Source organism: Sphingomonas sp. MM-1, from assembly GCF_000347675.2.
GTDB classification, from domain to species: Bacteria; Pseudomonadota; Alphaproteobacteria; order Sphingomonadales; family Sphingomonadaceae; genus Sphingomonas_E; species Sphingomonas_E fennica.
In genome coordinates, this window is sequence record NC_020561.1 from 2198078 (window position 1) to 2254999 (window position 56922).

50 protein-coding genes (2 of these 50 only partly in view) are annotated in these 56922 nt (G+C 68.4%); 27 read left to right on the forward strand and 23 right to left on the reverse strand.

Annotation, left to right across the window (positions count from 1 at the left end):
- On the forward strand, positions 1 to 291 hold the 3' portion of the coding sequence (locus G432_RS10665; RefSeq protein WP_015458831.1) for a P-II family nitrogen regulator. The gene continues 48 nt to the left of window position 1, outside the view; 291 of the gene's 339 nt are visible here — the last part of the coding sequence; its start codon lies off the left edge, out of view; it ends in the stop codon at positions 289 to 291.
- Between the two features lie 16 nt (positions 292 to 307).
- Positions 308 to 1612, forward strand: coding sequence for an ammonium transporter (locus tag G432_RS10670; protein WP_015458832.1), 1305 nt, complete (start codon positions 308 to 310; stop codon positions 1610 to 1612).
- A gap of 149 nt (positions 1613 to 1761) precedes the next feature.
- On the opposite strand, the gene G432_RS10675 is transcribed toward G432_RS10670, so the two are convergent.
- The 6 genes from G432_RS10675 to G432_RS10700 form a co-directional block, all read right to left on the reverse strand.
- On the reverse strand, positions 1762 to 2274 hold the full coding sequence (locus G432_RS10675; protein WP_015458833.1) for a DUF1993 domain-containing protein: 513 nt from the start codon (positions 2272 to 2274) through the stop codon (positions 1762 to 1764).
- Between the two features lie 7 nt (positions 2275 to 2281).
- Positions 2282 to 2695, reverse strand: coding sequence for a TIGR01244 family sulfur transferase (locus G432_RS10680; RefSeq protein ID WP_041865331.1), 414 nt, complete (start codon positions 2693 to 2695; stop codon positions 2282 to 2284).
- Between the two features lie 135 nt (positions 2696 to 2830).
- Positions 2831 to 4600, reverse strand: a complete 1770-nt coding sequence (recQ, locus tag G432_RS10685; RefSeq protein WP_015458835.1) for a DNA helicase RecQ — start codon at positions 4598 to 4600, stop codon at positions 2831 to 2833.
- 115 nt (positions 4601 to 4715) lie between these two features.
- Positions 4716 to 5300, reverse strand: coding sequence for a hypothetical protein (locus tag G432_RS10690; protein WP_015458836.1), 585 nt, complete (start codon positions 5298 to 5300; stop codon positions 4716 to 4718).
- Between the two features lie 8 nt (positions 5301 to 5308).
- On the reverse strand, positions 5309 to 6442 hold the full coding sequence (locus G432_RS10695) for a M48 family metalloprotease (protein WP_236626760.1): 1134 nt from the start codon (positions 6440 to 6442) through the stop codon (positions 5309 to 5311).
- 32 nt (positions 6443 to 6474) lie between these two features.
- Positions 6475 to 7221, reverse strand: coding sequence for a hypothetical protein (locus G432_RS10700; protein ID WP_041864882.1), 747 nt, complete (start codon positions 7219 to 7221; stop codon positions 6475 to 6477).
- Here G432_RS10700 and G432_RS23715 point away from each other — a divergent pair.
- Positions 7178 to 7426 (forward strand): hypothetical protein, encoded by a 249-nt coding sequence (locus tag G432_RS23715; protein WP_187294068.1) that lies wholly within the window; start codon positions 7178 to 7180, stop codon positions 7424 to 7426. The genes G432_RS10700 and G432_RS23715 overlap by 44 nt on opposite strands.
- A gap of 84 nt (positions 7427 to 7510) precedes the next feature.
- Here G432_RS23715 and G432_RS10705 read toward each other — a convergent pair whose 3' ends face one another.
- Positions 7511 to 8242 carry a tetratricopeptide repeat protein gene (locus G432_RS10705; protein WP_015458839.1) on the reverse strand — a complete coding sequence of 244 codons (732 nt, stop codon included), beginning with the start codon at positions 8240 to 8242 and terminating at the stop codon, positions 7511 to 7513.
- A complete protein-coding gene (locus tag G432_RS10710; RefSeq protein WP_015458840.1) occupies positions 8239 to 8982 on the reverse strand; it encodes an alpha/beta fold hydrolase in 744 nt (247 codons plus the stop codon). The genes G432_RS10705 and G432_RS10710 overlap by 4 nt, the downstream gene beginning before the upstream one ends.
- 86 nt (positions 8983 to 9068) lie before the next feature.
- Here G432_RS10710 and thrS point away from each other — a divergent pair, with 86 nt between their 5' ends.
- Complete coding sequence (gene thrS / locus G432_RS10715; RefSeq protein WP_015458841.1) at positions 9069 to 11066, forward strand: threonine--tRNA ligase; 1998 nt, start codon at positions 9069 to 9071, stop codon at positions 11064 to 11066.
- A gap of 28 nt (positions 11067 to 11094) precedes the next feature.
- Here thrS and G432_RS10720 read toward each other — a convergent pair whose 3' ends face one another.
- Positions 11095 to 11514, reverse strand: coding sequence for a VOC family protein (locus tag G432_RS10720; protein ID WP_015458842.1), 420 nt, complete (start codon positions 11512 to 11514; stop codon positions 11095 to 11097).
- A 147-nt stretch (positions 11515 to 11661) separates the two neighbouring features.
- On the opposite strand from G432_RS10720, the gene hisN reads away from it, so the two are divergent.
- Positions 11662 to 12426, forward strand: a complete 765-nt coding sequence (gene hisN / locus G432_RS10725; protein ID WP_015458843.1) for a histidinol-phosphatase — start codon at positions 11662 to 11664, stop codon at positions 12424 to 12426.
- 18 nt (positions 12427 to 12444) lie between these two features.
- Here the strand turns inward: hisN and G432_RS10730 are convergent, their stop codons facing one another.
- Both G432_RS10730 and ppa read right to left on the reverse strand, forming a co-directional pair.
- The gene (locus G432_RS10730; protein ID WP_015458844.1) at positions 12445 to 14559 is read right to left on the reverse strand and encodes an AsmA family protein; all 2115 of its coding nucleotides are present in this window, start codon (positions 14557 to 14559) and stop codon (positions 12445 to 12447) included.
- A 61-nt stretch (positions 14560 to 14620) separates the two neighbouring features.
- Positions 14621 to 15166 (reverse strand): inorganic diphosphatase, encoded by a 546-nt coding sequence (gene ppa, locus G432_RS10735; RefSeq protein ID WP_015458845.1) that lies wholly within the window; start codon positions 15164 to 15166, stop codon positions 14621 to 14623.
- A gap of 87 nt (positions 15167 to 15253) precedes the next feature.
- Between ppa and hisS the strand changes: the two genes are divergently transcribed.
- From hisS to G432_RS10755, 4 genes are all read left to right on the forward strand, one after another.
- On the forward strand, positions 15254 to 16501 hold the full coding sequence (gene hisS, locus G432_RS10740; RefSeq protein WP_015458846.1) for a histidine--tRNA ligase: 1248 nt from the start codon (positions 15254 to 15256) through the stop codon (positions 16499 to 16501).
- Positions 16501 to 17586, forward strand: coding sequence for a peptide chain release factor 1 (prfA, locus tag G432_RS10745; RefSeq protein ID WP_015458847.1), 1086 nt, complete (start codon positions 16501 to 16503; stop codon positions 17584 to 17586). The genes hisS and prfA overlap by 1 nt, the downstream gene beginning before the upstream one ends.
- Positions 17576 to 18430: a peptide chain release factor N(5)-glutamine methyltransferase gene (gene prmC, locus G432_RS10750; RefSeq protein WP_015458848.1), complete on the forward strand. Its 855-nt coding sequence runs from the start codon at positions 17576 to 17578 to the stop codon at positions 18428 to 18430. Before prfA ends, prmC begins: the two co-directional genes overlap by 11 nt.
- A 288-nt stretch (positions 18431 to 18718) precedes the next feature.
- The gene (locus G432_RS10755) at positions 18719 to 19465 is read left to right on the forward strand and encodes a DUF4167 domain-containing protein (protein ID WP_015458849.1); all 747 of its coding nucleotides are present in this window, start codon (positions 18719 to 18721) and stop codon (positions 19463 to 19465) included.
- Positions 19466 to 19554: 89 nt separating this feature from the next.
- Here the strand turns inward: G432_RS10755 and G432_RS10760 are convergent, their stop codons facing one another.
- Both G432_RS10760 and G432_RS10765 read right to left on the reverse strand, forming a co-directional pair.
- Positions 19555 to 20325 carry an NUDIX hydrolase gene (locus G432_RS10760; protein ID WP_015458850.1) on the reverse strand — a complete coding sequence of 257 codons (771 nt, stop codon included), beginning with the start codon at positions 20323 to 20325 and terminating at the stop codon, positions 19555 to 19557.
- Complete coding sequence (locus G432_RS10765; RefSeq protein ID WP_015458851.1) at positions 20322 to 20981, reverse strand: TetR/AcrR family transcriptional regulator; 660 nt, start codon at positions 20979 to 20981, stop codon at positions 20322 to 20324. Before G432_RS10765 ends, G432_RS10760 begins: the two co-directional genes overlap by 4 nt.
- 171 nt (positions 20982 to 21152) lie before the next feature.
- Between G432_RS10765 and G432_RS10770 the strand changes: the two genes are divergently transcribed.
- From G432_RS10770 to G432_RS10790, 5 genes are all read left to right on the forward strand, one after another.
- Entirely contained in the window at positions 21153 to 22331 is a 1179-nt protein-coding gene (locus tag G432_RS10770; RefSeq protein WP_041864883.1) for an efflux RND transporter periplasmic adaptor subunit, read from the forward strand.
- Between the two features lie 4 nt (positions 22332 to 22335).
- A complete protein-coding gene (locus tag G432_RS10775) occupies positions 22336 to 25500 on the forward strand; it encodes an efflux RND transporter permease subunit (protein ID WP_015458853.1) in 3165 nt (1054 codons plus the stop codon).
- A complete protein-coding gene (locus G432_RS10780; protein WP_015458854.1) occupies positions 25493 to 26917 on the forward strand; it encodes an efflux transporter outer membrane subunit in 1425 nt (474 codons plus the stop codon). The genes G432_RS10775 and G432_RS10780 overlap by 8 nt, the downstream gene beginning before the upstream one ends.
- Before the next feature lie 173 nt (positions 26918 to 27090).
- Positions 27091 to 28410: a UDP-glucose dehydrogenase family protein gene (locus tag G432_RS10785; RefSeq protein ID WP_015458855.1), complete on the forward strand. Its 1320-nt coding sequence runs from the start codon at positions 27091 to 27093 to the stop codon at positions 28408 to 28410.
- A gap of 36 nt (positions 28411 to 28446) precedes the next feature.
- The gene (locus G432_RS10790) at positions 28447 to 29448 is read left to right on the forward strand and encodes a fumarylacetoacetate hydrolase family protein (protein WP_015458856.1); all 1002 of its coding nucleotides are present in this window, start codon (positions 28447 to 28449) and stop codon (positions 29446 to 29448) included.
- 39 nt (positions 29449 to 29487) lie between these two features.
- On the opposite strand, the gene G432_RS10795 is transcribed toward G432_RS10790, so the two are convergent.
- A complete protein-coding gene (locus G432_RS10795; RefSeq protein ID WP_015458857.1) occupies positions 29488 to 30357 on the reverse strand; it encodes an LLM class F420-dependent oxidoreductase in 870 nt (289 codons plus the stop codon).
- Between the two features lie 239 nt (positions 30358 to 30596).
- On the opposite strand from G432_RS10795, the gene acnA reads away from it, so the two are divergent.
- Both acnA and G432_RS10805 read left to right on the forward strand, forming a co-directional pair.
- Complete coding sequence (gene acnA / locus G432_RS10800) at positions 30597 to 33275, forward strand: aconitate hydratase AcnA (protein ID WP_015458858.1); 2679 nt, start codon at positions 30597 to 30599, stop codon at positions 33273 to 33275.
- A gap of 211 nt (positions 33276 to 33486) precedes the next feature.
- Entirely contained in the window at positions 33487 to 34680 is a 1194-nt protein-coding gene (locus G432_RS10805) for an NF038122 family metalloprotease (RefSeq protein ID WP_015458859.1), read from the forward strand.
- Positions 34681 to 34869: 189 nt separating this feature from the next.
- Here G432_RS10805 and G432_RS10810 read toward each other — a convergent pair whose 3' ends face one another.
- Together G432_RS10810 and G432_RS10815 are read right to left on the reverse strand one after the other, a co-directional pair.
- On the reverse strand, positions 34870 to 36834 hold the full coding sequence (locus G432_RS10810) for a pyrroloquinoline quinone-dependent dehydrogenase (RefSeq protein ID WP_015458860.1): 1965 nt from the start codon (positions 36832 to 36834) through the stop codon (positions 34870 to 34872).
- A gap of 171 nt (positions 36835 to 37005) precedes the next feature.
- A complete protein-coding gene (locus tag G432_RS10815) occupies positions 37006 to 38322 on the reverse strand; it encodes a cystathionine gamma-synthase family protein (RefSeq protein ID WP_015458861.1) in 1317 nt (438 codons plus the stop codon).
- Between the two features lie 81 nt (positions 38323 to 38403).
- Between G432_RS10815 and G432_RS10820 the strand changes: the two genes are divergently transcribed.
- Entirely contained in the window at positions 38404 to 38763 is a 360-nt protein-coding gene (locus G432_RS10820) for a VOC family protein (protein WP_015458862.1), read from the forward strand.
- 299 nt (positions 38764 to 39062) lie between these two features.
- Here the strand turns inward: G432_RS10820 and G432_RS10825 are convergent, their stop codons facing one another.
- Positions 39063 to 40082: a zinc-dependent alcohol dehydrogenase family protein gene (locus G432_RS10825; RefSeq protein WP_015458863.1), complete on the reverse strand. Its 1020-nt coding sequence runs from the start codon at positions 40080 to 40082 to the stop codon at positions 39063 to 39065.
- A 127-nt stretch (positions 40083 to 40209) separates the two neighbouring features.
- Between G432_RS10825 and G432_RS10830 the strand changes: the two genes are divergently transcribed.
- The 3 genes from G432_RS10830 to G432_RS10840 are packed head-to-tail and all read left to right on the forward strand — an operon-like array spanning position 40210 to position 43218.
- Complete coding sequence (locus G432_RS10830; RefSeq protein WP_015458864.1) at positions 40210 to 40752, forward strand: sigma-70 family RNA polymerase sigma factor; 543 nt, start codon at positions 40210 to 40212, stop codon at positions 40750 to 40752.
- Complete coding sequence (locus G432_RS10835) at positions 40742 to 41560, forward strand: anti-sigma factor family protein (RefSeq protein WP_015458865.1); 819 nt, start codon at positions 40742 to 40744, stop codon at positions 41558 to 41560. Before G432_RS10830 ends, G432_RS10835 begins: the two co-directional genes overlap by 11 nt.
- Positions 41561 to 41568: 8 nt before the next feature.
- Complete coding sequence (locus tag G432_RS10840) at positions 41569 to 43218, forward strand: FAD-dependent oxidoreductase (protein ID WP_015458866.1); 1650 nt, start codon at positions 41569 to 41571, stop codon at positions 43216 to 43218.
- A 64-nt stretch (positions 43219 to 43282) separates the two neighbouring features.
- On the opposite strand, the gene G432_RS10845 is transcribed toward G432_RS10840, so the two are convergent.
- From G432_RS10845 to G432_RS10860, 4 genes are all read right to left on the reverse strand, one after another.
- Positions 43283 to 45325, reverse strand: coding sequence for a 3-hydroxyacyl-CoA dehydrogenase NAD-binding domain-containing protein (locus G432_RS10845; RefSeq protein ID WP_015458867.1), 2043 nt, complete (start codon positions 45323 to 45325; stop codon positions 43283 to 43285).
- Positions 45326 to 45344: 19 nt separating this feature from the next.
- Positions 45345 to 46148, reverse strand: a complete 804-nt coding sequence (locus G432_RS10850) for an SDR family NAD(P)-dependent oxidoreductase (RefSeq protein WP_015458868.1) — start codon at positions 46146 to 46148, stop codon at positions 45345 to 45347.
- Complete coding sequence (locus G432_RS10855; protein WP_015458869.1) at positions 46145 to 46918, reverse strand: SDR family NAD(P)-dependent oxidoreductase; 774 nt, start codon at positions 46916 to 46918, stop codon at positions 46145 to 46147. The genes G432_RS10850 and G432_RS10855 overlap by 4 nt, the downstream gene beginning before the upstream one ends.
- A gap of 126 nt (positions 46919 to 47044) precedes the next feature.
- Positions 47045 to 48283: an acyl-CoA dehydrogenase family protein gene (locus G432_RS10860; protein ID WP_015458870.1), complete on the reverse strand. Its 1239-nt coding sequence runs from the start codon at positions 48281 to 48283 to the stop codon at positions 47045 to 47047.
- Positions 48284 to 48462: 179 nt separating this feature from the next.
- On the opposite strand from G432_RS10860, the gene G432_RS10865 reads away from it, so the two are divergent.
- From G432_RS10865 to G432_RS10895, 7 genes are all read left to right on the forward strand, one after another.
- Entirely contained in the window at positions 48463 to 49290 is an 828-nt protein-coding gene (locus tag G432_RS10865) for a cytochrome b/b6 domain-containing protein (protein ID WP_443024282.1), read from the forward strand.
- The gene (locus G432_RS10870) at positions 49287 to 50036 is read left to right on the forward strand and encodes a molybdopterin-binding protein (RefSeq protein ID WP_015458872.1); all 750 of its coding nucleotides are present in this window, start codon (positions 49287 to 49289) and stop codon (positions 50034 to 50036) included. Before G432_RS10865 ends, G432_RS10870 begins: the two co-directional genes overlap by 4 nt.
- On the forward strand, positions 50023 to 50694 hold the full coding sequence (maiA, locus tag G432_RS10875; RefSeq protein WP_015458873.1) for a maleylacetoacetate isomerase: 672 nt from the start codon (positions 50023 to 50025) through the stop codon (positions 50692 to 50694). Before G432_RS10870 ends, maiA begins: the two co-directional genes overlap by 14 nt.
- Positions 50695 to 50772: 78 nt before the next feature.
- On the forward strand, positions 50773 to 52779 hold the full coding sequence (locus tag G432_RS10880; protein ID WP_015458874.1) for a TonB-dependent receptor: 2007 nt from the start codon (positions 50773 to 50775) through the stop codon (positions 52777 to 52779).
- Positions 52780 to 52913: 134 nt separating this feature from the next.
- Positions 52914 to 53480, forward strand: a complete 567-nt coding sequence (locus tag G432_RS10885) for a GNAT family N-acetyltransferase (RefSeq protein ID WP_015458875.1) — start codon at positions 52914 to 52916, stop codon at positions 53478 to 53480.
- A gap of 29 nt (positions 53481 to 53509) precedes the next feature.
- The gene (locus G432_RS10890) at positions 53510 to 53743 is read left to right on the forward strand and encodes an acyl carrier protein (protein ID WP_015458876.1); all 234 of its coding nucleotides are present in this window, start codon (positions 53510 to 53512) and stop codon (positions 53741 to 53743) included.
- Positions 53740 to 55011 carry a cytochrome P450 gene (locus G432_RS10895; protein ID WP_015458877.1) on the forward strand — a complete coding sequence of 424 codons (1272 nt, stop codon included), beginning with the start codon at positions 53740 to 53742 and terminating at the stop codon, positions 55009 to 55011. Before G432_RS10890 ends, G432_RS10895 begins: the two co-directional genes overlap by 4 nt.
- Here G432_RS10895 and G432_RS10900 read toward each other — a convergent pair.
- A complete protein-coding gene (locus G432_RS10900) occupies positions 55001 to 56677 on the reverse strand; it encodes an AMP-binding protein (RefSeq protein WP_015458878.1) in 1677 nt (558 codons plus the stop codon). The two genes, G432_RS10895 and G432_RS10900, sit on opposite strands and share 11 nt — an antisense overlap.
- Positions 56674 to 56922, reverse strand: partial view of a GNAT family N-acetyltransferase gene (locus G432_RS10905; RefSeq protein ID WP_015458879.1) — the end only. 366 nt of this gene lie beyond the right edge of the window; only the last 249 of its 615 coding nucleotides appear in the window; its start codon lies off the right edge, out of view; it ends in the stop codon at positions 56674 to 56676. Before G432_RS10905 ends, G432_RS10900 begins: the two co-directional genes overlap by 4 nt.

Genomic DNA, 56922 nt, shown 5'->3' on the forward strand with positions numbered 1-56922 from the left:
CGCGAAGCCCTCTCCGCGCTGGGCGTGCAGGGCATGACCGTGACCGAGGTTAAGGGCTTCGGACGGCAAAAGGGGCAGACCGAGATCTATCGGGGGGCCGAATACAGCACGAACATGGTGCCGAAGATCAAGATCGAGGTCGTCGCGGGAGACGATCTCGCCGGCCGGGTGGTGGAAGCCATCCAGCAGGCCGCCAACACCGGCGCGATCGGCGACGGCAAGATCTTCGTCCTCGATGTCGGCCAGGCCGTGCGCATCCGCACCGGCGAAACCGACGATTCCGCTCTCTGATCGAAAAGGGGGACACATGAAGCTTTCAACCAAGATAGCGACGGGGGCGGGGGCCGTCGGCTCGACGCTGCTCGCCGCGATGCCCGCCTGGGCCCAGGATGCGGCGCCGACGCTGAGCGCGGGCGATACCGCCTGGATGCTCGTCTCGACCGTGCTGGTGCTGGCGATGATCCTGCCCGGGCTCGCCCTCTTCTACGGCGGCCTGCTGCGCACCAAGAACATGCTGTCGATGCTGACGCATGTCCTCGCCGTGGCCTGCCTCGCGATGGTGGTGTGGGTCACCTGGGGCTATTCGATCGCCTTCACCGAAGGTTCCCCCTTCTTTGGCGGCTTTTCGAAGCTCTTCCTGAAGGGCGTGGCGGCCGACACATTGTCCGGCACGATCCCGGAATTCGTGTTCATCAGCTTCCAGATGACGTTCGCGGCGATCACCGCCGCGCTGTTCGTCGGCTCGCTGGCCGAACGCGTCAAGTTCGGCGCGCTGCTCGCGGCGACGCTGATCTGGCTCACCATCGTCTATTTCCCGCTGGCGCACATGGTCTGGTCGGCCGGTGGCTTCTTCTTCGAACGCGGCGCGCTTGATTTCGCGGGCGGCACCGTCGTCCACATCAACGCGGGCGTTTCCGGCCTGGTCGGCTGCCTGCTGCTCGGCAAGCGGATCGGCTATCAGCGCGATGTCCTGGCGCCGCACTCGCTGACGATGACGTTCATCGGCACCGGCCTGCTGTGGGTGGGCTGGTTCGGCTTCAACGCCGGTTCCGCGCTGGCGGCGAACGGCACCGCCGGCCTGGCGATGATCAACACCTTCACCGCCACCGCCGCCGCCGCGCTCGTCTGGATGCTTGCCGAGAAGGTGGCCGGCCACAAGCCGTCGCTGCTCGGTGGCTGCTCGGGCGTCATCGCCGGCCTCGTCGCGGTCACGCCGGCGGCCGGCAATGCGGGGCCGTTCGGCGCGATCGTGCTCGGCGCGATCGCCTCGGTCATCGCTTATGTGTTCGTGTCCACCATCAAGCCGAAGCTGGGCTTCGACGACACCGCCGACGTGTTCGGCATCCACGGCGTCGCGGGCATCGTCGGCTCGATCGGCACCGCCTTCACCTATGCCCCGGGCTTCGGCGGGCCGGGTGCGGCCGATTATGCGATCGGGCCGCAGCTCGGCACCCAGCTTTTCGCGACCGCCGTCGCCATCCTGTGGGCCGGCGTCGGCTCGGCGATCGCCTTCGGCATCGTCAAGGCCGTGTTCGGCCTGAGGGTGAGCGAGGAAGTCGAGCGCGAAGGCCTCGACCTCGGGGAGCATGGCGAGCGCGCCTACAACTACTGATCGGATCGGGGCGCGGGGCAGTCCCGCGCCCCCACAGGGGTTCCTCCTGCGAACGACTGGGCCGGTGGTTTTCCGCCGGCCCTCTTTTATGCGCCGGCTTTTTTGGGCGGACCGGCGGCGCGATGCGCTCCCGGCCCGCCCCGGCAGCGTCAGTCCTTGCGGATGCGATCCAGCAGATGCGCCATATAATCCGGCTTGCCGATCGCCACGCCGTTCGCGCGCAGGATGTCGTAGGCGGTGACGAGGTGGAAATAGAAGTTCGGCATCAGCCATTCGTCGCGATAATCCGCGCCCGAAAATTCCAGATACATGCCGTCCAGCAGATCGACCCGCTTGCCGCGCGCGAAAACCCCGTCGTCGACGGCCCCCGCCGCCCGCTCGACCAGCGCGATCGCATCGGCGGCGTAGCGCTTCAGCGCCGCCCAATCGAGGCCGGCGGCGTCGGTGCGGGGGAAGGGCTCGTCCAGGCACCAGGCGGCGAAATGGCTGGCCTGGTCGCTGGCGAAGACGATCTGGTAGGGGAGCGGCAGCATGTCCTCCGCCAGCCGGGCGGCGATCAGCGTGTCGATGCCGCACTCCGCCTCGCCCCTGTCCAGCAGCTTCAGCAGGGTATGGAGGCGCGAGGTGAAGATATGCGCGGTCCGCGCGAGCATGCCGGTCATGACGTCCTCAGTTCGGCAGGAAGGCGCGGATCGGGGCGATGTCGTAGCCCGCGGCGGCGGCCTTGGCGGCGATCCCCTCGGCCGTGTCGCCGGCCGCTCCCCGGGCGAGCGCCCAGGCGAAGGTCGAGCGCGTGCCCGATCGGCAGAAGGCGAGCGCCGGGCCGTTCGCATCGGCAAGGGCCGCGGCCATCGCCTTCACCTGCGGTTCGGAAAAGCCCGAATGGCCGATCGGGATGGCGCGATATTGCAGGCCCGCCGCCTTGGCCGCGGCCTCGATCTCCCCGCCGGAAGGCTGGCCCGGCTGCTCGTCGTCCGGCCGGTTGTTGATGATCATGGTGAAGCCCTGCGCCGCGGCCTCGGCCACCTGATCGGGGCTGATCTGCGGGCTTACCGAAATGCTGTCGTCGATCTTGCGGAACATGGCCGTCTCCCGGATTGCCGTTTCCCTGGTGGGTCGGGCGGGGTTTAGAGCGATATCGGTGCCGGGGGAAACTCCCCCCGGATCGGAAAGCGCGGCCAGCAGCAGGAGGAGGGGCGTCATCATCTTCTTCTCCAGTCAGCCATGCGCGCGGATCACGTCGAGGAAGGCCTCGCCATAATCGTCCAGCTTGCGGGTGCCCACGCCCGTCACCTGCCCCAGGCCGTGGCGGGTGGTGGGCTTGAGGCCCGCCATCTCGCGCAGGGTGGCATCGTGGAAGATCACATAAGGCGGCACGCCCAGTTCCTTGGCGATCTCGCGCCGGCGGGCGCGCAGCGCCTCGAACAGCGGATCGTGCGGCCATTCCTCCGCCGGCCCGCCGCGCCGCTGCCGCTTCGCCCGCACCGGCGGCAGCACGACGGCCACCGCTTCCTCGCCCTTCAGGATCGGCCGGGCGGCGGGGCCGAAGCTCAGCCCGCCATATTCGTCGGCGCGCAGCGCATCGCGCGCCATCAGCGCGCGGGCCACGGGCTTGATCAGCCGCAGCTCGTCCGCCTCGGCGATGCCGAACACCGAAAGCCGGTCATGCCCCAGCGTCCGCACCTTGGCATTGTCGCGGCCGGCCAGCACGTCGGTCAGATGGCCGATGCCGTATCGCATCTCGGTGCGGAAGGCGGCGGACAGCAGCTTGCGCGCCACCTCGGTCGCGTCCACCGAGGCTGGCGGGTTCAGGCAATTGTCGCAATTGCCGCAGGCGGCGGGCGGCGTCTCGCCGAAATGGCGCAGCAGCACGGCGCGCCGGCAGCCCGCCGTCTCCACCAGCCCGGCCAGCGCGTTCAGCCGCTGGCGCTCGCCGGGCAGGCGGGCCTCCTCCACCTCGGTCTCGATCCGGCGCCGCGCGCGGGCGAAATCCTCCGCGCCCCAGAACAGGTGCGCCACCGCCGGATCGCCATCGCGCCCGGCGCGGCCGGTTTCCTGATAATAAGCCTCGATCGACTTGGGCAGGCCGGCATGGGCGACGAAGCGCACGTCGGGCTTGTCGATGCCCATGCCGAAGGCGATCGTCGCCACCATCACCATATCCTCCGATGCCACGAAGGCGCGCTGGTTGGCGGCGCGGACGGAGGGATCGAGCCCGGCATGATAAGCGCGCGTCGGCCGGCCGGTGGCGGCCAGTGCGGCGGCCAGCCGCTCGGCCCCGTCGCGGCTGGGGGCGTAGACGATGCCCGGCCCCTCCGTCTCCGCCACCAGCGTGGCGAGCTGGCGGGGCAGGCCGTCGCGCGGGCTGATGGCATAGCGGATGTTCGGCCGGTCGAACCCTGCGAGGATCAGCCCGTCCTCGGGGATGCCGAGCTGCGTCAGGATATCGGCGCGGGTATGGCGGTCGGCCGTCGCGGTCAGCGCCAGGCGCGGCACATCGGGATAGGCATCCAGCAGCGGGCGCAGCAGCCGGTAATCGGGGCGGAAATCATGGCCCCATTCGGAAACGCAATGCGCCTCGTCGATCGCGATCAGCGCCAGCGGCGGCGCGCGGTCGATCATCCGGCGGAAGCCGTCGGTCGATGCGCGCTCGGGCGCCACATAGAGCAGGTCGATCGCGCCGTCGCGGAAGCGGGCGATGGTCTCGTCGCGATTGTCGTCGGCCGACGTCAGCGCGGCGGCGCGGATGCCGGCGGCCTCGGCCGATCGCACCTGATCGTGCATCAGCGCGATCAGCGGCGATATCACCAGCCCCGTGCCCGGCCGGCAGAGGGCCGGGATCTGGTAGGTCAGCGATTTGCCGGCGCCCGTCGGCATCACCGCCAGCGTGTGCCGGCCCGCCATCACCCGATCGATCACCTCGGACTGCCGGCCCCGGAAGGCGGAATAGCCGAAGGTGGCGTGGAGAACGTCGAGCGGCTGGGGCATGGCCCGGCCTTAGAGGGATTTCGCGGCGGATGGAATCATCCAGCGGCCCGAAATCGCGGAAGCGGGCCGGGCCGCCCGGATCGGGCCTTCGCCGCCGGCAAAGGCCCTCAAAAAATCAGAATGTCGCGCTGTCCGCGATCTGGCGGAACTGGGCCACGTTCTTCTCGAAGAAATGCAGGGCCGGCGCCTCATAGGATATCATGTAGAGCCTGCCCTTGACGATCGCGGCCCGCGCCTCGCCCTTCGATTGCACTTCCTGATTGCCTGCGACGAAGCTGTAGGTGAAGCGGATGCCGTCGACTCCGCCGAACCTGGCGGGCTCCATCTGGTCGATCGTGAAGAGGGCGCTGCCGAGCGCGACGCGATAGCTGTTTTCCAGCAGCTTCGGAACGTCGGTCAGAAGCATGGTCTGGGAAAAGCGCGGGAGCGGGCTGTTCTTCCTGTCGACTTCGCGGAACAAGGTGGTGTCCTGGGCGATGCCGCCATAGAAAGTCACCCTGTTCAGCTTGTCGCCGTCCAGCGTCCAGATCTCGCCATTGGTGCCGGGGCGCCTGCCCAGCTTGTTCCATTCGCTGCCGGGCGTCACGGCCATGGCCGATTTGGCGACTTGCACCGTCCGCCCGGCCGGGATCAGCGAATTGCCGGCATAAGCGGGTGCGGCCGCCAGCGCGGCGGCGATGATGAGGGTGATCGGTTTCATCCTGGTCCTCAATTCCCAACAAGCGATTTGATCATGGGGCCGTCCGGGGCATCGGGCCGAAATTCGAGGTAGCTGCGCAGGGCCTGCTTGCCTTCGTCCGATTGTTGCGTGCGGAGCAGGGCGAGGCCCAGGCCGCGCCGCGCCTCCGGCCTGTCGCATCCCTTCGCGATCGCCTCGCGATAGAGTTCGGCGGCGGTCACATAGTCGCGCGGGTTGCCGCGCTGGCTGTAGAGTTCGGCGCGCGCGAAGGTCACGTCGGCGCTCCCGCCCGATGCGGCAAGCTGATCGAGCAGATATTCGCTTCCGCCGAAGTCGTTCAGCTTTATCTGGTCGTCGAGCAGCTGGGGCAGCCATTTGGCGATGCCCTTGCGATAGGCCTCGGCGCCCGGATCGCCCGCGTCGGCATATTTCGCCGCTTCCCTGGACAGATAGGCTTCCCGCGCGGCTTCGGTCGGATGCGAGGCGAAGAAGCCGGCCGCATAGCTGTGCCGGACCTTGCGCTTGCGCCCCGCCGCCGTCGCATCCTGCTCGGCCATCAGCCGGGACCAGACCTTCGGCGCCGCGGCGGAGGGATAGGCCGACGATGCGAGATACTGGATCCCGATCAGGTCGGCTTCGGTTTCCTGGGCGCGGCTGAAGGAATAGACATAGCCCGCCAGCGACGCCGACAGGCCGGCATTCGGGCCCACCATCCCGAGCCATGCCAGCACGTCCGATACCGAACGCTTGTTCTTGAAACCGTTCAGCGAATGGCGTTTCTCGAAATGGCCGAATTCGTGGCCCAGCACGGCACCCAGCTCCGCCTCGTTCTGGACCCGGAGCAGCAGCCCGGACCAGACGGTCATCATGCCATTGGCATACATGGTGGCGTTGAACTGGGGGATGCGCATCACATAGACGCGGACGTTGCGGCAGCGATCCTCACCCACCGTCCGGCAGAGCACGCCGCGGACATAGGCGTTGAGCTCCTCGTCGCGGATCACGAAGCTCGACGTGCGAAGGATCCGTTCGTCCTCGTCCGCCATCATCCACATTCCGCGCTCGTCGACGCCCTGGGGCTCGTAGGCGAAGCTGTAGGGGGGCAGGGCCGCGCGGTCGGCGGCCATCGCCGGCCCGCAGGCAAGGCCCGCCAGAAGGGCCACGGCCGCCGCCCCGCGCCGGCAGAGAGGGGCGATCATTGCGCCGATGCCGATCGGATCGTGCTCCCCGGAAATCCTTCCAGAAGCTGCGATACCCGCTTTTCCGCGCCTTCCGCCGTGCGGACGTCGCCGCCCATCTGCTGATCGGCATTCAGCCAGACAAGCTCGCCGGTCTTCGCGTCGACAAGGCCGGCATAGCCGAGGTGCACGCCGGACGTGACGCTGACGCGCCCGAGGGCGGCGAAGACCTGCAAGACTTTGCGCCCGACTGATCCGTATTGATCCTCGGTGGTTATGAACAGGACATAGTCGGCATTTTCCAGGCCGGGCAGATTCTTCACCTCCGGCCCGATGGTCCATTCGAAGCTGTCCTTGCGCTTCTTGGTCGGCAGCCGGTTCCCTGGGAAGAACTGGAACTCGCGCACGGAATCGGCAAGCGAGGTGAAAAGGCCGCGATACTGGTTGCTCAGGCTGTCGGCGGCGCCCGTCCCGTCCTCATAGGGCGTCACCTGATGCCCGAGCTGGCCCTGCGCCTTGCGGATTGCGCCGTCGAGATTCTCGCGGGCCTGCGCGGTCCAGTCGGCATTGGGTTCGAACAGCCCGCCGGTCGATTGCGCGCCGACGCGGACCGAGGGACGCATCAGGACGATGCGGGTCCCGCCGGCCGGCATCACGAAGCCGGCCTTCACTCCGGTTTTTTCCTGCGCCAGCGCCGGCGCCGACAATAACGATAATGATATGCCGCACGCCATGGCGGCTGCAAGAAGACGTGTCTTCCGCATTGCTCCCCCCGAATTTCATGCCGATCCCCATCGGCGCGGCGATGATTATTGGAAACTTCGGGAAACGGAAGGGGCTTTATGCAATTCTTGTTCTCTATTTTCCCTTTTACCGAAAACCGGTGCGATCCATGTTCCGGCCAGCGGCGATGCAAGTGGTTCGGCTGAATTGTTGGCGGGCAAGGCCGGCCAACATTGCGCGCCATAAGGCCGGCAACTTCGGATCGGACCGATATTCCAGGGATTCCGCGCCGCACTTCGCGGCGCAACCGCTACAGGAGGGGTGCGGGTGTCACTGCCCCCTGATCGCCAGCGCCGCCGCCTGGCCGGCATCGCTGTCGGGCGCGAGCGTCACGGCGCGCTGCCAGGCGGCCTTGGCCTTGTCCATGTCGCCGGCCAGCGCCGCCGCATTGCCTTCCTCATAGGCGACGGGCGCCTCGTTGGGGGCGAGGCGGGCGGCCTCGGCGATATCCTTGGTCGCGCGGGCGGCGTCGCCCTGCCGGCGGGCCAGCGTCGCGGAAAGCAGCCAGGCCATCGGATCGCGCGGCACCAGGGTGAGCGCCTTGTCCAGATCGGCGCGGGCATCGGCCAGATTGTTGATCGCCACCTGCGCGCGGGCGCGATCGAGCAGGGTTTCCCCGCGCATCGCATCGGACAGCACCGGCAGCGCCAGCGCGCGATCGAAATAGCCGCGCGCCATCGCCGGATCGTCGCCCGCCAGCGCGGCATTGCCCGCCTGCACCCAGAGCGGCGCGGCGCGGCCGTCGCGCTGGATCTCGGCCTCCCTGGCCGCCTGCTCGAAGGTGATCGCGGCCGGCCCCCAGCGTTCCAGCGAAACATAGGCCAGGCCCAGGCACATCCGGGCCGGCAGCCCGCCGCCGCCGGTGCGCCAGGCGTCGGCTTCCTTCACCGCCTGCTCGGGCTGCTTCTCCGCCAGGGCGGCGCAGGCCTCGAAGCGTTTCTGCGCGCCGTCCGGAAAGGGGGCGGAGGATGTCTGCAGCAGGAGGATCAGGGGCAGGATCACAGGCGTTCCAATATCTCGTCCACCGTCCAGATCAGGCGGGCGATATCCTCGCCGCGCGAAAGCCGGTGGTCGCCATCCTTGATCAGCAGCGTATGGACGTCGGCTGAACGGAGGGCGGCGGCCAGCTTCACCGCGATCGGCCAGGGCACGTCGTCATCCTGCTGGCCATGGAGCAGCCGCACCGGCCCGTCGAAGCCGATCTCCTCGCCGGTCAGCAGCCGGTTCGCCTGCCCGCTTTCCCAGAAGGCGCGGGTGGTGACATAGGGCTCGTCCGAATATTCGGAAATCTCCTCGATCCGGCCGTCGCGGGCGAGCTTCTCCCGGTCCTCCGCGTCGAATCCCCATTCGGTGAAGTCGGGCGCGGCGGCGATGCCCACCAGCCCCTTCACCCGATCCGGCCGGGCGAGCGCCACCAGCAGCATCAGCCAGCCGCCCATGGAGGACCCCACCAGCAGCAGCGGCCCATCGGTCAGATGGTCGATCAGGTGGAGCACGTCGTCCCGCCAGCTCGCCAGCGTGCCGTCGGCGAAGCGGCCCTCGCTCGCGCCGCAGCCGGCATAATCGAGGCGCAGCATCGCGCGGCCGATCTCCTCCGCCCAGGCATCGAGCGCGGTCGCCTTGCCGCCCTCCATGTCGGACATGTAGCCCGGCAGGAAGACGATGGTCGGCCCCCAGCCCTTGCGGTGGCGGTAGGCGAGCTTCAGCCCGTCGGGCCGGGCGAGAAAATCGGGATCGTTCATGCCCGCTTCCTAGCGTGCTTGCCCTTTCGCCGCCATCGCGGGCATAAGCGCGGCGTTTTCCTCCAGCCGACAGGATTGTTCAGCCGATGTCCGCCATGCTCAAGATCAGCCTTCCGGATGGGTCCGTGCGCGAAGTCGCCGCCGGCACCACCCCGGCTGAGATCGCCCAGAGCATCGGCCCCGGCCTCGCCAAGGCGGCGCTGGCCGCGCGCGTCGATGGCGAGCTGCGCGACATCAACCGCCCGCTGGAAGCGGATGCCGCGCTGGCCCTGGTGACCGCGAAGGACGAGGCCGACGCGCTGGAGCTCGTCCGCCACGATTATGCCCACCTGCTGGCCGAAGCGGTGCAGAAGCTGTTTCCCGGCACGCAGATCACCTTCGGCCCGGCCACCGAAGACGGCTTCTATTACGACTTCGCGCCGAAGGACCGCCCCTTCACCGAGGAGGACCTGCCCGCGATCGAGGCGGAGATGCGCCGGCTGATCGCCGAGGACAAGCCGCTCCGCCGCGAGGTGTGGAGCCGCGAGGCGCTGATCGCGCGCTGGCAGGCGGAAGGCGAGACGTTCAAGGCCGAATGGGCGGCCGAGCTGCCGGAGGGCGAGGAGCTGACGGTATACTGGTCGGGCGGCGACTGGCTGGACATGTGCCGCGGGCCGCACCTTGCCTCCACCGGCAAGCTCGATCCGCAGGCCTTCAAGCTGACGCGCGTGTCCGGCGCCTATTGGCGCGGCGACCAGAAGAACGCGATGCTGAGCCGCATCTACGGCACCGGCTGGCTCAACAAGAAGCAGCTCGACGCGCACCTCCACCGGCTGGAGGAGGCCGCCAAGCGCGATCACCGCAAGATCGGCGCGGAGATGGACCTGTTCCACCTCCAGTCCGAGGCGCAGGGCTCGGTCTTCTGGCACCCCAAGGGCTTCATCCTGTGGCGCCAGCTCGAAGCCTATATGCGCCGCCGGCTCGATGCCTCGGGCTATGCCGAGGTGAAGACGCCGCAGCTGATGGACGCGCGCCAGTGGGAGCAATCCGGCCACTGGGGCAAGTATCGCGAGAACATGTTCGTCGTGCCGGACGAGATTCCCTCCACCGAGGATGAAGGCCCGGTCGTCTCCAGCGATGCCGATCTGATGGCGCTGAAGCCGATGAACTGCCCCGCGCACGTCCTGATCTTCCGCCAGGGGATCAAGAGCTATCGCGACCTGCCGATCCGCATGGCCGAATTCGGCTGCTGCCACCGCAACGAGCCGCACGGCGCGCTCCACGGCATCATGCGCGTCCGTCAGTTCACCCAGGACGACGCGCATATCTTCGTGCGCGAGGACCAGCTGATCGATGAGATCCGCGATTTCTGCGACCTGCTCGATTCGGTCTATCGCGATCTCGGCTTCGAAAGCTACGCGATCAAGCTCGCGCTCCGCCCCGAAAAGCGTTTCGGATCGGACGAGATGTGGGACAAGGCGGAACAGACGCTGCGCGATGCCGTCGCCGCCGCCGGCCGCGCCACGCCCGAATATGGGTGGGAGGAGCTGCCCGGCGAGGGCGCCTTCTACGCGCCGAAGCTGGAATTCCACCTGACCGACGCGATCGGCCGCACCTGGCAGGTGGGCACCATCCAGGCCGATACGGTGCTGCCGGAACGGCTGGACGCCTCCTATGTCGGCGAGGACGGCCAGCGCCATCGCCCGGTGATGCTCCACCGCGCCATCCTCGGCACGTTCGAACGCTTCATCGGCATCCTGATCGAGCATCATGCCGGCAAGTTCCCGCTCTGGCTGGCGCCGGTGCAGGCGGTGGTGCCGACGATCGTGTCGGATGCCGACGGCTATGCCGAAGCGGTGGTGGAGAAGCTGAAGGCGGCGGGCATCCGCGCCGAATCCGACGTCCGCAACGAGAAGATCAACTACAAGGTCCGCGAACATTCGCTGGCGAAGGTCCCGGTGCTGCTGGTCGTCGGCAAGCGCGAGGCGGAGGAAGGCACCGTCGCCGTCCGCCGCCTGGGCGAGCAGGCGCAGGCGGTGCTGCCGCTGGACGAGGTGATCGCGCTGCTCAAGGCGGAGGCGACCCCGCCCGATCTGCGCGGCTGAGGCGGCGCGGGCGCGGTTTCCGGGCCCGTCAGGCCCAGGGATCGTAGGTGCCGAAGTCCCAGATATTCCCTTCCGGGTCGCGCGCGCTGTAGCTGCGGCCCGGATAGCCTTCATTGTCGTGCGGCTGCGTCGCGATATCGGCGCCCTCGGCCCGCGCGCGGACATAATGGGCGTCGGCGTCGTCGATCACGCAATAGATGCAGGCGGTGACGCCTGCCGCCTCGGCCGGCGTCTTCCAGCGATAGCGGGCCTGCGCCTCGTCCGCCCGCGCGGAACCCAGCATCACCAGATTGGCGCCCAGCCGCAATTGGGCATGGTGGACGATTCGCGGGTCCGCATCGTCGGCATGGATGGCGTGCCGGTCGAAACCGAAGGCGCGGCACAGGAAATCGATGGCGGTGGGCGCATCGGCATAGCGCAGGCAGGGGATGATCGTCTGTTGGAGCATCGCCGTCTCCCTCATGGGCGGCCGGGCGGGCCTGCGGAAAGGGTGACGCCAGCCTATCCCAAAGCGCCACCGCCCGCCATGGCTGGGGCGCCGGCTTCCGCTTTCGTCCCGATTCCGCCGGCCCCGAAAATGCTTTAGGACGGGGGCATGAACGAAGCCGATATCGCCCTTGCCCACCGCCTCGCCGATGCCGCCGGCGCCGCCATCCGCCCCTATTTCCGCGCCCGGTTCGATATCGAAACCAAGGCGGATGCCTCCCCCGTCACCCAGGCCGATCGCGCAGCCGAAGCCGCGATCCGCGCGATCCTGGAGGCGGAACGGCCGGCGGACGGCATCATCGGCGAGGAATATGGCAATGCCCGCGAAGGGGCCGATCGGCTGTGGGTGCTCGATCCGATCGACGGCACCCGCAGCTTCATCGCCGGCCGGCCGATCTTCGGCACGCTGATCGCGCTGATCGAAGGCGGGACGCCGGTGCTGGGGGTGATCGATCAGCCGATCATCGGCGAACGCTGGATCGGTGCCGCGGGGCGGCCCACCCTGCTCAACGGCGCGCCCACCCGCGCCCGCGCCTGCCCGGCGCTCGATCGGGCGCATCTCGCCACCACCGGCCCGCGCCTGTTCACCGAAGCGGAAAAGGCGGCCTTCGATCGCCTGTCCGATGCCGCGCGCGACACATTATGGGGCGGGGATTGCTATAATTATGCGCTGCTCGCCTCGGGCCATCTCGACCTCGTCGTCGAAGGCGGGCTCAAGCTCTACGACCTCGCGGCGCTGGTGCCGGTGGTGGAAGGGGCCGGCGGCGCGATGCGCGACTGGGCCGGCCGGCCGCTCACCCGCGACAGCAGCGGCCAGGTGATCGCAACCGGCGATCCCCGCCTGCTGGATGCGGCGCTGGAAAAGCTCAACTGACGCAACGGCGGGCCAGGCTCACCCCTTCGGCCGGCCCGATCCCACATCGTCGCGGGGCTTGCCCTTGCTGGTCCGCTGCCCGCTCGCCTTGGCGCCGGCCAGAACCGGGCCGCACGCGGCGGACTTGGCATCGCCAATGTCGACGAATGCCAGAATCGGCGCGATCGGGCTCGCCACCAGGCCCAGCGCCACCCCCGCGCCGCCCCGCGCCAGCAGCTCCGGGCCGATCACGCCCAGCGCGGGAGCCGCGAAATAGCCGCCGATCCGCACCGGCGACTGGGCGGACAGCAGGCTGAACTTCTTGCCGTCCGCGCGGAATTTCAGATCGAGCGATTCGTCGCGGAAGCTGAAGCTGCCGGTGCCCAGCATCACATTTTTGTCGGTATCGATCAGGATCGGATCGGCCGCCGCCACGCCCTGCCGCACGGTGAAGGCGATCAGCCCGCAATTGACCGCCACCGGCTTCTTCAGCTTGTCTTCGAACATCTTGGTGATGAAGGTGCCGACATCCAGCTCGGAAAGCTGGATGTTGCGGGTCCAGAAGGTGCCGGCCGGCAGGATCACCGCGATCCGCCCGTCCGCATGGGCCAACGATTCATGCACCGTGTCGCCCGCGCCCTTCATCCGCACGCGCGCCTTCACCACGCCGGACGTGCCCGATTCCTCCACGCCCCAGCCCTTCAGCAGCCGCCCCATCGGCGTCGGCGCAAGGCGGATGTCGTAACTGGTCATCACCGGCCGGGCGCGGGCGTTGAGCGTGATGTCGGACGCCAGCTTGCCGCCGGCCACGTCCATCGTCAGCGGGGAGAGCTTCAGCAGGCTCCGGTCGAGGTCCAGGGTCAGCGCCACGTTGGATATGGGCAGGTTGGGCGCGCGGATGGCGCGCACGGCATAATCGACATGCGCGTCGAAATTGCGGATCGCCTCGATCCGCAGCGGCGCATCGGGCAGCAGGCGCGGCGCGCCGTTCACCCGCCGCACCGCGCCCTTGGCGCCCTGCGCGGCCAGCCGTTCGGGATCGTAGCCGATGAACGGCCCGACATCGATGATGTCCACGGCGTCGGATCGCAGGCCGGCATCGATGCGCAGCCGGCCCCCCGGCATGGTGATCGTCATCCGTCCGGCAAGGTCGCTATTGCCGAAGCGCCCGGCGAGGCTGGTGAATTTCCAGGCCTCGCCGTCCTTGGTCAGGTGTGAGGTGAAGCGATAGGCGCGGGTTTCGGGTATCGCGACGCCGAGAAAATCGAACAGCAATGCAAGGTCGGGCCCACGCGCCACCAACCGCAGGTCGGCACCCTCGATCCGGGTCGCGGCCGGCAGCGTGCCCGAAACGTCCAGCGCGGTCCGCCCCGATCGCGCGGCGGCGACCAGCCGGTTGCGGCCGCCCGCCACCGTCTCGTTCGGGGAGAGCAGGCCGCCGGAGAGCGTGAAGGCGTGGCCGCGCATCCGGCCTTCGCCGCTGAAGCGCACGTCGCCGGCAAAGCGCGTATCGGCGGCGCGGATCGTTTCGAAGCGCATGTCGGCGGCAAGCTGCATGCGAGGATCGCTATAGCGGAGCCGGGTTCCGGCCACGGTCGCGCGGCGGATCACGGGCAGGTCCAGCGGCTTGCCGGGCCGGTCGGGGTCGCCGAAGGTCCAGCTGTTGCGGCGTCCGGCGGCATCCCATTCCAGGTCCAGCCGCCCGTCCGCCAGGTCCAGCCGGTTGATCCGGCGCTTACCGAAGAGGAAGGCGATGGTGGCGCCGTCCAGATCGATGCGCCGTGCTTCGAACAGGGTGGGCCGCGTCGCCCAGCCGGGATTGGCGATGCGCAGCCCCTCGGCCACGAATTTCAGATTTATCAGATTGAAATAGAACTGGAAATCGCCAGCCACCCGGACATCGCGCCCGGCAGATGCGGTCGCTATCCGCTCGAAGGTGGGTTTCAGGAAGCGGCCCTTGGTGATGAACAATATCGCCCAGGCCAGGATCAGGAGGCCGACCAGCGCGGCGATGATGCGGATCGCGATGCGGACCGGGCGGGGCCAAGGCCGGCCGCGCCCTATCCGCCATTTTCCAGGCAGTGCTGCCGGTGCCGCCGCCGTGGGCTTTACGGTGGCGCGACCCGGAAAATCGCTGGGATCACGATCGGCCATGACGGAAAAACCCGCCAGTGGCCCCGGCCGTTCCCCCGGCTGGCGCCGGGGGCGGAGTAGATCAGGCCTTGGCCGCCTTCGCGACCTTGTCGGCCTCGATCGCTTCCAGGATGATGCGGCGGGCCTCGGCGGCGTCGCCCCAGGTGCCGATCCGCACCCACTTCTTGGCTTCCAGATCCTTGTAGTGGGTGAAGAAGTGTTCGATCTGCTGCATCACGATCGCGGGCAGATGCTCCTTCTCGTCCACCTTCTCATAATAAGGGAAGGTGGCGTCCACCGGCACGGTCAGCAGCTTCTCGTCGCCGCCGGCCTCGTCCTCCAGCTTCAGCACGGCGATCGGCCGCACCTTGACCACGCAGCCGGGGATGAAGGGCGAACGCGCCACCACCAGCGCGTCCAGCGGATCGCCGTCCGGCGAAAGCGTGTGCGGCACGAAGCCGTAATTGGCCGGATAGCGCATCGGCGTGTGGAGGATGCGATCGACGAACAAGGCGCCCGATTTCTTGTCGAACTCATATTTCACCGGTTCACCGCCAACGGGAACCTCGATGATCACGTTCAGGCTTTCGGGCGGATTATCGCCGGTCGGGATGAGTTCGATGTTCATGGTGCGGCGCAATAGTCCTCCCTCGTGACGGGTCAAGTCGCATCCGCCGCTTTTTTCCGGCCGGAAGTTGCTCTAGGGCCGCATCCCATGGCCAAGGTCGTCACTCCCCAAGCCGTTCGCGGCACCCAGGACATGCTCGGCGAGGAAGCGCTGCGCTTCGCCCGCGTCGTCGAAACCTTCGATCGCGTCCGCCGGCTCTACGGCTTCGGCCGGGTCGAGGTGCCGGTGTTCGAGGCGACGGCCGTGTTCGCCCGCTCGCTCGGCGAAACCACCGACGTCGTCTCGAAGGAGATGTATACGTTCGAGGATCGCGGCGGCGATTCGCTCACGCTCCGGCCGGAATTCACCGCCGGCATCGCGCGCGCCTATCTCACCAACGGCTGGCAGCAGCATGCGCCGCTCAAGGTGGCGACGCACGGCCCGCTGTTCCGCTACGAACGCCCGCAGAAGGGGCGTTTCCGCCAGTTCCACCAGCTCGATGCCGAGGTGATCGGCGCGGGCGAGCCGGCGGCGGACGTGGAGCTGCTGGTGTTCGCCGATCAGCTGCTGCGCGAGCTGGGCGTGTCCGACGGCGTCACGCTCCAGCTCAACACGCTGGGCGATGCGGCAACCCGCGAGGCCTGGCGTGCCGCGCTGGTGAAGCATTTCGAGGCGCATCGCGATGCGTTGTCGGAAGAAAGCGTGGAGCGGCTGGCCAAGAATCCGCTGCGCATCCTCGATTCGAAGGACAAGCGCGATCGCCCGGTGGCCGATGCCGCGCCGGTGATCGACGATTATCTTTCCGCCGAAGCGGGCGCCTTCTTCGATACGGTGCGCAACGGGCTGGATGCCGCCGGCGTCGCCTATGTCCGCAACGGCGCGCTGGTGCGCGGCCTCGATTATTATCGCCACACCGCCTTCGAATTCGTGACCGACAGGCTGGGCGCGCAGGGCACGGTGCTGGGCGGCGGCCGCTATGACGGGCTGATCGAGGCGCTGGGCGGCTCGCACACGCCGGCCGTCGGCTGGGCCGCCGGGATCGAGCGGCTGGCGATGCTGATCGACCAGCCCGCGCCGCAGACGGTGGATGTCGCCATCGTGCCGCTGGGCGAGGCCGCCGAGGCCGCCGCCGCCGGCATCATCGCCAGGCTGCGCCGCGCCGGCATCGCCTGCGACATGGCCTATCGCGGCAATATGAAGAAGCGGATGCAGAAGGCCGATGCCTGGGGTGCGCGCTATGCCGTGATCCTGGGCGATGACGAGCTGGCGCGCGGCGAGGCGGCGGTGAAGACGCTGGCGGACGGCACGCAGCGGCCGGTTCTGATCGACGCGCTGGCCGGGGCGCTCGCTGGCTGATGGTTTCGATTCCCCCCGCGCGGATCGCGCAGATCGAGGCCCGGCGCGATGAACTGCAGGCGATGATGGCCCGCGGCGATCTTTCCGCCGATCGCTTCGTCGCCGTATCCAAGGAATATGCCGAGCTGGAGCCGGTGGCCGTGGCCGCCGGCGAGGTGCGCCGGCTGCGCGCGGAACTGGCCAACCTCGCGCACATGATCGACGATCCTGAATCGGATGCCGAGATACGTGACATGGCGCAGGACGAGGCGGCCTCCATCCGCGCCCGCCTGCCCGATGCCGAACGCCAGCTCGCGCTCCGCCTGCTGCCGCGCGACGCGGCGGACGAGCGCGCGGCGATGCTGGAAATCCGCGCCGGCACCGGCGGGGACGAGGCGGCGCTGTTCGCGGGCGATCTGTTCCGCATGTATCAGCGCTATGCCGAGGATCATGGCTGGAAGGTGGAGCTGATCTCCGCCAGCCCGGCCGAGCTTGGCGGCTATAAGGAGGTCGTCGCCTCCGTCACCGGCGCGGGCGTGTTCGCGCGGCTGAAGTTCGAAAGCGGTGTCCATCGCGTCCAGCGCGTGCCCGCCACCGAAAGCGGCGGCCGCATCCACACCTCCGCCGCCACCGTCGCGGTGCTGCCGGAGGCGGAGGAGGTGGACGTCCAGATCGACGACAAGGATCTTCGGATCGACGTCTATCGTTCCTCGGGGCCGGGCGGCCAATCGGTCAACACCACCGATTCGGCGGTGCGGATCACCCATATCCCGTCCGGGCTGGTGGTGATCCAGCAGGACGAGAAATCGCAGCACAAGAACAAGGCCAAGGCGCTCAAGGTGCTCCGCACCCGGCTCTACGAGCAGGAGCGCGAGCGGCTCGCCAGCGCGCGTGCCGGCGAGCGTAAGGCGATGGTGGGATCGGGCGACCGTTCCGAACGCATCCGCACCTATAATTTCCCGCAAGGCCGCGTGACCGATCACCGGATCAACCTGACGCTGCACCGGCTGGCGGAGATATTGGAAGGCCCCGGCCTTGACGAGCTGATCTCGGCCCTGATCGCTGAGGACGAGGCGGCGCGGCTCGCCAATCTCGATGCCGCCTGAAACGGTGCGCGCGGCGCTGGCCGCCGCCGCCCGCCGCCTCGAACCCGTCAGCGCCACGCCCCGGCTCGATGCCGAGCTGCTGATGGCCCATGTGCTGGGCCGGTCGCGCGATGCGATGCTGTTGGCCGCGCTGGACGATCCCGCGCCGCCCGCCTTCGCCGATCTGGTCGCGCGGCGGAAAGCGGGCGAGCCCGTGGCCTATATCACCGGCACGCGCGCCTTCTGGACGATCGATCTGGGCGTCACGCCTGCCGTGCTGATCCCCCGGCCGGACAGCGAGACGCTGATCGAGGCGGCGGTCGATCATTTCGCGCGCGCCGGCCGGGCGCCGGCATCGGTGATCGATCTCGGCACGGGATCGGGCGCGCTGCTGCTGGCGGCGCTGGCGGAGTGGCCGGAAGCGCTGGGGCTGGGGATCGATCGATCGCCCGCCGCGCTCGCGGTCGCTGCCGCCAATGCCGGGCGCCTCGGCATGGGCGCCAGGGCACGCTTTGCCGAAGGCGACTGGACCAGGGCGGGCTGGGCGGATGCGCTCGGCCGGTTCGATCTGCTGCTGTGCAACCCGCCTTATGTGGAAAGCGATGCCGCGCTTGCCCGCGACGTCATGGAGCATGAGCCGCACGGAGCGCTGTTCGCGGGCGCCGACGGCCTCGACGACTATCGCCGGCTGGCGCCCGCGATTCCGCGTCTGATCGCGCCGGGCGGAATGGCGGCGATCGAGATCGGGCATCGGCAGGCGGCGGCGGTATCCGCTCTCCTCGCGGCCGAAGGAGCCGTTCCAACGGTTCGTCGCGATCTCGGCGGGCGGGACCGTTGCATAATCGTCGCGGCGGAAGCCTCCTAGGCAGGCGAAACATATTTCCGCTTGGAATCCCCCCGGTGAGCCACTACATCGGCCTCAGGACTGGGGGTTTCGTCAAGCATCTGGCTGTAAGAACCCCCGCCGACCCCCGATGGCTTTGCCGCGATATCCGCTATTTGGCGGTGCCGGTTCTGCGATAGGCGGTTGCGTGGCCATTCGGCACCGCACCTGCCTTGGCGCATCCTCAAGGGGCGGAAATCCGTAAGGTCCGGGGCGGGCCCGGATTGGGAGTGGCGACGAACGACCACCAGTGACGAAGGCAGCGAAACGTTGATCAACAATCGTCAGAACGGTCGCCGCCGTGGACGCGGCGGCGCGCCCCGGCAGAATGGCGGCAACGGCCAGGGCGGCAACCGGATTGATAATCGCGCGCGCGGCAACGCGGCCCAGCTTCATGAGAAGTACAAGACCCTCGCGCGGGATGCCCAGACCCAGGGCGATCGGGTCATGACCGAATATTATCTCCAGTTCGCGGACCATTATTTCCGCGTGCTGAGCGAGAACCGGCCGCGCTTCGAGGAGCAGCAGCGCCGCGACCGCTTCGACAATGCCGACTTCGAGGACGAGGAAGGCGAGAACGAGGCCGTTGCCGGCGGCGAGCGCGAGGAACGCGGCGGCAATGACGGCGGCGAGCGCAATTATCGCGAGCGTCGCGAGCCGCGCCCGCGCGAGGAGCGGAGCTTCCGCGAGGATCGCGCGCCGCGCGAGGAGCGGATGGCCCGCGAGGATCGCCGCCCCCGTGAGGATCGCGCCCCGCGCGACGAAGCGGAGCAGGGCGAGGATGCCGTTGCGGCCGCCCCGGAAGCCGCCGAGGCCGAGGCGCCGCGTCGCCGTGGCCGTCCCCGGCGGACCGAGGCCGCCGCGCCGGCGGAAACCGCCGAGCGCATCGACATGGACCGGCTGCCGCCCTCGCTCTCGCTGGCGAGCGAGCCCGCCGAGGCCCCGGCCGATGCCGAGGAGAAGCCCAAGCGCCGCACCCGCCGCCCCCGTGCGGAGGCCGCTGGCGCCGAGGCCTGATCCGGCCCCACTTTCGACATGCGAAAAGCGGCCCCGTCATCCCCAGGTGGATGGCGGGGCCGCCTGCTTTGGGGCGATCGCCCCCGTGTTCAGCCGCGCAGTTCGTCCGCCAGCGGCACGGCGGTGACCGGATAGCCCTGATCGTCGCGGATGCAGAGATATTGCGTGCCGCCGCGATCCTCGACCCAGGGCGTCACCATCTCGACCGTGAAGCGCGCCGCATGGGCAATGGCCGCGTCGATGCCGTCGAACAAAGCGAGCCTTTCCAGGTTGCGCCGGGTGGGGAAGATCACCCGGAACCGCCCGTCCAGCGCCCCGGCCAGCGCATCGGCCGCGCCGATCCACAGGGCATGGATGCTTTCGCCGCCATCGGCGGCCGGCGTCGCATCGACGGGGGCGGCCGCCAGATAGAAGCGGGTATCGAACAGCCGGGTTTCCTTGAAATTGGGCCGCCAGCGGGCGAAGGCCGTCAGCGCGTCGAGATCCAGCCGCCAGCCGCCGGCCGCCAACAGGGCGCCGAAATCGCCGCCTTCCGCCAGCGCCGCGCGCAACGCCGCGATCGCCGAGGGTTCGGGCGCGGGCCGGATGCCGATGGCGATGCCCACCTCCTCGATCGTCTCGCGGATCGCGGCGATCCGGGCGGTGGCATCCTCGGGCGGGCTTTCGCCCACCACGGCGGCATTGGCGGCCAGCGCCGCGTCGCCGGGATCGATCCGGCCGCCGGGGAAGACCAGCGCGCCCGCGGCGAACGCCATGGTGCCGGCGCGCTCGATCATCAGCAGCTCGGGCGCAGCGCCGCCGCATTCGCGCATCAGCACCAGCGTCGCCGCTGGAATGGCCGGGGCCAGCTCGCCCGTCATGCCGGCTCGTCGTCCTGGATGCGGTAATGATTGACGAACAATGCCGTCGCCTCGCGGATCAGCCGGTCGCGCGCGGGCAGGTCGGTGACGACCGATGAATCGCCGAACAGCGCGCGCATGTGGGAACTGTGCGTCACGAGGCCGAAGAACAGGTGCACCGTCACGATCGGATCGGGGATAACCGCCTTGCCGCTTTCGTGCCAGGTCCGGAACAGGCTGGCGAGCCGTTCCACCGCCGGCTGGTGCGCGGCCCGCACCATCATTTCGGCAAAGGCCTGGTCGCGCAATGACTCGCCCATGACGATGCGGACGAGGCCGATCTTCTCCGGATCGGAAAAGCCGTCGACGATGATCCCCGCGATCTCCGCCAGCACCTTCGCCGGCGAACCGCCGCGCGCCACCACCTCGTCGATCCGTTCGTGGGTCTGGAAATCCTCGCTGGCGACGATTGCGGTCAAAAGGCCGTGCTTGTTCTCGAACAGCTCATAAAGCGTCGCCAGCGACCCGCCGGAGCGCTTGACGATCTCCGACAGGCTGACGGCGTCATAGCCGCGCTCCACGAACAGCGCGCGCGCCGCATCGATCATCGCCTGGCGCCGGCGTTCGCGCCGTTCGGATTCTCCCTTCGCTTCGGAACCGGTCGTGGTGGCGCGCATTATCTCCCCTGATTCCCGCCTGGATTTTTTGCATCGCATCATCCGCTTGACCTGTAGTGTATCCTACATTACGGAAAAATCACAAGTGCAATCGACTTATGGGTCGGTTTGCGCAACCATGTATGGCCGGTTTTCGAAATCGGTCCCAGTTGCAAGGGAGCGTTGGTGCGCATGCGCGCTGTCACAGGGGAAACGCCGCGGCTCGCTGCCGCGCTGGCAGGGCTTGCCTTCCTTTCGGCCTGCGGCGGACAGCCGCAACAGGCGCCGCCGCCGCCGCCGGTGGACGTTGTCACCGTCGCGCCCACCGCCGTGGTCGACGTGATCGAGCTGCCGGGCCGCGTCCAGGCGGTGCGCACCGCCGAGGTGCGCGCGCGCGTCGACGGCATCGTCGAACGCCGCCTCTATGAGGAAGGCACCGACGTCCGCGCCGATCAGCCGTTGTTCCGCATCGATCCGCGCCAGAACCAGGCGGCCTATAATTCGGCGGCCGCCGCGCTTTCGCGGGCCGAGGCCGGGGCCGCCAACACCCGCGCGGTGGTCGGCCGCTATGCGCCGCTGGTGAAGCAGCAGGCGATCAGCAACCAGGAATATGACGCCGCCGTCGCCCAGGCCCGCCAGGCCGAGGCGGACGTGAATTCGGCGCGCGCCGCGCTCGATCGCGCCAAGCTCGATCTCAACTACACGCTGGTCACGTCGCCCATATCGGGCCGGGCGGGCCGCGCGCAGGTGACGGAAGGCGCGCTGGTCAGCGCGACGTCGGCGACGCTGATGACGACGGTCGAGCAGCTCGATCCCGTCTATGTGAACTTCTCCCAGTCCAGCAACGAGCTGCTCCAGATCCGGCGCAAGATGTCGACCGGCGCGATCAAGGCGGACAATCTCGATCGCGTGCGCGTGACGCTGATCCTCGAGGACGGCAGCCCCTATAGCCCGGCCGGGCATCTCGACTTCCTCGACATGGCGGTCGACGAATCGACCGGTACGGTTTCGCTCCGCGCGGAATTTCCCAATCGCCAGCGCATCCTGCTGCCGGGCCAGTTCGTCCGCGCGCGGGTGGAGGCAGGCGTGAATCCCAGCGGCATCATGGTGCCGCAGCGGGCGGTGCAGGTCACCCAGCAGGGGGCCAATGTGATGATCGTCGGCGCGAACAATGTCGCGGTGGCGCGGCCGGTGAAGCTCGGCAGCCTGCAGGGCGATTCCTGGGTAATCAACGAAGGCCTGAAACCCGGCGACCGGGTGATCGTGAGCGGCCTGCAGAAGGTGCGCCCCGGCCAGCCGGTAACGGTGACGCCGCCGGCCAAGCCCGGCGCGAAGCCGGCCGCCAAGCCCGCAACGCCCGTGGCCGGCTGATCGCATGTTCGCCCGCTTCTTCATCGACCGCCCGGTCTTCGCCTGGGTGATCGCCCTCGGCATCGCGCTCGCCGGCGTGCTGGCGCTGCGCAACCTGCCGATCGAGCAATATCCGAGCGTGGCGCCGCCCTCGCTCACCGTCAGCGTCACCTATCCGGGCGCGGACGCGGAGACGCTCTCCACCAACGTCACCCAGGTGATCGAGCAGGAGCTGAACGGCGTCGAGGGCTTCCTCTACATGCTCTCGAACAGCCAATCGAACGGCACGGCGACGATCACCGTCACCTTCCGTTCGGGCACCGACCTCGACGTCGCGCAGATGGAGGTGAACAACCGCCTGCGCCGCGTGGAGCAGCGCCTGCCCGAAGAGGTGCGGCGCCAGGGCATCCAGGTGAACAAGGCCGGTTCCGGCTTCCTGATGATCGTCGCCATCTCGTCGAAGAGCGGGACGACCGACAGCCTCGCGCTCGGCAACGTCGCCTCCGCCAAGGTGATCGACGAGCTGCGCCGCGTGCCCGGCGTGGGCGACCTGCGCCTGCTGGGTTCCGAATATGCGATGCGCGTCTGGCTCGATCCCGACAAGCTCGCCGGCTACAGCATGTCGGCGGCCGAGGCGCTCGCCGCGGTGCAGGAGCAGAACAGCCAGACGGCCGGCGGCCAGCTCGGCGACCAGCCGATCGCCAAGGGCGCGGAGCTGAACGCCACCATCATCACCCAGAACCGCTTCACCAATGCGGACCAGTTCCGCAACATCATCCTGCGCGCCAATCCGGACGGATCGACGATCCGGCTGGGCGACGTGGCCAAGGTGGAGCTGGGGGCGGCGAGCTATGGCATCGGCACGGAGCTTTCGGGCCGGCCGATGGCGGGCATCGCCGTGCAGACCGTGCCGGGCGCCAACGCGCTGTCGACCGCCGAGGGCGTGCGCGCCCGGATGGAGGAACTGGCGCGCGGCTTCCCGCCGGACATCACCTGGTCCGTGCCCTATGACACCACGCCCTTCATCACGATCTCGGTCGAGGAGGTGGTGAAGACGCTGGGCGAGGCGATGGTGCTCGTCTTCCTCGTCATGTTCCTCTTCCTCCAGAATCTGCGGGCCACGCTGATCCCGACGCTGGTGGTGCCGATCGCGCTCGCGGGCGCCTGCCTGGGCCTGTGGCTGTTCGGCTTCTCGATCAACGTGCTCACCCTGTTCGGCATGGTGCTGGCCATCGGCATCCTCGTCGACGACGCCATCGTCGTGATCGAGAATGTCGAGCGCATCATGAGCGAGGAGCATCTGAGTCCGCGCGACGCGACGGTGAAGGCGATGGGCCAGATCACCACCGCCATCATCGGCATCACGCTGGTGCTGATCGCTGTGTTCGTGCCGATGGCCTTCTTCCCCGGATCGACGGGCGGCATCTACCGCCAGTTCTCGATCACGCTGGTGGTGTCGATCGCCTTTTCGGCGCTGCTGGCGCTCACGCTCACGCCCGCGCTCTGCGCGACGATGCTGAAGCCGCATGATCCCGAGGCGAAATCGCGCTTCCCCTGGCTCCAGGCCTTCTTCAACCGGTTCAACGGCTGGTTCGGCCGCACGACCGATGCCTATCAGGGCCGGGTGGGCAAGATCATGTCCCGCCCGCTGCGCTGGCTGGCGGTGTTCGTGGCGCTGGTCGGCCTGACGGCGCTCCTCTTCCTGCGCCTGCCGAGCAGCTTCCTGCCGAACGAGGATCAGGGCTATGCCATCTCGATCGTCCAGGCGCCGCCGGGCGCGACCCTGGAGCGGACCGAGGAAGCCATCCGGCAGATGAAGGATTATTATGCCGAGCAGCCGCAGATCGACCGCTATGTGCTGATCCGGGGCTTCAGCTTCTTCGGCCAGGGCCAGAACGCGGCGATGATGTTCGTCGTGCTGAAGGACTGGAAGGACCGCAAGGGCCAGGAGAACGGCATCGAGGCCTTTGTCGGCCGCGCGTTCGGTGCGCTCATGCAGATCAAGCAGGCGATGATCTTCACGATCAACCCGCCGCCGATCCGTGAGCTGGGCAATGCCAGCGGCTTCACCTTCATGCTGCAGGATCGCGGCGCGCTGGGGCATGACAAGCTGGTCGAGGCGCGCAACATGATGCTGGGCCTCGCCAGCCAGAGCCCGATCCTCACCGGCGTCCGCCCGGAAGGGCAGGAGGATGCGCCGCAGCTCAAGGTGGAGATCGATCGCGTCAAGGCGCGCGCGCTCAACCTCTCGATCGGCGACGTCAACGCGACGCTCTCGATCGCGTTCGGATCGGCTTATGCCAACGACTTCGCCTATGACGGCCGCATCCTGAAGGTGATGCTGCAGGCGGACGCGCGATCGCGCATGACGCCGGAGGACGTGCTGAACCTGCGCGTGCGCAACACGCAGGGGCAGATGGTGCCGTTCGGCGCCTTCACCACCGCGCAATGGACCTCGGGCTCGCCGCAGCTCCAGCGCTACAACGGCTATCCGGCGATGACGATCTCGGGCCAGGCGGCGCCGGGCCGCTCGTCGGGCGAGGCGATGGACGAGATGGAGCGGCTGGCGCAGCAGCTTCCCGACGGCTTCGACTTCGAATGGACCGGCACCTCCTATGAGGAACGCCAGTCGGCGGGCCAGGTCGGCGCGCTGCTCGGCCTTTCGCTGATCGTCGTCTTCCTGCTGCTGGCCGCGCTCTACGAAAGCTGGTCGGTGCCGGTGGCGGTGCTGCTGGTAGTGCCGCTGGGCGTGCTGGGGGCGGTGCTCTTCTCGATGATGCGCGGGCTTTCGGCGGATGTCTATTTCAACGTCGGGCTGATCTCGATCATCGGGCTGGCGGCGAAGAACGCGATCCTGATCGTCGAGTTCGCGATCGAGCGCGAGGCGGAGGGCCGATCCGTGTTCGATGCGACGATGGATGCGGTGAAGCTGCGCCTGCGGCCGATCATCATGACGTCGCTCGCCTTCATCCTCGGCATGGTGCCCCTGTTCATCTCCACCGGCGCCGGCGCTGCCAGCCGCCGGGCGGTGGGCACGGGCGTGATGGGCGGCATGATCGCGGCGACCCTGCTCGGCATCTTCTTCATCCCGCTTTTCTATCTGGCGGTGCGCCGCTGGCTGACGCGCAAGGCGCCGCATGCGCCCGGTGTGTCGCACGGCCCCGATGGCGGGGAGACGGCGCATGGCTAAGCGCATTCTCCTCCCGCTGCTGGCCGCGACGGTGCTGGCCGGCTGTTCCTTCGCGCCCGAGCATAGCCGGCCGCCCTTCGCCGCGGCGCCGCTCTATCCGCCCGAATATCAGCCCGAGGCAGGCATGCGGAAGGCGACGGAGATCGGCTGGAAGGATTTCTTCACCGATCCCCGCCTCCAGGCGGTGATCCAGATGGCGCTGGACAATAATCGCGACCTGCGCATCTCGGTGGAACGGATCGCCGAGGCGCGCGGCCAATATCGCATCCAGAATTCCGCGCGCCTGCCGGAAATCGCGCTGGACGGCGGCTTCACCCGCAGCCGCACCAACAACGGCCAGTTCAACTTGCCGGGCGGCGGCACCGTCGGCGGGCCGGAGACGCTCAACCGCTACGATATCGGCGTCGGCGTGGCCTCGTTCGAGCTCGATTTCTGGGGTCGGGTGGCCAATCTGTCGGAGGCCGCGCGTTCCACCTACCTGTCGACGGTCGCGGCCGAGCGGGCCTTCCGCCTGTCGCTGATCCGCGACGTCGCGGTCAATTATCTCCAGGCGCGCGAGCAGGCGGAGCGGATCGCGCTGGCCGAGCAGACGGTGAGCAGCCGGCAGGAGGGGCTTCGCATCGCCAAGCTCCGCCTCGATGCCGGCGTCACCTCCGCGCTCGATTATCGCCAGGCGGAAACGCTGCTGACCCAGGCGGAGACGGAGCTTGCCAATCTGCGGCTGGCCCGCGCCCAGACCCGCAACTATTCCTACGTGCTGGTCGGCCGGCCGATCCCGGACGATCTGCCCGATCCGCTGCCGATGGCGCGGCAGGGCATCATCCGCGATATCGGGCCGGGCCTGCCGTCCGACCTGCTCAACAACCGGCCGGACATATTGGCGGCCGAGGAGCAGCTTCGCGCCGCGCGCGCCAATGTCGGCGCGGCCCGCGCCGCCTTCTTCCCGACGATCAGCCTGACGGGATCGGCGGGCTTCGCCTCCAACCAGCTCGACGGCCTGTTCAAGGATGGCGGCACGACCTGGAGCTTCGGCCCCAGCATCCGCCTGCCGATCTTCGACTGGGGCGCCACCAAGGGCAATCTCAGCGTCGCCGTCGCGCGCGAGAACATCGCGGTGGCCACCTATGAGAAGACGGTGCAGACCGCCTTCCGCGAGGTGGCGGACGCGCTGGCCGGGCGCCGCTGGCTGGCCGATCAGGTCGCCGCGCAGGAACGCGCGGCCAACGCCCAGCGGCGTCTCGCCGAGCTGGCGCGGTCGCGTTACGACAATGGCGTCGCGCAATATATCGAGGTGCTCGATGCCGAGCGTAACCTGTTCTCCGCCGAGCAGAGCCTGATCCAGCTCCGCCGGGCGGAACTGGCCAATCTCGTCTCGCTCTATGTCGCGCTGGGCGGCGGGCTGACGTCGCAGGAATGAACGGCGCGGGTGCCCGGCAACGGCCTGGTCGGGCATCCGCCGCCGCCCTTGCCGGCCCGTATCCGGTGCGGCCCGGCGATGGCCGGCCTCCGCTCATGGGGCTCCGGTTGCGGCGCGGCATGGTCGATGCTAGCCGATGGCCGGCAACCGCTTACAAGGGGAAATAGCCCACCATGCGTATCGCAATGATCGGCACCGGCTATGTCGGGCTGGTGTCCGGGGCCTGCTTTGCCGATTTCGGTCATGACGTCATCTGCGTCGACAAGGATGCAGGCAAGATCGCGGCGCTCGAGGCGGGCGGAATCCCGATCTACGAGCCTGGGCTCGACGCGCTGGTCGCCGGCAATGTCCGCGCGGGGCGGCTGTCCTTCACCACCGATCTCGCCTCCGCCGTCGCCGGGGCGGACGCGGTGTTCATCGCCGTCGGCACGCCCTCGCGCCGGGGCGACGGGCATGCCGATCTCTCCTACGTCTTCGCCGCCACGCGCGAGATCGCGGCCGCGATCACCGGGCCGACCGTGGTCGTCACCAAATCGACCGTGCCGGTCGGCACCGGCGACGAGGTGGAGCGCATCATCCGCGAGGTGGCGCCCGATGCGGAGGCCTATGTCGTCTCCAACCCGGAATTCCTGCGCGAAGGTGCGGCGATCGAGGATTTCAAGCGGCCGGATCGCATCGTCATCGGCCTGGAGGACGAGCCCGCCCGCGCGGTAATGCAGGAAATCTATCGCCCGCTTTATTTGAACCAGGCGCCGCTGCTGTTCGTCGGCCGGCGGACGTCCGAGCTGATCAAATATGCCGCCAATGCCTTCCTGGCGGTGAAGATCACCTTCATCAACGAGATCGCCGACCTTTGCGAGGTCGCCGGCGCCGACGTGCAGCAGGTGGCGCGCGGCATCGGGCTCGACAACCGCATCGGCGCCAAGTTCCTCCACGCCGGCCCGGGCTATGGCGGGTCCTGCTTCCCCAAGGATACGCTGGCGCTGCTCAAGACGGCGGACGATCATGAGACGCCGCTGCGCATCGTCGAGGCGACGGTGAAGGTGAACGACGCGCGCAAGCGGGCGATGGGCCGCAAGGTCATCAAGGCGATGGGCGGCGACGTGCGCGGCCGCACCGTCGGCGTGCTCGGCCTCACCTTCAAGCCCAATACCGACGACATGCGCGACGCGCCGTCCCTCTCGCTGATCCAGACGCTGGAGGATGCCGGCGCCAGGGTGCGCGCCTTCGATCCCGAAGGGCAAGAGCAGGCAAGGCCGCTGCTGCCCAATGTCGATTTCGCCGAGGATCCCTATGCCGTGGCGGACGGCGCCGACGCGCTGGTGATCGTTACCGAATGGAACGCCTTCCGCGCGCTCGATCTCAAGCGGATCGCCGGCCTGCTGGCCGCGCCCGTGCTGGTCGACCTGCGCAATATCTATCCGCCGGAGGAGGCGCTGCGCGCCGGGCTGCGCTATACCGGCGTCGGCCGCGGCGATGCCGATGAAGCCTGAGGACGAACGCCGGAACATGAATCAGGGAGAGGCGGAATGAAGCTGGCATCGCTGAAGCAGGGGCGTGACGGGCGGCTGGTGGTCGTCAGCGGCGATCTCGCCTGGTGCGCGGATGCGACGCACATCGCGCCGACGCTGCAGGCCGCGCTGGACGATTGGGAGAATGTCGCGCCCGGGCTGGAACTGCTCGCGACCGATCTCGCCCATGAGGCGATCCCGATGATGCGCTTCCACGAACGGCTGGCGGCGGCCCCGCTGCCGCGCGCCTATCAGTGGGCGGACGGATCGGCCTATGTGAACCATGTCCAGCTCGTCCGGCAGGCGCGGGGCGCGGAGCTGCCCGAAAGCTTCTGGACCGATCCGCTGATGTATCAGGGCGGGTCCGACGGCTTCCTGGGGCCGCGCGATCCCATCCCGCTCGCGGACGAGGCCTGGGGCTGCGATCTCGAGGCGGAGATCGTGGTGGTGACGGGCGACGTCGCGCAGGGCAGCGATCGCGAGAGCGCGCTGGGCGCGATCCGGCTGGTCGGCCTCGTCAACGACGTGTCGCTGCGCAACCTGATCCCGGCGGAGCTGGCCAAGGGCTTCGGCTTCGTCCAGTCGAAGCCGGCCTCCGCGCTGTCGCCGGTGCTGGTGACGCCGGACGAGCTGGGGGACGGGTGGCGCGACGGCAAGCTCCATCGCCGGCTGGACGTCGACATCAACGGCGTGCCCTTCGGCCGCACCCAGGCGGGTGAGGACATGACCTTCGATTTCGGCACGCTGATCGCGCATCTCGCCAAGACGCGCAGCCTCTGCGCCGGCAGCATCATCGGTTCGGGCACCGTTTCCAACCGCGATGCCGATGGCGGCCCCGGCCGGCCGATCGCCGATGGCGGGCGCGGCTATAGCTGCATCGCCGAGGTGCGGATGGTGGAGACGATCCTCAACGGCGCACCTTCGACGCCGTTCCTGAAGCGGGGCGATACGGTGCGGATCTGGGCCGAGGACGATCGCGGCCACAGCATCTTCGGCGCGATCGAGCAGACGGTGGGCTGAGCCCGACTCCAGGTCAGGCCCGCCCCCCCGGCCGCGCGCTTATTCGAAGCGCGCGATCACGTCGTCGGCGTAGCGCTTCACGCTGTCGATCATCTGGCCGACATCCTGGGTTCCGGGATGATAGAGGTGCCAGGGCTGCATCAGGATATGGGTGATGCCCTGGTCCTCCAGCCGCTTGTAGCCGTCGACGTCGAACACGTCCGATGGCGAGGCGAGCACGTCGAACGGCAGGTGATCGCGGCCATATTCGCGGCGCAGCTCGCGGATGCGGGCGATGCTTTCCAATATCTCGGCCGCCGGCTGCAGATCGGTCAGCCAGCCTTCGCCCACGCGCGCCGCGCGCTTCAGCGCGGCATCGGATATGCCGGCGATCCAGATCGGCACCGGGCCGGCGGGCTTCGGATTCATCTCGATCCGCGGGAAATCGTAATATTTGCCGTGATATTCGACATATTCGCCGGTCCACAGCAGCTTCATGATCTCGATCATCTCGTCCGCGCGCTTGCCGCGCGTGTGGAAATCCTGCCCCAGCAGGCCATATTCGTCCTTCGACCAGCCGACCCCGCAGGTCAGCACCACCCGGTTGTTGGAGATGGCCGACACGGTCGATACCGCCTTGGCGACCAGGAAGGGATTGCGCATCGGCAGCACGAAGGCGTTGGTGGTGAAGCGGATGCGCTTGGTGATCGCCGCATAGGCGCCCATCATCACCATCTGGTCCGGCCAGTCGGTGAATTCGGGCCAACGCCGCGAGCCATCGGGTGTATAGGGATAAGGCACGGTCAGCGTTTCGGGATTCACGACATGATCCGACATGGTGATCATCGCCCAGCCGGCCTCGTCGGCGGCGACGGCGATATCGGGCAAGGCGGGCACCGGCGCGAAGGCGGCGGACAGGACGAACTTCATCGGCAAATCTCCCAAGGGGCTTTCTGTTTGCCGGCAGGTTTCCATCCGATCGGCCGGGAGGAAAGCCCCGCGCGGCATCCGTGGCCCGATCGGCCGCGATTGGCCCGTTCTGCGCACCGCTTCCCGCGCGGGCCTGCCGGTCCGCACCGGCCCTTTCGCCCGATTCAGGCTTTCCCCCCCCGGATGCGGCCTGCTAAGGGCGCCGGGACTCTCGCATCCGCAGCATAGGGAACAGCGCCATGACCGCCGTCGGACAGGACACGCTCAACACCCGCACGACTCTTCAGGTCGGCGGCAAGACCGTCCATTATTACTCCATCCCGAAGGCGGCCGAGAAGCTCGGCGACGTGTCCCGCCTGCCTTTCTCGATGAAGGTGCTGCTGGAGAATCTGCTGCGCTTCGAGGACGGCGTGACCGTGACCGCCGAGGATATCCAGGCGATCGCCGACTGGCAGAAGGATCGCACCTCCGAACGCGAGATCCAGTATCGCCCGGCCCGCGTGCTGATGCAGGATTTCACCGGCGTGCCCTGCGTGGTCGATCTGGCCGCGATGCGCGACGCGATGAACGCGCTGGGCGCCGACGCCACCAAGATCAACCCGCAGGTGCCCGTCCACCTCGTGATCGACCATTCGGTGATGGTCGACGAATTCGGCACGCCCAAGGCGTTCGAGGACAATGTCGAGCTGGAATATCAGCGCAACGGCGAGCGCTATGAATTCCTGAAATGGGGTTCCAAGGCGCTCGACAATTTCAAGGTGGTGCCGCCGGGCACCGGCATCTGCCACCAGGTGAACCTTGAGAATATCGCCCAGGCGGTGTGGACCTCGGCCGATGCGGACGGCGCCACCGTCGCTTATCCCGACACCTGCGTCGGCACCGACAGCCACACCACGATGATCAACGGCCTCGGCGTGCTCGGCTGGGGCGTGGGCGGCATCGAGGCGGAAGCCGCCATGCTCGGCCAGCCGGTGTCCATGCTGATCCCGGAAGTGGTCGGCTTCAAGCTCACCGGCGCGCTGTCCGAAGGCATCACCGCCACCGATCTCGTGCTCACCGTCACCCAGATGCTGCGCGCCAAGGGCGTGGTCGGCCGCTTCGTCGAATTTTACGGCCCCGGCGTCTCGGCCCTCAGCCTCGCCGACCGCGCGACCATCGCCAACATGGCGCCGGAATATGGCGCGACCTGCGGCTTCTTCCCGATCGACGGCAAGACGCTGGATTATATGCGCCTCACCGGCCGCGACGAGGAACAGATCGCGCTGACCGAGGCCTATGCCAAGGCGCAGGGCTTCTGGCTGGATCCCGCCGCCGCCGATCCCGTCTTCACCGACACGCTCGAGCTGGACATGGGCACGGTGGTGCCGTCGCTCGCCGGCCCGAAGCGCCCGCAGGACAAGGTGGTGCTGACCCAGGTGGACGAGGTGTTCAACAACGACCTCGAGACCGTCTACAAGAAGGCCGCCGCCAAGCGCGTTCCCGTCGAGGGCCGCGATCACGACATCGGCGACGGCGACGTGGTGATCGCCGCGATCACCAGCTGCACCAACACCTCCAACCCCAGCGTGCTGGTCGCCGCCGGCCTCGTCGCCAGGAAGGCGGTGGAGAAGGGCCTGAAGCCGAAGCCCTGGGTCAAGACCTCGCTCGCCCCCGGCAGCCAGGTCGTCACCGACTATCTCAAGAAGGCGGGGCTGCAGGAATCGCTCGACGCGATCGGCTTCAACCTCGTCGGCTATGGCTGCACCACCTGCATCGGCAATTCCGGCCCGCTGGCCGCGCCGATCTCGGCCGCGATCAACGGCAACGATATCGTCGCCGCCTCGGTGCTGTCGGGCAACCGCAACTTCGAGGGCCGCGTCTCGCCGGACGTGCGGGCGAACTTCCTCGCCTCGCCGCCGCTCGTCGTCGCCTATGCGCTGAAGGGCACGGTCACGACCGATTTCGTGAACACCCCGATCGGCAAGGGCAAGGACGGCAACGACGTCTATCTGAAGGACATCTGGCCGACCAACGACGAGATCCGCGCGGTGATGGACGGCGCGATCGATCGCGACATGTTCCAGAGCCGCTACGCCCACGTCTTCCGCGGCGATCAGCGCTGGCAGGCGATCGACGTGACGGGTTCGGATACCTATAGCTGGCCGGCCGGCTCCACCTACGTCGCCAACCCGCCTTATTTCGAAGGCATGTCGATGACGCCGGCGCCGGTCACGGACATCCGCGATGCCCGCCCGCTCGCCATCTTCGCCGATTCGATCACCACCGATCACATCAGCCCGGCCGGTTCGATCAAGGCGGATTCGCCCGCCGGCCGCTACCTGCTCGAGCATCAGGTCTCGAAGGCGGACTTCAACAGCTACGGCGCGCGCCGCGGCAACCATGAAGTGATGATGCGCGGCACCTTCGCCAACATCCGCATCAAGAACGAGATGATCCCCGGCATCGAAGGCGGCATGACCAAGTATATCCCGTCCGGCGACGTGATGGCGATCTACGATGCGGCGATGAAGTATAAGGCGGACGGCACGCCGCTGGTCGTCGTCGCCGGCAAGGAATATGGCACCGGCTCCTCGCGCGACTGGGCGGCCAAGGGCACGACCCTGCTGGGCGTCCGCGCCGTCATCGCCGAAAGCTTCGAACGCATCCACCGTTCGAACCTCGTCGGCATGGGCGTGCTGCCGCTCCAGTTCGCCGACGGCGTCGATCGGAAGACGCTGAAGCTGGACGGCACCGAGACCTTCACGATCGAGAATGTCGCCGGCCTCCGCCCGCGCCAGGCGGTGACGGTGAAGCTCACCCGCGCCGACGGCACGACCGAGACGTTCGAGACGCGCTGCCGGATCGATACCGTCAACGAGCTCGATTATTTCCTGAACGGCGGCATCCTGCCCTACGTGCTGAGGAAGCTCGCCGCCTGATCCGGCGACGATCGGGAAAGAAGAACGGGGCCTGCGGCAGAGATGTCGCGGGCCTTTTTCTTTGTCCCGTATTGGGGCGACCCATAATCTCCCTTGACCTGAAACCGCTAACCACCCCTTATGGTTAACGCAAAGTGACCGACTCCGGCCCATAGGCGGGCATCATGGAACGGGCGGGAGCCGTGGTCCTTGGGAATCAGGGGAATCGACCATGACCATGCTTGCACATCGCTTTCGTAAAACCTTGCTGGGGACGGCCCTTGCCGCCGCCCTCGTGGCTGGCGCGGCGCCCGCCAATGCCGTCAGCATCGTGTTCACCGACGACGGCACCGTCGCGGGCTCGGCCGCCGAGCGCGGCTTCAACATCGCCAAGAGCTTCTGGGAGCATGTGCTCACCAACGATGTGACGATAAACATCAACATCAGCTTCTCGTCCTTCGGCGATCCCGACATCATCGGCGGCGCGGAGAGCAATCTCTACGTCCTCGATATCCCGACTTATCAAGCGTATCTGGGGGCTACGGGCACCACCAATCTCGATGCGGTGAAGGTGCTCCCGACGCTTAACAATGGCGCGGTGGCGATGGTCACACCCGGTTACGTGGACGAGGTGAACCAACTCGGTATCGACACGACCAAGCGGGTTTTCGACAATGACGGCAGCATTAATAACCAGGAGATCGGCATAAATTCGTCCATCCTGAAGGCGATAGGGCTTGGAGACTATGTTGGGGCGGGTGAAGCGGACGGTGACGTCACCTTCAGTTCCGATTTCGCGTTCGATTTTGATCCCACCGATGGCATTGATGCCGACAAGATCGATTTCGTCGCGGTGGCGATCCACGAAATCGGACACATTCTGGGCTTCACGAGCGGCGTTGATGATTATGATGTTCAGGGCAACCCCAACGGGCCGTTTGCGGGTGAGGTCGACGGTTATCCGGTGAATGAAGCCTATTGGGGCTATGTGATGGATCTGTTCCGTTACGCCCAGAGCAACGACGGTGCCGAGCTGAACTGGGCGCCCGGCGACGACGCCTATTTCTCGATCGACGGTGGCCAGACGGCCTTCCTCGACGGCTATTTCTCGACCGGCGAATATAATGGCGACGGGCGGCAGGCCTCGCACTGGAAGGATGCCAGCGGCAACCTCCAACTCGGCATCATGGACCCGACCGTGGCTTATGGGCAGATGGGCGTCGTTCGCGGGCTCGATCTCGCCGTGTTCGATGCGATCGGCTGGAACACCAATATCGATGTGCTGGCCAACCCGAACTGGTCCTACACCACCGCGCAGGCGGCGGTGCCGGAAGCGGCTACCTGGGCGCAGATGATCATCGGCTTCGGCTTCATCGGCGGCACGCTCCGCCGCTTCGGCGGCCGGCGGAAGGCCGCGATCGCCTGATCCGCCGCATCGGCGGAAGAATCAGCCCCGGTGAGGTGTCTCACCGGGGCTTTTTTGGGGGACGATCTGCCGGCAGTCAGTTCGGTCGCCGGCCGGGAAATCGTCCCGCGACAAGGCGGGCGGCTCGGCCAGGCCGGGCGGTTCACCCGATGCCATCGGAGGACAAGCCGCCCAGCCGGCCGCGCCGGATCATTTGGGTTCCAGCGCGAAGGCGACCAGCGAGTCGCCGATCTTGGTGCCGAGATATTTGTGGCCGCCGGCCGCGATGGCGACATATTGGCGGCCGTCCTGCTTCAGCCGGTAGGTGACGGGCGTCGCTTGGCCGCCGGCGGGAAGCCGGCCCTTCCATAGCTCGCGCCCCGTGCGGATATCGAAGGCGCGCAGGAAATTGTCGGTTGCGGCGCCGATGAACACCACGCCCGATGCCGTCACCACCGCGCCGCCCATGTTCGGCACGCCCAGCTTCAGCCACATCGGCCATGGCGCGAGATCGCGGGTGGTGCCCAACGGCACTTCCCACAATTTCCTGCGGGTCTTGAGGTCGATCGCCAGCAAAGTGCCCCAGGGCGGCCGCACGCAGGGCGCGCCCAGCGGCGACAGCATCGGCACCATCGTGTTGCCATAGGGCGTGCCGAAGCTCGGCAGCAGGCGTTCGCCGCGCGCCAGCATGGCATCGGTTTCCTTGCGCGGCACCATCTTCACGATCGCTGGCACCTGCGTGGTGTTGACCACCAGCACCTGGTTGACCGGATCGATCGCCATCCCGCCCCAATTGTTCACGCCCATGAAGCTCGGGAAGAAGATCGTCCCCCGCGTGGAAGGCGGGGTGAACACGCCCTCCCAATTGGCGCTGCGGAACAGATCGCGGCACTTGCCCTTGTCCCAGAAGGTGAAGCCCCACATGTCGTCCTCGGTCATGTCCCGGCGCACGATCATCGCCGGGTCTTTGGGGAAGGGCTGGGTGGGCGACAGCTTCTCGCCGGGCAGCGCGCCGGCCTGCGGCACGGGGCGTTCCTCCACCGGGAACAGGGGCTCGCCGGTTTCGCGGTTGAGGATGAAGATATGGCCCTGCTTGGTCGCCTGGGCGAGCGCCGGGATCGATCGGCCGCCCTGCTTCAGATCGAACAGCAGCGGCTGGGCCGGCACGTCATAGTCCCAGACGTCGTGATGCACCGTCTGGAACCGCCAGCGCGGCTGGCCGGTGCGCGCGTCGAGCGCCACCACCGAGGAGGACCAGTAATCGCGGTTGCCGCGATCGATGCCGATATGGTCGGGGCCGGCATTGCCGGTCGGCACGAAGACGAGGTTGCGCGCCGGATCGGCGGTGAGCGGCGCCCAGCTGTTCGCCGTGGCGCGGACATAGGGTTCGCCCGGCGGGGCGTTGGCGGCGTCGGTGACGCCGGGCGGCAGCGGGTTCCATGCCCAGGCGAGCTTGCCGCTATGCACGTCGAAGGCGCGGATCACGCCGGCCGGCACGTCGACCCGCATATTATCGGGAATGCGCCCGCCCAGCACGATCTTGCCGTCCACCACCACCGGGGGCGAGGAGATCGCATAGTCGCCCGGCTGCACCGGGCCGAGGCCCTGGGTGAGATCGAGCACGCCCTTGTCGCCGAAGCCGGCGCAGGGCTGGCCGGTTTCGGCATCCAGCGCCCGCAGCCGGCCGTCGATGCTGCCGACGAGGATGCGGCTGACGCATTCTGCGGGCGCGGGGCCGTTGGCGGGTGCGGGGGCCGGATCGCGATAATAAGTGACGCCCCGGCAGTTGATCAGATAGGCGTTGGTGGCATCCGCCTTGTAATTCTGCGCCCAGATTTCCCTGCCGGTCTCGGGATCGACGGCGGCGACCTTGCCCAGGCCCGAGCAGACGAACATCTTGCCGTCCGCCACGATCGGCGTCGCCTCGAACGTCGGCGATACGCCCTCGGGCACGTCCAGCTTGCCGATATGGTAGGTCCAGGCGGGTTTCAGCCCGGCGACGTTGGCGGTGGTGATCTGGGTGGCGGGCGAATAATGGGTGGCGTCCGCGTCGCCGCCGTAGAAGCGCCAGTCGGCGGTCGGCCCGCTGGTGTCGATCGGCCCCGAATATCCGCCGCCGCACCCGGCCAGCAGCAGGACGCCGCCCCACATCGCCATTGTCCGCTTGTCGCCCATCCCGCTCTCCGATCGTTTTTTCCGCACGTTTGTGCATTGGCGTTTCGCGGCCATGCAACAAGGAACGCAGCGGCGATCGGGCCGAATGTTCGCGTCCGGCCAAGCGGGGGCGATTTCCTCCCCGGCCGCCAGCCGGGGAGGATCGGGATCAGCCGGTCTGGAAAATCCCGCTCAGACGGCCTTCAGCGCCTGCTCCATGTCGGCGACCAGATCGTCGGCATCCTCGACGCCGATCGATATGCGCACCAGATTGTCGGTGATGCCCAGCGCCAGCTTGCGTTCGTCCGGCACCGAAAGATGGGTCATCGCCGCCGGCGCGCTGGCCAGCGTCTCGGTGCCGCCGAGGCTGACGGCGAGCTTGGCGATCTTCAGCGCGTCGAGGAAGGCGAAGCTCTCCTTCTCGCCGCCCTTCAGATAGAGCGAGAAGGTGGAGCCCGCCCCCGTGCAGTGGCGGCGATAGATGTCGGCCTGGCGCGATCCTTCCTCCAGGAAGCCCAGATAGCCCACCGTCTCCACCTTGGGATGATCGCGCAGATAGGCGCACACCTTGGCGGCATTCTCGCCCGCCCGGCTCATCCGCAGCTCCAGCGTTTCCAGGCTGCGCAGCAGCATCCACGCCGAATGCGGATCGGTGATGGTGCCGATCGTGTTGCGCATCGCCCGGATCGGCGCGATCGCCGCCTTCGATCCCACCGCGCCGCCGGCCACCAGGTCGCTATGCCCGCCGGCATATTTGGTGAGCGAATAGAGGACGAGATCGGCGCCGTGGCGCAGCGGCTTCTGCCAGAGCGGGCCGAGGAAGGTGTTGTCGATGGCGATCGGCGGCGCATCCGGCCCGGTGCCGAACAGCGCATCGCGCGATGCCTTCACCGCCTCCACATCGACCAGCGCGTTGGTGGGATTGGCCGGGCTTTCCAGGTAGATCAGCGCCACCCGCCCCTCAGCCTGCGCGCGGCCGAGCACGGCATCGATCTCCTCCCGGCTGGCGCCGGCGGGGAAATCGAGCCAGTGGACGCCGAAGCGGCCGAGGATCTTGCCGATCAGCGTTTCGGTGGCGGCGTAGAGCGGCGCGGAATGGACGATGATGTCGCCCGGCTTCACCAGCGCCAGCAGCACCGTGGCGATCGCCGCCATGCCGGAGGAGAAGGTGAGCGCGTCCTCCGCATCCTCCCACACGCCCAGCCGGTCCTCCAAAATCTCCTGATTGGGGCCGTTGAAGCGGGAATAGACGAGGCCCTCCGCCCCGCCCGGCCGCTTGCCGGTGACGCCTTCGAAATGGCGTTTGCCGGCGGCGGCATTTTCGAACACGAAAGTGGAGGTGAGGAAGATCGGCGGCTTCAGCGCGCCTTCCGACAGCATGGGATCATAGCCGTGGCCCATCATCAGCGTGGCGGGCTTGAGCGGACGGCCGCCCAGCTCCACCACGTCGGGCTTGGGGCGGCGGCGCGGGGTGGCGCCGCTCAGATCGGCTTCTGTTTCGTCTTTCATGGACCATCCTGTATCGATCGACCCGCGACGCGGGTGTTATGATCCGCAGCCTATCGCAGTCGGGACAGGAGGGGGAGGAAAATGCCGATCGCCATCGTATCGATCCCGGTCGCCGATCAGGCGCGAGCCAGGGGCTTCTATACCGACATCATGGGATTCGCGGTGATGCGCGACGAGGCGATGGGGCCGGATTCGCGCTGGATCCAGCTGCAGCCGCCGGGCGGCGGGGCATCGATCACCTTGGTCAACTGGTTCGATGCGATGCCGCCGGGCTGCCAGCAGGGGCTGATGCTGGGCGTGCCCGATATCGAGGCCGAACATGCCCGGCTGGCGGGGCTGGGGGTGGAGGTAGCGCCGATCCGCAAGGAGGCGTGGGGACGCTATACGATGGTGGCGGACCCGGACGGCAATCGCTGGGTGGTGGCGGAACTGGCCGCCTAGGCGGCGTGGATGGATCATGGCGCGCGCGAGGTCCGGTTCAGGCATCTCGCCGGGCGACCACCTCTCCCCCGTCATTCCCGCGAAGGCGGGAATCCATTGTGTCGGACGCTATCGACTCAATCGAGCCAACCGCGTCCATGGATTAGCTACGCTGGCCTATGGCTCCCACCTTCGCGGGAATGACGGATCTTTTGTGTGGTTTCCGTAGCTTCGGCTTCGAGCGGCCACTTGTGCTGACAGTTTGATCCGGGCGCGCGAAGGCAGGGCGCCCGGGCTTTCGCGCGCGCCAAGGCTGCCGCCTACACCGATATCACCACCTTGCCGAACAGGTCGCTGCCGGACTGGTAGCGATAGGCGTCCACCGCATCGTCGAAGGCGAAGACGCGGTCGATGACGGGGCGGATGCCGTTGGCCTCCACCGCGGCGTTCAGCCGCTCGGCCATCGCGCGCGATCCGACGAAGATGCCGCGCATCGTCGCGCCCCGCGTCATCAGCGCCAGCGGGTTGGACTGGCCTTCGGCGGCGAGCAGGCCGATGATGCCGATTTCCCCGCCATAGCCGATCGCCTGCATCGACTGGGCGATCGTGCCCGGCCCGCCGACCTCGACGATATGGGATATGCCGTTCGGCCCCGCCGCCTGCGCCGCGGCCGCGCCCCAATCCGGCGTGGCGCGATAGTTGATGCCGTGAGTGGCGCCCATCGCGCGGGCGCGCTCCAGCTTGGCGTCGAAGGAGGAGGTGATGATCACCGCGGCGCCGGCCGCGCGTGCGAGCTGGAGGGCGATCAGCGAGACGCCGCCCGTGCCGAGCAGCAACACGGTATCGCCCGGCTGGAGCCGCCGGGGGCCTTCCATCAGCGCGTTCCAGGCGGTGACGCCGGCGCAGGGCAGGGTGGCGGCTTCCTCGAATGAAAGCGACGGGGCGATCGGCACCACGGCACGTTCGGGCAGCAGCGCATATTCGGCGAGCATGCCGGTGGCCGGCGGCGCGCCGAGCGAGGTGGCGACCTTGCGTGCATCGGCCGGCCCGTCCTCCCAATCGAGGAAGAAGGTGCCGGCGACGCGATCCCCCACCGCGAAGCGCGTGACGCCGGCCCCGATCGCCGCCACCTCGCCCGCGCCGTCGGAAAGCGGAATCGCAGCCGTCCGGATCGGCCCGCCGAAATAGCGGCCCTGGACCAGAAGCTGGTCGCGATAGTTGAGCGAGCAGGCCCGGACCCGGATGAGAATCTCGCCGGGACCGGGCACGGGCGTGGCGATTTCGGCCTGGCGCAGCGCTTCCAGCCCTTGATGGCTGGGTTCCAGAACATATGTCCGCATCGTCGCTCCTTGCCTCTGTCCGTCATCCTGGTCGAACGGATGGTCATGTTCGCCGACTTCGTATGGCGCGATCGGCGGCCTTCGTGAGACCGGGGAATAGAATGCCTGGTCACCGCGTATATTCAATATGCAGCATCCTTCCGATCCCGATCCGATACTAGAGCATGCGCCGGCGCTCAGGCGTTATGCCCGGTTGCTGACGCGCGACGGGACCGCCGCCGAGGATCTGGTTCAGGAAACGCTGCTGAAGGCGCATGAACGGCCGCCGCGCCCGGCGCTGGGCCAATCGATCCGCCACTGGCTGTTCACGGTGCTGCGCAACCTCTTCATCGATGGTTTGCGCCGCCGCCGCAGCGAGGCCGCGCGGATCGACGCGCTGGCCGATGCGCGCGCCACGGCGGCGACGCCCGCGCAGCCGGCCGACCAGGAATTCGCTACCTATCTGCGCCAGATCGGCGAGCGGTTCGAGGCGCTGCCCGAGGGCCAGCGCGCCGCGCTGCGCTGCGTGGCGATCGAGGGGATGAGCTACCAGCAGGCCGCCGATGCGCTGGGCGTGCCGGTGGGCACGATCATGTCGCGCCTGAACCGGGCGAGGGCCGCGCTGCGGGCGGATGCGCCGGAGCCGACGGCGGCGCGGCTGCGCATCGTGGGAGGACGCGATGACGACTGACAGGAACCGCATCTGCGATATCGACATCAACGCCTATGTCGACGGCGAGCTGGACGCGGCGCGCGCCTGCGAGGTCGAGCGGCACCTGAGCCAGCGGCCCAACGATGCCGCGCGGGTGATGGAGGATCTGGCCGGCCGCAGCGCCCTGCGGCTGATCGCCGGCAAGGCCCGGCCGTCCACGCCCCGCGCCGAGCGGCGCGCCGGCGGCACCCGGCTTTCGCTGGCGGCGGTGATCGCCTTTGCGGGGCTGAGCGTGATGACGCTGGTGCTGCCCAATGCCGGCGGGCAGAGCGTGGCATCGCCGCCATCCTATCTGGACGATGCGATGATGTCCCACCGGATCACGCTGATGCGGGCGCGCATGGCGTCCCAGCCCGAGGCGCCGAACCTGGACGTGCATGATCTGATGCGCGAGACCGGCATCCGCGTGCCCCGCCTGCCCGCCGGCTGGCGCGTGCTGGATGCGCAGCTTTTCCCGTCCGAATATGGCCCGGCGCTGCAGATGCTGGTGCATACCGAGGACAAGGGCGTGCTTTCCATCTTCGCGGTGCGTGGCGCCAGCACGGCGCCGACCGAGCCGTCCGCCGAGCGGATGGACGGCCGGTCGATCGCTTATTGGCGCAAGGGCGACCTTTCCTACGCCCTGATCGGCGACGGGACGCCCGAGGAGATCGACCGGATCGCCGACCATCTGGAGGATGGCGGGCTGGAGCAGGCGGATGCCGCCATCCGTCCCCCGGCCCATAGAGTTACCGCGTTGCCCGTGTTGCCGGACGCTTCTGCCCGGCGGGCCAACGCACCAGCGTGAGGTGAAGCATGCATATCGATCTGGATGACGGCGTTTCCGCCGAGCTGCTGGCGGATACGTGCGTGATCGGCGCGGGGGCGGCGGGGATCACCGTGGCCCGCCGGCTGCTGGCCGCGGGCCAGCGGGTGGTGCTGCTGGAAAGCGGCGGCCTGGATCATGAGGCCGATACCGCCGCGCTGAACGAGGGCCGATCGGTGGGCGAGCCTTATTATCCGCTGGATCATGCGCGGCTGCGCTTCTTCGGCGGCACTACCGCCATCTGGGGCGGGCGCTGCGCCGAGCTGGACCCGATCGATTTCGTCCGGCGCGACTGGGTGCCCCATTCGGGCTGGCCGATCGATCATGCCGAGATCGCGCCTTATTATGCGGCGGCCCGCGACCTGCTGGACCTGCCGTCGCGCGAACCGACGGCGGAGAGCTTCGCCCGCGCGGGCGCGCCGCTTCCCGATTTCGATGCGGATGTGCTGCGCACGCCCTTCTGGAGCTTCGACGACAGGTTCAACCGCTTCACCTTCGAATCGTGCGCGGACCTGCGCGAGAATCCGCGCTGCCGCATCCTGACCCATGCGACGGTGACGGAGATCGTGGCCCTGCCTTCGGGCCGGGCGATCGGCCATCTCGACCTGACGGCGCGCTCGGGCCGGCGCCACCGGGTGCGCGCGCGCAATTATGTGCTGGCGGCGGGCGGCATCGAGAATGCCCGGCTGCTGCTGGCATCGGATTCGATCGTGCGCACCGGCCTCGGCAACGCGCACGACCAGGTGGGCCGTTACTTCATGGAACATCCCCATGCGCGCGGCGGCAGGATCGTCGGGCCTGGGGTGTGGGCGCTGCTCAACGCCTTCGGCCGCAAGCACCGGCTGGACGGGCATAGTGCCGCGGCCCTGATCGCGCCGGCCGAGCGGCTGCAGCGCGAGCAGGGGCTGCTCAACACCTCGCTCACCATCGCCGGTCGCCGGCCGGTACACGGCAGCGAGGCGCTGGGCATGCGCGCCTATCAGAAATTGAAGCATGACCTTGCCCCCAGCCGGCGCGCGCGGGCGATGTGGATGCGCACCAAGCAGGCGGTGAACGCGACGATGAGCGTGACCGAGCCGCTCCGCCCCTGGCTGCTGCACAAGGCCGGCCGGCTGGACGTGGCGCTGGTGGTGCGCGGCGAGCAGGCGCCCAATCCCGACAGCCGGGTGCTGCTGGACGGCACGACCGACGCGCTGGGCCTGCGCCGCGCCAGGCTCGACTGGCGGATGAGCGCGATCGATACGGACAGCGTGGCGGGCCTCGTCGCCGCCCTCGGCCGTGAGACCGAACGGCTGGGGCTGGGCCGGGTTGAGGCCGCGCCCTGGCTTTCGGATGCGAGCCGCGCCTGGCGCACCGATCCGCTGATCAGCGCGCATCCGATCGGCGGCTATCACCATATGGGCACGACGCGCATGGCCGATAGCCCGCGCGAGGGCGTGACCGACGCCACCGGCCGCGTCCACGGCCTCGCCAACCTGCATGTCGCGGGAAGCTCGCTCTTCCCGACGTCCGGCTGGGCCAATCCGACGCTGACGATCCTCGCGCTGGCGTTGCGGACGGCCGATTTCATCGCCAGGGGCGCCGCGCAGGAGCCGGCGATCGAGCAGGAGACCCGGCCGCTGGTAGCCGCGCGCCGGTAAAAATGCGGGCGGCGGAGGCCGATGCCCCCGCCGCCCGGCTTCTGTTCGATATCGGGCCGGCCGATCAGTTGAAGGTTTCGCCCTTTTCCGTCTTGGCGACGAGCAGCGGCGACAGCGAGAAATCGGGGCCGAGGCGATCGGCCTGGCGCTTCAGGCCGTCCACCACCGTCTTCAGGCCGATCTGGTCCGCCCACAGCATCGGGCCGCCGCGATAGACCGGCCAGCCATAGCCATAGACCCAGACGACATCGATGTCGGACGCGCGCTGGGCCTTGCCTTCCTCCAGGATCTTCGCGCCTTCGTTGACCATGGTGTAGAGGCAGCGCTCGCGTATCTCCTCGTCGGATATCTGGCGCTGGGGGATGCCCTTGGCGGCGGCGAATTCGGCGATGATCCGTTCGGCGACCGGCGAGGGCGTGCGCTGGCGCTTCTCGTCATAATCGTAGAAGCCACCGCCCGATTTCTGGCCGAGCCGGCCTTCGGCGCACAGCGCCTCGCGCACCGTTTCGCGCCGGGTGGGATCGCGATGCCAGCCGATGTCGAGCCCGGCGAGATCGGCGAGCTGGAACGGCCCCATCGGGAAGCCGAAATCGAGGAAGACGCGATCGACATCCGAGGGCTTCGCCCCTTCGAGGATGAGCTGGCCGGCCTGATCCTGCCGGGGCTTCAGCATGCGGTTGCCGATGAAGCCGTGGCAGACGCCGGCGACCACCGCGATCTTCCTGATCTGCTTGGCGAGCGCCATGGCGGTGGCGAGCACGGAATCGGACGTCTTCGCCCCGCGCACCACCTCCAGCAGCTTCATAACATTGGCGGGCGAGAAGAAGTGCATGCCCAGCACATATTCCGGCCGCGCGGTGACGGAGGCGATCTCGTCCACGTCGAGATAGGAGGTGTTGGTGGCGAGGATGGCGCCGGGCTTGGCCGCCTTGTCCAGCCGGGCGAACACCTCCTTCTTCACGTCCATATTCTCGAACACCGCCTCGATGACGAGGTCGGCCTCGGCGAGGTCGTCGTAGGACAGAGTGGGCTTGAGCAGCGCCATGGCCTTTTCGACCTGCGCTTCCGTCATCCGGCCGCTCTTGACGTTGTTGGCGTAATTCTTCGCGATCACGCCGACGCCGCGATCGAGCGCCGCCTGCTCCGCCTCGAGGATGGTGACGGGCACGCCGATCGACAAGAAGTTCATGGCGATGCCGCCGCCCATCGTGCCGGCGCCGATCACGCCGACCGACTTCACCGGGATCAGCGGTGTATCGGCGGGCAGGCCATCGACCTTGGCGGCCGCCCGCTCGGCGAAGAAGATGTGGCGCTGCGCCTTGGACTGATCGCTGACGATCAGCTTCGCGATGAGCCGGCGTTCCACCTCCAGCCCTTCGCGGAAGGGCAGGTCGACGGCGGCCCGGATCGCCTCGATGCAGGCTTCCGGCGCCTCGAAGCCCTTCATCTTCTTGGCATTCTTCGCACGGAACGCTTCGAACACGCCGGGTTCGGCCGCGGCCTTGCGCTCGCTGGTGCGCGGCAGCGGGCGCCTGTCCGCAACCTCCCGCGCGAAGGCGATCGCTTCGGCGGCGAGATTGTCCTCGGCGGCGAGGCGATCGACCAGGCCGACCTCGGCCGCCTTCTTCGCCCCGATCGGCGCGCCGCCGACGATCATCTCCAGCGCGGCTTCGGCGCCCACCACGCGCGGCAGGCGCTGCGTGCCGCCGGCGCCGGGGAGGATGCCGAGCTTCACTTCGGGCAGGCCGAGCTTCGCCGAGGGCACGGCGACGCGATAATGGCAGGCGAGCGCGGTTTCCAGCCCGCCGCCGAGCGCGGTGCCGTGAATCGCGGCGACGACCGGCTTGTCCAGCGCCTCGATGCGTTCGAGCAGCTCGGGAAGCTGCGGGTCCTTCATCGGCTTGCCGAATTCGGTGATGTCGGCACCGGCGAAGAAGGTGCGGCCTTCGCAGCGGATCACCACCGCCTTGATCGCGGGATCGGCGGCGGCCGCGTCGATCGCTTTGGCCAGCCCGTCACGCACCGCATGGCCGAGCGCGTTGACCGGCGGATTGTTCGATATGACGACGAGGACGTCGCCCGCCCGTTCGGTGGTGATGATGGTCATCCATGTCTCCTGATGGGAATCAGAGCGCGGTCCGGCCGAGCTCCTGGCGATTGAAGGGGTGCGAGCTGGACAGGCCGCCATCGACGACCAGCGCGTGGCCGTTGACGTAGGATGCCTCGTCCGAGGCGAGGAACAATGCGGCATGCGCGATCTCGTCCGGCTCGCCGCCGCGGCGCAGCGGGTTGAGGTGGCCGAGCTGGTCGGCCTTGCCGGCTTCCCGCGCGCGGACGTAGATCATCTCCGTCATGCCGGTTTCGATGAGGCCGGGGCAGATCGCGTTCACCCGGACATTGCTGGTCGAAAGCTGCTGGGCGGATGTCTGCACCAGGTTGATGACGCCTGCCTTGGAGGCCGAATAAGCCGGCCCGCCCGCGCCCGATCTCAGCCCGGCGACGCTGGCGGTGCAGATGATCGAGCCGCGCTTCTGCGCGATCATGTGCGGGGCGGCATGCTTCACCGCGAGGAAGGGGCCGATCAGGTTGACGCGCAATATTTCCGCCCAGTCGGCGGCATCCTGATCGAACAGGCCCTTAAGCCCGCCCGAAATGCCGGCATTGGCGAACATCACGTCGATCCGCCCGTGCGCCTCCACCGCATGGCCGACCAGCCGGGCGACATCCTCCTCGCGGCCGGCGTCGAGCTTGAGGCCGTCGGCGCGGCCGCCGGCATCGCGGATCAGCTCGATCGTCTCGGTGACGCCGTCGCCGATATCGGCGGCGACGACCACCGCGCCGTGGCGGGCGAAGAGGCGGCAGGTGGCGCGGCCGATGCCGCTGCCCGCGCCGGTGACGACCGCGACCCGGCCGGCAAGCCGCCCGGTCACAGCCCGATTCCCGTGGTCGCCCCGCCATCGACGATGATCGCCTGGCCGGTCATGAAGGTGGCGGCGGGCGAGGCGAGGAAGACGGCGGCGCCGGCGATCTCGTGCGGCTCGCCGATGCGGCCCAGCGGCGTGTTGCGGGTGACGGCCTTCAGCGTCTGCGGGTCTTCCCACAATGCGCGGGCGAAATCGGTGCGGACGAGGCCGGGGGCGATGCAGTTCACCCGCACGCCATCCGGCCCATATTCGGCGGCAAGGTTGCGGGCGAGCTGGAAGTCCGCCGCCTTCGAGACGTTATAGGCGCCGATCGACACCGATGACGTCAAGCCGCCGATCGACGAGATGATGATGATCGAGCCTTCCTTGCGCTCGCGCATCTCCGGCGCGACCATGCCGATCAGCCAGTGGTTGGCCAGCACGTTGTTGTCGAAGATCTTGCGGAACTGATCGTCGGTGATCCCCGCCATCGGCCCGTAATAGGGGTTGGAGGCGGCGTTGCAGACGAGGATGTCGATCCGCCCCAGCCGCGCGCGGGTCTCGTCGACGAGGTGCTGGAGCGCTTCCTTGGACGATATGCTGGCGGCGATCGCGGTGGCCGCGCCGGGATGGCGGGCGTTGATCGCCTCGGCCACCGCATCGCATGCATCCTGCTTGCGGCTGGAGATCACCACCCTGGCGCCCTGATCGGCCATCGCCTCGGCGATCGCGCGGCCGATGCCGCGCGACGATCCGGTGATGATGGCGACCTTGCCGGTAAGATCGAACAGGGACATCAGCTTTATCCTCCCACTGTGCCGTTTCCGCGAATGCCGGAATCGTTGGCCGCCAAGGCTCGGTCCCCCGCGCCTTCCCGTCAATGGATCCTGACGCCCGTCAGGATGACGGCGGCGCGGGAGGGATCAGACCCGATATTTGCCGAATTCGAGGCGGGCGATCGCGCGGTTGTGCACCTCGTCCGGCCCGTCCGCCAGGCGGAGCGTGCGGATCGTGGCATAAGCGCGCGCCAGGCCGAAATCGCTGGTCACGCCACCGCCGCCATGCGCCTGGATCGCATCGTCGATCACCTTCAGCGCCATGCGCGGGCCGGCGACCTTGATCATCGCGATTTCCGCCTGCGCAGCCTTGTTGCCGGCCTTGTCCATCATGTCGGCGGCCTTGAGGCAGAGCAGCCGCGTCATCTCGATATCGATGCGGGCCTCGGCGATGCGCTGTTCCCAGACGGACTGTTCGGCGATCGTCTTGCCGAAGGCGACGCGGCCGAGCAGGCGGCGGGCCATCTTCTCGATGGCTTCCTCCGCCACGCCGATGGTGCGCATGCAATGGTGGATACGGCCCGGCCCGAGGCGGCCTTGCGCGATCTCGAATCCGCGGCCCTCGCCCAGCAGCATATTCTCCACCGGCACGCGGACATTGTCGAGGATCACCTCGGCATGGCCGTGGGGGGCGTCGTCATAACCGAAGACGGGCAGCATGCGGACGACCTTCACGCCGGGCGCGTCCATCGGCACCAGGATCATCGACTGTTGCGAATGGCGCGGCGCATCCGGGTTGGTCTTGCCCATGACGATGTTGATCCTGCAGCGCGGATCGCCCACGCCCGACGACCACCATTTGCGGCCGTTGATGACATAATGGTCGCCGTCGCGATCGATCCGCGTCTCGATGTTGGTGGCGTCGGACGAGGCGACGGCCGGCTCCGTCATCAGGAAGGCGGAACGGATGTCGCCGTCCATCAGCGGCTTCAGCCACTGGTCCTTCTGGGCGCGGGTGCCGTAGCGGTGCAGCACCTCCATGTTGCCGGTATCGGGGGCGGAGCAGTTCATCGCCTCCGACGCCCAATAGACGCGGCCCATCTCCTCCGCGCAGAGCGCATATTCGAGGTTGGACAGGCCCGGCCCCTCGAAATGGAAGCTTTCGTCCACATGCTGCTGGCCGCTGTGGGGCGGCATGAACAGGTTCCAGAGCCCCGCCGCCTTGGCCTTGGCCTTGGCTTCCTCGATCACCGGCAGCACCTTCCAGCGCTCGCCGGTCTCCTGCTGCTCATGATATTCGGGATCGCGCGGGCGGACGTGGGTTTCGATGAAATCGCGCACCCGGTCGCGCCAGTGGGTCTCGCGCTCGCTAAGGGTGAAATCCATCGCTCTCTCTCCCGCTGACTAGACTTTTCTTCCCTGCGCTATGCCCCTTGAAAGCGTTCGTCCAGCCGCCGAGGCGTTCGGAAATTGGCGATCGGGCCATCTAATATGCGACGCCCGGCCATGACGCAGCGTAAAAGCCCGGGAGGAGATTTTCGCGGGCACGGACGCGGGAGCAGGCGATGATGCGGGATGCGGCGGCTGGAATGGCGGGCGAATGGCGGTTGCGCCACCGCTGGCCGACTCGGATATGGCATTGGGCCAATGCGGCGATCGTGATCGTCATGCTGATGAGCGGCCTGATGATCTTCAACGCCCATCCCCGCCTCTATTGGGGCGAATATGGCGCCAATGCCGATCATGCCTGGCTGGAGATCGGATCGACGCCAACGCAGGGCATATTGCGGATCGGTGACGTCATGGTGCCAACCACGGGCGTGCTGGGCCGGTGGACGGACGGCGACGGCGTGGTGCAGACCCGCGCCTTTCCCGGCTGGGCGACGATCCCCACGCGCTACAGCCTTTCGGCAGCGCGGCGCTGGCACCTGGCCTTCGCCTGGGCGTTCGCGATCGGCGGCGCGGCCTATGCGGCCTGGTGCATGGCCCGCGGCCACCTCAGCCGCGATCTGCTGCCCCGCCGGGGCGAGCTGGCGCCCGGCCATCTCTGGGCGGACATCATGGCGCATGCCCGGCTGCGGCTGGCGAAGGGGGAAGCGGCGGCGCGATACAATATCCTCCAGAAGCTCAGCTATCTGGCCGTGCTGTTCGGCCTGCTGCCGGCGATGCTGCTGAGCGGGCTTGCCATGTCGCCGGCGATGGATGCGGCCTGGCCCTGGCTGGTCGATCTGTTCGCGGGCCGCCAGTCCGCCCGGTCCGTCCATTTCATCTGCGCGATGCTGATCCTGGCCTTCGTCCTCGTCCACCTCGCGATGGTGGCGGCCGCCGGCCCGGTGCGCGAGCTGCGGGCGATGATCGGCGGCTGGTATCGCCTGCCGGAGGAACGGGCATGAGGCTTTCCCGCCGCCGCCTGATCGGCTCGCTCGCCGCGGCACCGCTGCTCACCGCCTGCGACCGGCTGACCTATAGCGAGGGCTTCCGCGAGGGCCTGCGCGCCGCCGAGGGGCTGACGATGCGCGCGCAGCGGCTGGTGATGGATCGCGCCGCGCTCGCCCGCGAATTCGGCGCGGCGGACATATCTCCCGTGTTCCGGTCCAACGGCACCCGCCGGCCGGGATCGCAAAGCTATGCCGATCATGCGGCGCGGGGCTTTGCCGATTGGCGGCTGGCGGTGGACGGGCTGGTGGCGCGGCCGCTTTCGCTGTCGATGGCGCAGATACGCGGCCTTCCCGCGCGCACCCAGATCACCCGCCACGATTGCGTGGAAGGGTGGAGCGCGATCGGCCGGTGGACCGGCGTGCCGCTCCGCCTGCTGCTGGAAGGCGCCGGGGTTTCGACGCGGGCGCGCTACATCGTCTTCCATTGCGCCGACGATTACGGGCCGGTGCGTTATTATGAGAGCATCGACATGGTGGATGCGCTGCATCCCCAGACGATCCTCGCCTGGGCGCTCAACGGCGCGCTGCTGCCGATCGAAAATGGCGCGCCGCTCCGGCTTCGGGTGGAACGGCAGCTCGGCTACAAGCATGCCAAATATGTCGAGCGGATCGAGGCGGTGGCCGGCCTGGCCGCGATCGGCGGCGGCAGGGGCGGCTATTGGGAGGACAGCAACGATTATGAATGGTATGCCGGGATCTGACGGAAACCCCGTCCGCCTCCACGATTATTATCGCTCGTCGGCGGCCTATCGCGTTCGCATCGCGCTCAACCTCAAGGGCATCGCCTTCGAAAGCGTGCCGGTGAACCTGCTGGCGGGCGAGCAGCGCGGGCTCGCCTTCCGCGCGATCAACCCGCAGGGGCTGGTGCCGCTGCTGGAGATGGACGGCATGCGCATCGGCCAGAGCCTGGCGATCATCGACTATCTCGACGCGCGCGTGCCCGATCCCGCTTTCGTGCCGCGCGATCCGGCCGCGCGGGCGCGGCAGCTCGCGCTGGCGCTGGTGGTGGCGTGCGACATCCACCCGATCAACAATGTCCGCGTGCTGCGCTATCTGGGGGGCGAGCTGGGCGCGGACGAGCCCGCGCGCGAGGCGTGGATCGGCCATTGGGTGCGCGAAGGCTTCGCCGCATTGGAGGCGATGGCCGCCCAGGACGGGGCCGGCACGGCGGCGCGACCCTATCTGGGCGGCGCCGCGCCGGGGATCGCCGACATCTGCCTGGTGCCACAAATGTATAATGCCCGGCGCTTCAAAGTCGCGCTGGACGACTTTCCGCTGCTGGTGCGGATCGATGCGGCGCTGGCGGCACTGCCCGCCTTCGCCGCCGCCCATCCCGATCGCTTCGCGCCGGAAGGTTGAAGGCCGCCGGCCGGAATTTGGCGCGATCGCGCACGTCAAAGCGATTCCCGTGCGTCGGCGGCGGTTTATAGAGGGGCCATGCGCGCCCTGATCCTGACCGCTTTCGCCCTTCCTTCCGTCGCTTATGCCGAGGGGCGCGATATCGTCGTCACCGGCGCCGGGCTGGAGGCGCCGGCCGGCCTCGCCGCCTATGACGTGAGCGTGATCGAGCGCGACCGGCTGACGACCACGGCCAGCGGGCGGCTGGAGGATGTGCTGCGCGACGTCGCCGGCTTCCAGCAGTTCCGGCGATCGGATTCGCGTTCGGCGCATCCCACCAGCCAGGGGGCGACCTTGCGCGGGCTGGGCGGCAACGCATCGGCGCGCGCGCTGATCCTGCTGGATGGCGTGCCGCAGACCGATCCTTTCGGCGGCTGGATTCCGTGGAGCGCCTATGATCCCTCGCGGCTGGGGATGGTGCGGGTGACGCGCGGCGGCGGCAGCGGCGTCAACGGGCCGGGCGCGCTGGCCGGCACGATCGAGTTGATGAGCGCCGGGCCAGACGAGATCGCGCCCGCCTGGGGCGCCATCGCTTATGGCAGCCGCGACAGCGTGGAGGCCGAGGCGGGGGTGAGCGGCGCCATGGGCGGCGGCTATGGTGTGCTTTCGGCCAGCTATGCGCGCGGCGACGGCTTCACCCCCATCGTCGCGGACGCGCGCGGCCCGGTGGATCGGCCGGCCTTCTACGAACAGGCCAGCCTTTCGGCGCGGACCGCCTTTGCCGTGGGCGGCGATACCGAATTGCAGGCCAATCTGCTGGGCATGCTCGACCGGCGCGATCGCGGCACCGATTTCACCCCCAACCGCAATCTCGGCGCCGATGCCAGCGTGCGGCTGGTGGGGCGCGGCCGCTGGGGCTGGGAGGCGGCGACATGGCTGCAGCTCCGCGAATTTTCCAGCGACTTCGCCAGCGTGAACGCCGATCGGACGGCGGTGAATCCCTCGCTCGACCAGTATAATGTCCCGGCCACCGGCCTTGGCGCGCGGTTCGAGGTCCGCCCGCCGCTGGGCGGCGGGGTCGAATTGCGGCTGGGCGGCGACGCGCGCCAGACCACCGGCGAGACGAAGGAGCTTTACAGCTTCGCGGCCGGCGCGCCGACCAGGGCGCGCCGCGCGGGCGGGCGGACGCGCACCTTCGGCGGCTTTGCCGACCTGAGCTTCGCCCCGGACGATGCCTGGACGCTGACGGCGGGTGCGCGGATCGATCGCTGGCGGATCGAGAAGGGCCATCTTGACGAGACCGTGCTGGCGACGGGCGCGGCGGCGACCGACCAGGACTTCGCCGATCGGTCGGGATGGGAGCCGACGGCGCGGGCCGGCATCGCCTTCCGGCCGGCGCAGGCGGTGACGCTGCGTTCCGCCGGCTATCTCGGCTGGCGGCTGCCCAGCCTCAACGAGCTTTACCGCCCTTTCCGCGTCGGCGCGGACGTGACCGCCGCCAACCCGCTCCTGAAGCCCGAGCGGCTGAAAGGCGTCGATGCGGGCGTCGATTATCGGCCGCTGCCGGGATTCCGCCTTTCCGCCACCCTGTTCTACAACCGGCTGGACGATGCCATCGCCAACGTGACCCTGGCGCCCAATTCGCGGCAGCGGCAGAATCTGGAGGCGATCCGGTCGCAGGGGATCGAGCTGGAGGCCGCCGCCCGCCACGGGCCGTGGCAGCTTTCGGGATCGTGGACGCTGATCGACGCCAAGGTGCGCGCCGATTCCGGGCCGTCCGCCGCGCTCGATGGCTTGCGCCCCGCGCAGACGCCGCGCAACCAGGCGAGCGCGACGCTGGCATGGAACCGGCCGGATGGCATGGCGGCATCGGCGACGGTGCGGCATCTCGCCGGCCAGTATGAGGACGATCAGAACAGCCGCCGGCTGGGTGCGGCCACCACGCTGGATGCGGTGCTGCGCGTGCCCGTAGCCCGGGGCCTCAGCATCGAGGCGCGCGGCGAGAACCTGACGGACACGCTGGTCGAGGCCGGGATATCGGGCGCCGACGTGATCGAGCGGGCGACGCCGCGCACGCTCTGGATCGGGCTGCGCTACGGCGGCTGAGCGCCGGCGGGAATCCGCCCCGAAAATGGTGGACTTGGCACCGCGGATTGGGAAGAAATAGCAACTGGCAGCCTGGTGGATCATATCCACTAGACCATGGATGAGCGGCCCGCCCCGAGCGCAAGGAGACCCATGTGGTAGACGCCGCCCGCAGCACCGGCCTCGCAAGCGCGCCCGTCCATATCGAAACCAACGGCTATGTGCTGCGCAGCCTGACGCCGGCGGACGTGACGCCGCGTTTCGTGGAATGGCTGAACGGGCCGGGCATGCTGGCGGGCCTGAACCTCGCGGCGCTGAACTTCGATCTGGAAGGGTTGCGGCGGTTCGTTGCCGGCTTCGATGGCCTGCACAATCATTTCATCGGCATATTCGATCGCGAGAACGGCCTGCTCGTCGGCTTCTACACGATCGACGTGGATCTGACCCACAAGGTGGGCAACATCACCACCGGCATCGGCGAGACGGCCTATCACGGCCGGGGCGTGCTGCTGGCGACGATCGATGCGCTGCTCGACCATTTCTACGCCTATCGCGATGTGGAGAAGATGACGGCGCGCATCCTCGCCCGCAACGTGCGCATGATCTTCAATTTCCAGAACGACGCGCGCTTCAAGTTCGAGGCGAAGCTGCGCCGCGAATGCCGCGCGGCGGATGGCACGCGGCTCGACGTGCTGATCTTCGCCTCGCACAAGGACGGGTAGGATCGCGGCGGAACGGACGGGAGAGACCTATGGATTATCTCTATGAGGCGCGGAAGATCCTGTCGGGCTGCCTGTTCGTGCCGATCGAGAAGATCGGCGCCGACGACGCGATCAACGCCGCGCAGGAGGTGGACAGCCTGAACTTCGCGCTGATCGTGGTGGAGATGGAGAATTTCCTGAAGGCCGAGGTCGATCCCGTCGACCTGCTGGAGATGCGGACGGTGCGCGATCTCGCCCGCATCCTCGAACGAGGGCCGCAATGAACCAGCCCCGGTTCAGCGGCGCCTATACCGATGCCGCGAACTGGCTCTACCGCATGGCCCGCGAACATAATGGGGAGAATATCCGGGCGGAGGTGAACGGCGCCGATGTGCTGCTGGTGCAGCGGCTGGAGGATGCCGAGCATGTGCTGCGCCGGCGGGCGGACAATTATCGCAAGAACATGCACTGGTTCCGCCACATGCTGGGGCCGTCGCGCTTTTCCGAAGTGGGCGAGGCGTGGGAGATACGGCGCGAGCTGACCCAGCATTATCTCGCCAAGTTCGATCGCGAGCGGACCCACGGCCTTGCCGTCCGCTATGCGGACGAAGCCGTCGGCGGGCTCGCCGGGCGCAGCGCCGCGGGCGATGCGGTGCTGGACGAAAGCCTGCTCCGGCGCATGACGGTATCGGTGCTGATCGAGAATTTCTTCGGCGTGCCGCTGGCCGAAACGCGGGTGGATATCGATCGGCTGGCGACGCTGATGGAATTCGGGTCCGAATATGCCTTCGCGCCGACCGTCGACACCAGCGCATTGAACCATCGCCACCTGGCGGCGCTGCCCCGCCTGCGGCGCGAGATATTCGATGATTTCCGCCTGTTCCGCGAAGGCGCGCTGCCGGACAATGCGATGCTGGAAGGCATGCTGGCGGCCGATCGCGATCCCGAAAACGATATCATGCTGGAACATGAGCTGCTGACCTTCTTCGCCGCCGGCGCGGAGACGACGGCATCGGGCATCGGCTGGGCCTGCTACCTGCTGGCCCGCCATCCCGATGTGCAGCGCGGCCTGCGCGATGCGCTGGCCTCTTTCTGGGAATCTCCCCGGCGGGATTGGGCGCATCTTTCGACGATCGCCCCGCTGGAAGCCTTCGTTTCGGAGGCGCTGCGCCTCTATCCGCCCACCCCGCTCGTCACCCGGCTGGCCACCGGGCCCGACCGGATCGGCGACCATGCGATCGCGGAAGGCGACAATATCTTCGTGTCGATCCCCGGCGTGCAGCATGATGCCCGGCTGCATCCCGATCCGTGGGCGCTGCATCTCGATCGCTATCGCAACAATGCCAGCGCCGGATCGAACATCGCCTTCATCTTCGGGCCGCGCGTTTGCGGCGGCAAGAAATTCGCGCTGGTGGAGCTGGCCGCCTTCGTCGCCACCTTCCTGAAGCGCGCGGATTTCGCCCTGACATCCGATGCGCCGCCGCGCTTCCACTGGAAATCGCTGATGCTGCGCGAAGGCGGCCAGCCGGTGCGGGTGACGCTCAGGGATTGAGGCAGGCGGGCGCGGTGCCGGACACGGCCGGCGCGGCTTCGGCGCCGGACCAGATGCCCGTAAGGTAGAGCGCGCGGGCGCGGGCGCGGGCGAGCTTGCCCGATGAGGTGAAGGGCAGGGCGCGCGGCGGAACGAAGACGATCGTCGCGGTGATGCCGAGGGTCGAGGCAAGCGCCTCGCCGATGCGGGCGCGCAGCGCATCGCGATCGGCGGAAGCGCGCTGGACGAGCAGCACCACCGTCTCGCCGCCGCCATCGTCCACGCCGAAGGCGGCGGTATCGCCGGGGCGGATCGGCGGAACGGTTTCGGCCGCCCATTCCACGTCCTGCGCCCAGATGTTGCGGCCGCGCACCGCGATCAGATCCTTGGCGCGGCCGGTGACGAAAAGCTCGCCGTCGCGCAGGAAGCCGAGGTCGCCAGTTTCGAGCAGCGCGCCCTCCGCAAGCGGCGGCGCGCCGTCATAGCCGGGCATGATGTTGGCGCCGGCCACGCGGATGCGGCCTGTGGCGCCATCGGGCAGGGCGTTGCCGGCATCGTCGGTGATCCGCACGGCGATTCCGGGCAATGGCCGGCCGCAGCCGACGAAGCGGCGTTCGCCTTGCGCGTCGTCGGGCGCATCCTCGCGGGGCGGGCTGCCGGCCTGGGCGATGCTGATCGCCAGCACCGCCTCGGCCAGGCCATAGCTCGGCTGGAAGGCGGCGGGATCGAAGCCGGCGGACGCGAAGGCGGATGCGAAGGCCGCCATGTCGCGCCCGCGCACCATGTCGCCGCCGATGCCGGCGACGCGCAGGGCGGAAAGATCGAGGCCCTGTTCCCTGCCCGCCCGCTCGGCCGCCAGCCGCCAGGCGAAGGAGGGGGCGTAGACGATATTGCTGCGCTGCTGTGACATCAGCCGCAGCCACAGGCCGGGGCGGAGCGCGAAGGCGTTGGGCGAGAGATAGTCGACGCTGCGCTGGGCTGCCATGGCGACGATCGAGAAGCCGACCAGCCCCATGTCGTGATAGAGCGGCAGCCAGGAGAAAGCGCGATCGTCGCTGCGCAGGCGAAGCCCGGCCGATGCGATCGCCGCGACATTGGCCATCAGCGCCGGCAGCATGATCGGGATGCCGCGCGGATCGGCGGTCGAGCCCGAGGAATATTGCACATAGGCCGGGCGATCCGCGGCGGCGGGAACGGGGGCCGCCGGCGGTGCGGATATCGGCGCCGTGAAGGCTTCCAGCGCCGCCGCCCGGCCGGCGCCGACCGCCGCCTGGACGATGGCGATCATCCGTTCGGGCGCCAACATCAGCCCGGCGCCGGTGCGGGCGAAGAAACGGGCCAGCTCCATGGCCGGCGCGTCGCCGCTGCCGGGTTGCAGCCGGTGGGGCAGGATGCAGGGGACGATCCCGGCATATTGGCAGCCGTAGAAGATGGCGAGGAAGGCAGGCCCGGTCTCGGCGACCAGCGCGATGCGGTCCCCGGCGCGCAGGCCGGCTTGGCCGAGATGCACAGCGGCGGCGCGGGCGGCATCGCGCAGCGCGGCATAGCCCATGCTGCCGGCGGGATTGCCGCGCCCGTCGAAGAAATTGACCCCGGTTTCGCCGCGCGCGGCATAATCCAGCGCCTCGACAAGGCCCGGGAAATCGCCGAGGCGCAGCGGCAGGGAGGCGTTGGCCGTCGGCGTCACAGGGCGGTGCCGTCTTCCTTCGGTTCGGTGCGGAAGGCGGCGAACAGCATCAGGTCCAGCCGTTCGCCGCTGGCCGTCAGGCATTCCTGCCGCAGCCGCGCCTCGAAATGAAAACGCGGGCTGGCGTCGAGCTTCTCCACCATCGCCCGATTGCCGGCGAGCACGCGGGCGATGATCTTGTCGACATCGCGGAACGCGAACATATGGTCCAGGAAGGCATCGATCGTCGCCGCCTGCACCGGACG

Bases quoted from the DNA above. Each gene is read 5' to 3' on its own strand.
- G432_RS10710 (WP_015458840.1), bottom strand. From the start codon at position 8,982: ATGAACGATCCCGATTTTCTCGCCCGGCCCGACGGGCTGAAGCTCGCC.
- G432_RS10775 (WP_015458853.1), top strand. From the start codon at position 22,336: ATGTTCGCCCGCTTCTTCATCGACCGCCCGGTCTTCGCCTGGGTGATC.
- thrS (WP_015458841.1), top strand. From the start codon at position 9,069: ATGTCCGCCATGCTCAAGATCAGCCTTCCGGATGGGTCCGTGCGCGAA.
- G432_RS10785 (WP_015458855.1), top strand. From the start codon at position 27,091: ATGCGTATCGCAATGATCGGCACCGGCTATGTCGGGCTGGTGTCCGGG.
- acnA (WP_015458858.1), top strand. From the start codon at position 30,597: ATGACCGCCGTCGGACAGGACACGCTCAACACCCGCACGACTCTTCAG.
- G432_RS10700 (WP_041864882.1), bottom strand. From the start codon at position 7,221: ATGCGGAAGACACGTCTTCTTGCAGCCGCCATGGCGTGCGGCATATCA.
- G432_RS10895 (WP_015458877.1), top strand. From the start codon at position 53,740: ATGAACCAGCCCCGGTTCAGCGGCGCCTATACCGATGCCGCGAACTGG.
- hisS (WP_015458846.1), top strand. From the start codon at position 15,254: ATGGCCAAGGTCGTCACTCCCCAAGCCGTTCGCGGCACCCAGGACATG.
- recQ (WP_015458835.1), bottom strand. From the start codon at position 4,600: ATGCCCCAGCCGCTCGACGTTCTCCACGCCACCTTCGGCTATTCCGCC.
- prfA (WP_015458847.1), top strand. From the start codon at position 16,501: ATGGTTTCGATTCCCCCCGCGCGGATCGCGCAGATCGAGGCCCGGCGC.
- G432_RS10830 (WP_015458864.1), top strand. From the start codon at position 40,210: ATGCAGCATCCTTCCGATCCCGATCCGATACTAGAGCATGCGCCGGCG.
- G432_RS10790 (WP_015458856.1), top strand. From the start codon at position 28,447: ATGAAGCTGGCATCGCTGAAGCAGGGGCGTGACGGGCGGCTGGTGGTC.
- G432_RS10810 (WP_015458860.1), bottom strand. From the start codon at position 36,834: ATGGGCGACAAGCGGACAATGGCGATGTGGGGCGGCGTCCTGCTGCTG.
- hisN (WP_015458843.1), top strand. From the start codon at position 11,662: ATGAACGAAGCCGATATCGCCCTTGCCCACCGCCTCGCCGATGCCGCC.
- G432_RS10795 (WP_015458857.1), bottom strand. From the start codon at position 30,357: ATGAAGTTCGTCCTGTCCGCCGCCTTCGCGCCGGTGCCCGCCTTGCCC.
- ppa (WP_015458845.1), bottom strand. From the start codon at position 15,166: ATGAACATCGAACTCATCCCGACCGGCGATAATCCGCCCGAAAGCCTG.
- G432_RS10670 (WP_015458832.1), top strand. From the start codon at position 308: ATGAAGCTTTCAACCAAGATAGCGACGGGGGCGGGGGCCGTCGGCTCG.
- G432_RS10820 (WP_015458862.1), top strand. From the start codon at position 38,404: ATGCCGATCGCCATCGTATCGATCCCGGTCGCCGATCAGGCGCGAGCC.
- G432_RS10860 (WP_015458870.1), bottom strand. From the start codon at position 48,283: ATGGATTTCACCCTTAGCGAGCGCGAGACCCACTGGCGCGACCGGGTG.
- G432_RS10690 (WP_015458836.1), bottom strand. From the start codon at position 5,300: ATGAAACCGATCACCCTCATCATCGCCGCCGCGCTGGCGGCCGCACCC.
- G432_RS10835 (WP_015458865.1), top strand. From the start codon at position 40,742: ATGACGACTGACAGGAACCGCATCTGCGATATCGACATCAACGCCTAT.
- G432_RS10805 (WP_015458859.1), top strand. From the start codon at position 33,487: ATGACCATGCTTGCACATCGCTTTCGTAAAACCTTGCTGGGGACGGCC.
- G432_RS10760 (WP_015458850.1), bottom strand. From the start codon at position 20,325: ATGACGGGCGAGCTGGCCCCGGCCATTCCAGCGGCGACGCTGGTGCTG.
- G432_RS10840 (WP_015458866.1), top strand. From the start codon at position 41,569: ATGCATATCGATCTGGATGACGGCGTTTCCGCCGAGCTGCTGGCGGAT.
- G432_RS10880 (WP_015458874.1), top strand. From the start codon at position 50,773: ATGCGCGCCCTGATCCTGACCGCTTTCGCCCTTCCTTCCGTCGCTTAT.
- maiA (WP_015458873.1), top strand. From the start codon at position 50,023: ATGCCGGGATCTGACGGAAACCCCGTCCGCCTCCACGATTATTATCGC.
- G432_RS10815 (WP_015458861.1), bottom strand. From the start codon at position 38,322: ATGAAAGACGAAACAGAAGCCGATCTGAGCGGCGCCACCCCGCGCCGC.
- G432_RS10845 (WP_015458867.1), bottom strand. From the start codon at position 45,325: ATGACCATCATCACCACCGAACGGGCGGGCGACGTCCTCGTCGTCATA.
- G432_RS10765 (WP_015458851.1), bottom strand. From the start codon at position 20,981: ATGCGCGCCACCACGACCGGTTCCGAAGCGAAGGGAGAATCCGAACGG.
- G432_RS23715 (WP_187294068.1), top strand. From the start codon at position 7,178: ATGCCGCACGCCATGGCGGCTGCAAGAAGACGTGTCTTCCGCATTGCT.
- prmC (WP_015458848.1), top strand. From the start codon at position 17,576: ATGCCGCCTGAAACGGTGCGCGCGGCGCTGGCCGCCGCCGCCCGCCGC.
- G432_RS10870 (WP_015458872.1), top strand. From the start codon at position 49,287: ATGAGGCTTTCCCGCCGCCGCCTGATCGGCTCGCTCGCCGCGGCACCG.
- G432_RS10770 (WP_041864883.1), top strand. From the start codon at position 21,153: ATGCGCGCTGTCACAGGGGAAACGCCGCGGCTCGCTGCCGCGCTGGCA.
- G432_RS10720 (WP_015458842.1), bottom strand. From the start codon at position 11,514: ATGCTCCAACAGACGATCATCCCCTGCCTGCGCTATGCCGATGCGCCC.
- G432_RS10780 (WP_015458854.1), top strand. From the start codon at position 25,493: ATGGCTAAGCGCATTCTCCTCCCGCTGCTGGCCGCGACGGTGCTGGCC.
- G432_RS10730 (WP_015458844.1), bottom strand. From the start codon at position 14,559: ATGGCCGATCGTGATCCCAGCGATTTTCCGGGTCGCGCCACCGTAAAG.
- G432_RS10855 (WP_015458869.1), bottom strand. From the start codon at position 46,918: ATGTCCCTGTTCGATCTTACCGGCAAGGTCGCCATCATCACCGGATCG.
- G432_RS10825 (WP_015458863.1), bottom strand. From the start codon at position 40,082: ATGCGGACATATGTTCTGGAACCCAGCCATCAAGGGCTGGAAGCGCTG.
- G432_RS10680 (WP_041865331.1), bottom strand. From the start codon at position 2,695: ATGTTCCGCAAGATCGACGACAGCATTTCGGTAAGCCCGCAGATCAGC.
- G432_RS10890 (WP_015458876.1), top strand. From the start codon at position 53,510: ATGGATTATCTCTATGAGGCGCGGAAGATCCTGTCGGGCTGCCTGTTC.
- G432_RS10675 (WP_015458833.1), bottom strand. From the start codon at position 2,274: ATGACCGGCATGCTCGCGCGGACCGCGCATATCTTCACCTCGCGCCTC.
- G432_RS10865 (WP_443024282.1), top strand. From the start codon at position 48,463: ATGATGCGGGATGCGGCGGCTGGAATGGCGGGCGAATGGCGGTTGCGC.